Here is a 55,373-nt window from a genome sequence, read left to right as displayed (position 1 = left end):
TTTGGAGACTACGACGCCCGGCCGCTACCGATTCCACGATCTGCTACGGCTTTTCGCGTGCGGACTGGCCGACGAGGACGAATCGGCTGTACTCGTCCGCGTGCTCGACTACCACCTCGCGAGTGCGCGCAATCTGCTCAGCGCGATCGACTACAGCAACACGGCCCGTCTGCTCGTCCCGACCACCGCGGCCGGTCGCGCGTTCTGCGGCGGCTCGGATGGCCAGGCGTGGAACGACATCGAGCGCCCCGTCGTGATCGCGCTGCATCAGCAGGCGGCCCGCATCGGCGGACGCGCGCTGGAGGTAGCGGCCGACCTCGCCTGGGTGATGGCCGAACTGATGGACGCGGGTACCCGGGCCCGGGAGCTGTCCCGCGCGCTGGAATCGTTGCTGGACACCGCCATTGCCGAGGACAACCACGGCGCGGAGCGACGGATCAGGACCGCACTCGGTGCGCTGCTCCAGGTGGGACTCGGGGAGGTCGAGGCGAGCCTGCCGCATCTGCGCGCGGTCTCGGGCCCGACGACGAGCGATGTCGATCGCAGGCTCTCGGTGCTCGCCTCGGTGTTGCTCGGCGTCGCCGCCCGGCGGCTCGGCGATGCCGAGGCGTCGCATCGACATTTCGAGCACGCGACCGAACTGACCCGCGCGCTCGGCGACCGGTCGATGGAGGCCTGGTGCCTGGCCCTGGTCACTCGGACCTACTGCGAGGCAGGGCAATACGAGGAAGCGGTGCGGATGGCGGGCCGGGCGATCGCGCTGGCGCGGGAATCGTCGAACCCGGTGGCGCTCGGCTGGGCCACCCATGAGCTCGCCGCGACGCTGTCGATGCGCGGCGAGCACGGTCGCGCGATCGAACTCGGCACCGATGCGGTGCACGCGGCGCAGCGCAACGGGGTACGCCTGTGGGAGGGCTGGGCCCGCACCCGGCTGGCCCAGATCCAGCTGCGAGCGGGCAATGTGGCCGAGGCGCAGGCGAACGCGGCGGACGCGCTGCACCTGCTGACCAAAGCCGCCGATCCGATCGATCGCGCTCGCGCGATGGCCTTGCACGCGGCCGCGCTCGCCGCGCAGGGCAGGCGGGCGCGCGCCGAGCAGGAGTTCCGCGAGGCGGCCGAGATCTTTCGCCGCGCCGGACTCTCGGCGCCGACCATCGACCGGCTGTTCGGCACCGGCGGGCAAAACGCCGAGTCGGCGGGCACGTAATAACGAACGTTTATTCGATATTTATCGGTTGCTGAACAACAGCTGGCATTCTGCTTTATCGATGTGACCACACCATCGCCAGTGGTGGACAGGGATGATCCGTGCGGAACTGGGACCGCACGGAAACCGAGACCGGGAGGGCGGGGGCCGGGACCGCGTCCACTCGCGTTCGAGGGGTGCGCGAGGCGCAGCGCGTGCCCGTTACTCGAACCCTGTCCACCACCCTTCTCCCTGTTCCAGGCGGAACTCACAGCGCGACAACCAATTTGCCGGTGGCTGCGCCGGATTCCAGGTAGTCGTGGGCTTCTCGGATCTGATCGAGCGAGAAAACGCGATCGACCGGAACGATGCTGCGGCCGGCTGCCACGGCATCGAGGAAACCCTGCAGGATGTCTGCCGGGAGGTCGCTCGCGTCGCCGCCGTAGGCGGTGAGCCGCACGCCCTGCGGCAGATAACCGATGGGATAAAAGTTCTCGACTATCCATTCGTTGGAGAGCATCCCGGTGAAGCAGACAACGCCGTGGACCTTGGTGGCGCGCAAGGTATCCGGCAGCGTCGGAGTGCCGACCAGTTCGAGCGCGGCGTCGACACCGTCGGGAAACAGCTCGCGGACCTGATCGGCGACCACGCCGTCATCGATCAGCACATGATCGACGCCGAGCCGGTGCAGCGCTTCGGCTTTCGCCGGATTCCGGGTGGTGGCCAGGACCGTCATGCCGCGCTGGGCGGCCAGCACGGCAGTGGCCGCACCCACCGAGGAACTGCCGCCACGGATCAGGATCGACTGCCCCGGTTGACCATCGAGGCCGATGGTCAAAGAACCGTAGGCGGTTTGCAGCATCTCCGGGACAGCGCCGAGGATGGGCCAAGCCAGCGAGCTGGTGAACGAAAGCACCTGACCGGCCGGGACACACGTGTATTCGGCGTACCCGCCGTCGAAGGTGCGGCCCATGCCGCCCATCATCGCCATCACCTGACTGCCGACCGCGAATTCGCCGCCGGGACAAGCGGCGACGACCCCCGTCGCCTCGATACCCGGCACCCGCGGAAAAGTCACTCCTTCCGCCAGGCCGAGTCTGGTGTGCAGCTCGGATCGGTTGAGCCCGAATGCTTTTACCTGGATCAGCACTTCACCTGATCGGGGCACCGGCACCGGCAGTTGCCGCAATTGCAGGGCTTCGACCGGCCCGGGGGCATCGAGCACGACGGCCCGCATGGTGTCGGGAACAGCGGACATTCGAATCACTCCTTGTTGCTCTCCGCCGCAGCGGCGGTGTTGTTGGCGGAACGGAGCAGGCGCAACGTGGCGTCGAGCCGATCCAGCGACTCGGAGCCGAGTACCGCGCCGACCCGTTCGGCGAGTTCCGCCTCGGCGGTCGCGGTGGCCGCCCGGAGCATCCGGGTACCGCTGGGCGTCAAGGTGATCCGTGGCGATCGGCCATCCGCCGGATCACGGGTACGTTCGGCGTAACCGGCCGCCTGCACCCGATCCACGATCTTGCTGGCACCACCCTCGGTGATCGTCAACGCCTCGGCGACGTCCCGCACCCGCGCCCCACCGAGCCGATCCGCGACCCGCATCATCTCGAACCACGGCACCGGAAGCTCGTGCTCGGCCCGCAACCGACGCTCCACCGCGTTCCACAGCAGGATCTCGACCCGCACCAGCTGATCGAACAGCTCGACCAGACGCGCATCTGGCATCTGCCACTCCATTCCATGTCACGTTATGCCCGCCCGCTTGTCCTGTGGGCTCTGCGCCGTTCCTTTGGGATGACCGGGGTTATCCCGTCGTCGAACTCGCAAATATTGTTTCCACGGAATGGAACACCGGAACCGTGTCGATTGTTCCCGGCGTCGTCAGGATGTGGTGGGCTTCTGGAGAGAGTGTTGCGTTTGGGGTGGTTGGCTGGCTCCCGAGGTTTGCCAGCTCAGTTAGGTGTTCCTGCCGCGGGAGTTACCTGGATAGTGCTGAGCGCGTCGGGTGCCGTCCCCGGCTGTAGGCGCACGTCAGGTGCGTGATGTCGCGTACCGGCGTGGTCGTCTGGCTGTGGTGCCGTTCTCGAGCGTTCCTTTTCGAGGGCGGGCGAATGGACTGCTGCGGGCGCTTTGGGATCCACACCAGTTCTCGGGATCTACACCGCTTTCGGGCGGCCAGAAAGGGCGTAGATCCCGAGAAGCAGTGCAGCTGGGGGTTTTCGCGTGTCGACACGCACCAAGCTGTCGCTTGGTACACGCCGACCTGGGGTTTCCGGCATGATCCGCTGCACGTGGCAGTGCGCCCCGGGGGCCTCACAGACCGTCTCTACGGTTCACAGCAGCTGTAACCCCTGTGACCCGTCCAAACGCTCTGTGAACCCGCCACCTATCTGTCGCTTGGTACACAGCGCCGCTGGGTTCCCGCGCGATCCACTGCGCGTTACGGTGCAGCCCAGGGCTTCACGCGCTTCCACGCGGTTCACATCAGCTACAACCCCTGTGAATCACCCGGTGAGTCCGGAGACTGTGATGTACCCCGGCATCCACGGAGTCACGTGATCCGCTGCCCGCGACAGCGCGCCCCGGGGGGCTTCACAGAGCTTCCACACGGTTCACAACAGCTACAACCCCTGTGAGCCGTATCGAAACTCTGTGAACCCGCCACCTATCTGTCGCTTGGTCCAGACAACCCAACCACGCTCCCTTTTCCCAAGCCGCTCGAGACGCAACCACAGCCAGATGACCACGCCGGAACAAGCCACCGCGCACCTGACCTGCACCTACAGCCGGGTACGGCACACGACGCGCTCAGCATGATCCGGTGCAAACCCGGGACGGGCACCACATTGACGGGTAGTCGCCACGGCCAAAATCCCAGCCGCCCAACCTGACTCAGCACACCACGTCCAACGCGCCAACCCCGGACGGGCTACACCACCACGGGTAGCCGCCACGCCCGAAAGCCCCCGCCGCCCAACCGGACTCAGCACACCACGTCCAACGCGCCAACCCCGGACGGGCTACACCACCACGGGTAGCCGCCACGCCCGAAAGCCCCCGCCGCCCAACCGGACTCAGCGCACCACGTCCAGCGCGCGGACATGGGACGGGCTACACCATGGCCGGTAGCCTCACCCAGACCGGCGGCGCGGCCTCCGACGGCGGGGTCATCGGCAGGTTGTTTCGCGGTCCGGCACAGCTCCGTCGCGCAAGTAGGCGTTTACCGTTCGGTCGACGCAGGTGTTTACTCCGCCGTAGGCGCCGTGGCCGACGCCGTGGTAGGTGAGGAGGCGGGCGGAGGGGAGGGCTTGGGCTAGTTCGGTTACCCAGGCGAGGGGGGCTTCTGGGTCGCCGGTGTTGCCGATCAACAGGATCGGGGGTGCGCCTGCGGCGCCCAGTGGGGCGCGGCCGACGCCGTGGACCGGCCAGTAGGCACATTCGGCTAGCCGGAGGGCGGTCAGTTCGCCGAAACGTGGTGCTGTGGCGGCGAACTCGGGTAGGAGGGTGCGGACCTGGGCGACGGAGTAGACGTCCGGATAGTCGGCGCAGTTGGCGGCGGTGTTGATGGCGGCGAAGTTGGAGCGGGTGCCGTCGGGGCGCAGGCCGGCGAAAAGGTCGGCGTAGCCGACGAGTTCGTCGCCGTTGCCGGCGATGGCTTGGGCGAGGGCGGTGATCAGATGCGGCCACACCTCGGGGGCGGCGGCACCGAGACCCAGTCCGGCGGTCGCGACCGACCGGGTGAGCGGCGTTCCGCGCCCGGTGGGCAGCGGCGATATCTCCGTGCGGGCGAGGAAGTCGTCGACCCGGACCAGGGCCTGCTCCGCCGTCGCACCGAGTGGGCAATTCCCCTGGGCGACACAGAAAGTGAGGAAGTCACGCAGCGCCGCCTCACTGCCCGCGGACTGATCGAGCAGGCTCTGCCGGAAGGTGCGCAACGGGGTGCCGGGGGCGTCGAGCAGCATGCGTCCGACCCGCTCCGGGAAGAGCGTGGCGTACGCGGCTCCGAGCTGCCCGCCATAGGAGACGCCGAGGTAGTTGAGCCGGTCGTCGCCGACCGCGGCCCGGACGAGATCGAGGTCGCGCGCGGAGTCGAACAATCCGACGTAGGGCAGCAACGCACCCGAACCCGCGACGCACGAATCAGCGAATTGCCTGCTGCTCGCGTCGATCTCGGCCCACTCGGCGTCAGTACGCGGAACACGTTCGGGCAGTGCGGTTTCCGTGCAGACAACTGGAGTGCTACGACCCACCCCGCGCGGATCCCAGGACACCAGGTCATACCGATCCAGCAGTGCGGAGAACCGGGTCGCCACGCCCCCAACGGTTTCCAGGCCGGAACCGCCGGGTCCGCCGGGGTTGTAGACCAACGAGCCGAGTCGTTGCGCGGGATCGGCGCTGCGGGTGCGGATCAACGCGAGTTCGATCGTGCCCGCGCCGGGATCGCGATGGTCCCGCGCGGCGGTGATCGTCGCGCATTCCCACTGCCGCCCGTTGTCGGCGACGCCCTGACACGGCGACCACGCGGGCCCGGCCGGGCGGGACGGCGCCGCCGAACAAGCCCCGGCGGCGAGCGCCACGACCGCGAGTACCGCTCCGAACCACCGCATCACTGTTCTCCGCTTTCTCAGCACGACTGTATTGGTAATGAAGCTAGCACAGCCGTGCTACAAATACGAGGTGGCTCGAACCGTGGACCAGCAGGCGCACCAGCAGCGACGGCACGCGATCGCCGAAGCGGCGTGGCGGGTGATCGAGCGCGACGGACTCGAGCACGCCTCGGTACGCAAGGTCGCCACCGAAGCCGGGATGTCGATGGGCAGCCTGCGGCACTACTTCTCGACGCAGTCCGAGTTGCTCGCGTTCTCGCTCGGCATGGTCGGCGAGGGCATGATGGACCGGATCCGACAGCTGGATCTCGCCGCCGACCCGGTCGACCGGGCGGCGCAGATCCTGCTCACCGGCCTGCTGCCGACCGGCCCGCGGCAACACACGGTGACCAAGGTCTGGCTGGCCTTCCTGGGCCGCGCGCTGACCGAGCCCGCCCTACGACAGAGCAGCGACGAACTGTACGACGCCACAGCGGAACTCGTCGCCTGGGTGCTCGACGAACTCGCCGCGAGCGGAGTCCTGCGCGCCGGCCTCGACCTCGAACGGGAAGCCCAACGGCTCTACGTCTTCGTCGACGGCCTCACCGTGCAAGCCCTGATCCGCCCGGAAAAGGTTCCTCCGGAACGCGTTCGGGAGCTGCTCCGCGAACACCTCGATCAACTGTGCCGCTGATTTCCGCGGGAAAGCCGAAGGCGGAAACCAGCGTAGGGTCACCGAAGGCGACGATCCGACGGATGACCTCCGGCGTGGTCGTCAAGACGGCGACGCCGAAAGCCCGGTAGTACCCGGAGCTTTCGCGCCGATACGCCACCGCGGCGGGCTGCCCGTTCGCGGCCGTCGGGTACAGCAGCCAGTCCCCCGGCGCACCGAGCGCCTGCCCCGCGAGATAAGCCATGCAGGTGCGCTTGCCCTGGAACCAGGTCCGCGCGGGCGGCATCTCGAGCACGGCGTCCCGATGCAGCAGCCGTTCCAGGGCGATCGCGTCGGAGCGCTCGAACGCGGCGATGTACTCGTCCAGCAGCGCGCGTTGACCGGGCTCGGTCGGCGGCACGGCGTGTTCTGCTACGGCAGCGGTTCTGTCGAGCCGGGCGCGGGCGCGCTGCAGGGTGCTCTTGACGGCGGCGGTGCTGGTGTCCAGGATCGTCGCGACCTCCGCGGTGGTCATGCCGAGCACGTCGCGGAGCAGCAGGACCGCACGCTGGTTCTCGGTCAGCGATTGCAGACAGTGGATGAGCGCCAGCCGCAGACTGTCCCGGTTGACGGCCACGCTCGCCGGGTCCCCCGATTCGGCGGCGACGAGCGCATCGGGCAGTGGTTGCACCCAGCCGATCCAGGACGCCGCCAGGACAGGTTCGGCGTACGGGTCGCCGCTCGCGGCGCCGAGCCCGGCGGGCAGCGCCCGGTGGGCGCCTGCCGCCAACGCGGTCAGGCAGGCGTTGGTGGCGATCCGATACAGCCAGGTTCGCACCGAGGAGCGCCCTTCGAATGTGTCGAACGACCGCCACGCCCGCAGATACGTCTCCTGGACGAGATCCTCGGCGTCGTGCACCGAGCCGAGCATCCGATAGCAGTGCGCGAGTAATTCCCGGCGATACGGCTGGGTGCGCCGCACGAATTCGGCTTCGGACACTGTGGTCATCCGCGAAGGTCCTCTCCGGTCCGGCCCACAACACACGAGCCGCTGCCGAGTAAGACCGGAACCGGCCAGGAAAAGAATCGGTGTCACCCGATTCCGCAGCGCCGATCACCAGGTCTGCCCTATCGGAACCACTCCCGAACAGAGGAAAAACCATGACTGCTGCGCTCGATATCGTCCGTGCGCTGATCGATGCGCCACACGCGGCGATACTCGCGACCTCGAATGCCGACGGTCGCCCGCAATCCTCGGTGATCTTCGTCGACCACGACGCGGACGTCTTGGTGTTCAGCACGATCAAAGGGCGGCTGAAGACGCGCAACATGCTGCGCGATCCCCGAGTCAGCCTGCTCGTCCTCAGCACGGACACCGGCCGCTACGCCGAGGTGCGCGGCCACGTGACGCTCACCGACGATCCGGGCAAGGTGCTTTTGCATCAGATGTACGCGAAGTACATGGCCGGGGCGACACCGCCACCGGAGCCCGCAGCCGAGCGGTTGATCGTGCGGATCACACCGGAACGGGTGTACGCCTTCCCACCTGCGTGAGGTCGGCACGGGTGCGGGGTTGGGTATCGTCTGCGGATGTGGCCGGCCTGCGACGAGCGGGGATCTTCTTCGGTGCCCTGCTCGCCCTGGTGGTCGTGATCGGGGCCGCGGGGTGGCCGGTGTACGTCCGTCCGCAGCTCGACCCGCTGCGGCGCGCCGATGCCATCGTGGTGCTCGGCGGCACCGCTTACGAACGTTTCGACGTCGGATTGGAGCTGGCCGAGCGCGGGTACGCGCCCACGCTGTTGATCTCGCGCTCCACCGGCCTCGACGACCACGAGATGGATAAATACTGCGCGGGCCGTTTCGAATTCACGGTCAGCTGTTTCATCCCGGATCCGTGGACAACCGAGGGTGAGGCGCAGGAGATCCGGCGGCGCGCACGGCAATTCGGCTGGCGGCACATCATCGTGGTGACCTACACGCCGCACGTCTCCCGTGCCCGCTACATCGTGCAGAAATGCTTCGACGGCGAGGTAACCATGGTGGCCAGCCCGAGCGCTTCGGGGCTGCGTTTCTGGGCCTGGATGTACCTGCGCCAGTCGGCGGGGTACCTGCGGGCGTTCCTGTCACCGGGTTGCTGAACCGGTTTGCGTCCCGCGCGCGGCTAGTCTTCGACGCATGGCCGAAACCGCCGCCGCGGGAGCGCACCCGCACGAACCCCACGCCGAAGGGCTGGCGTCCAAGCTGAACTGGTTGCGCGCCGGGGTGCTCGGCGCGAACGACGGGATCGTCTCCACCGCGGGCCTGGTGGTCGGCGTCGCGGCGGCGACCACCAGCACCGGGGCGATTTTCACCGCGGGCATCGCGGGCCTCTCGGCGGGCGCGATCTCGATGGCGGTCGGCGAATACGTGTCGGTCAGCACGCAACGTGATTCCGAACGTGCGCTGCTCGCCAAGGAGCAGCGGGAACTGCGCGAGGAACCCGAGTACGAACTGGCGGAGCTGGCCGGGATCTACGAGGCCAAAGGCCTCTCCCCGGAGACGGCCCGCCAGGTCGCCGCGGAACTCACCGCGCACGACGCGTTCACCGCGCACGCCGAAGTCGAACTCGGCCTGGACCCCACCGAACTGACGAACCCCTGGCACGCGGCCCTCTCCTCGGCGGTGTCGTTCACCGTCGGCGCGCTGCTGCCGCTGCTCGCGATCCTGCTGCCGCCGGTCTCGGTGCGCATACCGGTGACCTTCGCCGCGGTGATCGTCGCGCTGGCGCTCACCGGCTCGGTCAGCGCACGCCTGGGCGGCAGCGCACCCGGTCGCGCGGTGCTGCGCGTGGTGCTCGGCGGCGTGCTGGCGATGGCCGTCACCTACGGCATCGGCCAGCTGGCGGACGTCGCGGGCATCTGACCTTCCTGCTGTCGCACAGGCTGTTTCGGTGCGAAGCAGCGGGGACGCGAACCTTCTACGCCACGAGCGTGGTGTCGAGCCAGTCGAAGATGCGCTGGTTGGTCAGCGTCATCGCACCCACGTGGCAGTGTGCGCCCGCACCCTCGGCCTCGGTGCCGACGATGAGTTCCTTAGGGCAGGTGAGCGCCTTAAAGACGCGCTGCGGCTCACCGCGGAAGAACAGATCGTTCTCGGCGTCGAGCACCAGTGTGGGACATTCGATCTGATGCGCGATGCCGGCCAGCGTGTACGGCTTGGTCTTGCGGATGTAGTCGGCCGCCGATTCCGCACCGAAGGTCCAGACGCCGTTGCGCAGCGCCCAGCGCACGGTGGTGTCGTAGGCCATCATCAGCCCGGCGACCGCGAGCGCCTCGGCATCCTGATTCGATTCGATCCACTCGGTCAGGAACGGTGGCATCATGCGCACATTCGACCCGTGGTAGTCGAAGAGTCCGTCATTGAGCACTAGCGCCGCGAGGCGGTGCTCGAACGCCGCGGCGCGCGCGACCAGGTACCCGCCCAAGCTGTAGCCGTACAACGCGATTCGGTCCGGATCGATCGCCGGCATGATCCGCGCGAAATCCACCACCGGCGTGATCACGGCCTCCCAGTCGTGCCGGAACGGCAGGCCCTGTTCTCGAATCACCTGTCCCTGTCCGGGGCCGTCGAAGGCGAGCACCTGGTAGCCACGCGCCACCGCCGCGGCGGCGAGCACGAACCAGGATTCCTCCAGCGTGGAGTCGAAGCCGCTGTTGAAGATCACCGTCGGGCGCGGCTCGCCGGAATCGTCGACCAGGTAGAGGTAGCCGGGAAGTTCGGTGTCCTGGAACGGAATCGAGACCCGCCGCACCGGGGTCTCGAACAATTCGGCTGCCTGCGCGAAGGTTTCGCGCGAGCGACGGGACAGCTCCTGCGCCACCGGATCACCGGCCGGGTTGTCCCGCAGGTAGAACTCGGCGGTGCGGTAGTAGTTCGAGGCCCGCAGCAGGGCCTCGCGCGCGCTCACCCGATGGCCCTTGGCCAGGCAGTCCGAGCCGATCGCGTGCACCCGCTCTGCGGTGGCCCGCCACTCGCGCAGCCAGGCCGCCTCGTCGCCATCGTCGATCCGGCGCGCGGTCGCCAGGACCTCGCCGAGCTCGGCGCCGTCGTGCTGGGCGAAACCCGCCGCGCGCAGCGTCTCGAAGTCGAACGATTCGTTGTCGAACAGGAATTTCATGGCTCTACCTCGGTATTTACGTCGATACGGTTACGTTTCGTCGCGCGAGTGCCACGGTACGGCGATCCACGCCGAAACGCAACCGTGTCGTCGTCGTTGCTATGCTGAGCCGATGACGGAGCCGACGACCGACCGCAAACGCGCCCCGGCCGGCGCCGCGGTGATGCAGCCACAGGTCACCGCCGCGATCACCCAGGCGGCGTTCACCGAGCTGGCCGAACTCGGGTACGGGAAGCTGACGATGGAGGGCGTCGCCCGGCGCGCGGGCGTCAGCAAGCCGACGCTGTACCGGCGGTGGCCGACCAAGGAGCAGATGGTGCTCGCGCTCGTCGAACGGGTCGCGGTGGCCGCCGCCGACGTCCCCGACACCGGATCGCTGCGCGGCGATCTACGCGCGTTCCTCGCTGCTACGGCAAGCGGATTCAGTCATCCGCTGGCGGCACGGATCATCCCCGACCTGCTCGCCGAGGGCGTTCGCTCGCCCACCATCGCCGAAAGTCTGCAGTCGGTCGGCCACAGCCGCCGGGTGAAGGTCGCCGAGTTGCTGCACCGCGCCATAGATCGCGGCGAACTGCCGGCGGATCTGGATCTCGAACTCGCCCTGGACCTGTGCATCGCTCCGCTCTTCTGGCGAAAGCTGGTGGGCGGCAATCCAACCGGCGACGACTATCTGGACAAGCTGGTGCACACACTGATCACCGCGTTCACCGGAGCGGGCGCTATCGACAAGAAGGCTTGACAGCAGAAGACGACGAAGGCCGAGGGGTACAGAGAGTACCCCTCGGCCTTCGTCGGTGATCAGGTCAGCGCTTGAACGCGTCCCGCAATTTGTCCGCGGCCCGTTTCAGGTTGCCGCGGGCCTGTTCTCGACGGCCTTCGCCCTCCAGGCGCCGGTTTCCCGTGGTCCGGCCGACGATTTTCTTGACGTTGCCCCGGGCGGCCTGCACCTGGTGCGCGATCCTGTCTTCGAACTTCATGGTCTGTCCCTAGTAATACCAGCGACGGCCACCGACGGGGCGGCCCACCGAACCCGCGACCATCAGCACCAGGCCGACGATGAGGATGATGATTCCTGCGGTGGTGAGCAATCCGATTCCGAGCAGCCACCCGGCGATGAGGAGGATGAGTCCGAGAATAATCATTGTCGTATTTCCTTTTCTCTATGATTATTTCGACGTCGGCGCCTGCGCGCGAGGCGCGCTGCCGGCATGTACTGCGTCACCGGACGGAGCTGTGGCAGGTCGACGAGTGAACCGGCCCCAGACCGACTCGCGAGGCGGTTGCGTCGCGGGTTCGGTGGACGGACGCACGATGGGCTCCTTACGAGCCGGAGGCGTGGTGTTGCCGAGATCGCGCCGCACCGCCGCGATTTCACGACGAGACTGCTTCAGCTCGCGCCGCGCCACCATGCTCCGGCGGGAAACCCGCCAAGCACCCGTCAGTACCAGGGCTAGTCCGATCGTCCCGATAGCGCCGAGAACGATGCCGTAGCCGAACAGCAAACCGCTGGAGCCGTGGAAGTGGAAGTCGAAAACCGCGAAATCATCTGGCAGTAAATGACCTTCGCCGCTGTTCGCCACCACACCGGCGACGCCGACAGCCACCGCGGCAATCAGGACGACGAGCCCTATGATGATGATCATGACAATCCTGTTGCGTCGAGTTGTTTGACAACCCGGCTATTCCCGGGGCCGCGACAACCAAACGTAGGAAATCGAACTCGACTGCTCGACGGCGTTTGCACGCCTCGATTCGGTCTATTCGGAGGACATGACCTACACGATCACCCTGCACAACGTTACACGCGAGTCCGCTTCGGCCATCGAATCCCAGCTGCGCGGCGTCAACGGCGTCGACTCCGTCGATATCGACGTTCCGTCGGAGACCGCCCTCGTGAACTCCTCACTCACCTACGGCGAAGTACTCGAGGCGATCCGCCAGACCGGCGTCGCGGCAAGCTGATTCGATCTTGCCGTCGGCCGGTGGGTGCCGACGCAAGTGAGACCCCTCGTTCAACGCCCGCCGAGATCGAGACGCCTGGTCACCCGGTCGACCAGATCCGGCGGCATTCCGGGCTCCCGGCGCGCGGCGAGCGCCTCGCGTCGGCCCGCTTCCATCACATCGTCGCGAATAGCCCGTAACTTCTTGGCCACCTTCATGTTTCGCTCGGCCTCGGCTTTGGCATCGGCGTCCGCGGCCTGCGGGTCGGCGCGCGCCATCCGCTGACGCAGGCTGTCGCGGAACCGCTCGTAATACTCCTCGGGGAGATGCTGTTCTGCCGCAATCTCTTTCAGGCTGGACAGTTGGGCTTTGACGACTCGCTCCCAGAGTTGGCGTTCTAGTTCACGTTCCCGCTTGGTGTCGGCGTGCACCCCGGTCAAACGGACCACCAGCGGCAGGGTCGGCCCCTGGAGCAGCAGGGTGAAGAGCACGACCACGAACGCGGTGAACAGTATCTCGGTCCGGCCGGGGAAGTCGGCGCCGTCGTCGGTGACGAACGGAATCGCCAGCGCCAGTGCCACGGTCGCCACCCCGCGCATGCCGGCCCACCAAGTGACGATCGTTTCGCGCCAGGTGTAGGGCTCGTCCGCGTCGGTCTTCCGCCACCACGTGCGACCGAGGGCCCACGTGGTCAAGAGCCAGGCCAGTCGCAACCCGACGACGACCGCGACCACGGCGGCCGCGCCGCCGAGCAGCCGCGGCCAGTCGTCGCCGGTGGCCTCCAGCACCGCGCCGAGTTCCAGGCCGATGAGCCCGAAGGCGAAGCCGCTCAACAGCATTTCGGCGATGTCCCAGAACGAGTCGCCGACCATGCGATAGTCCGGATCGCCGAACTCGGTGACCGCATCGGTGAGATACAGCGCGCAGACCAGTACGGCGAGCACGCCGGAACCGTGCAGTTGTTCGGCGAGCCCGTAGGCCGCGAACGGCAACAGCAGGCTGAGCGCCACCCGCCACGTCGCCTCGCCGAGATAGTCGGTGAGCTTGCTGCCCGCGATGCCGAGCACCAGGCCGACGAGGACGGCGACTACCGCGGAGACGACGAATTCCGCCGCCGCCCGCGGTGCGGAGAAGTGCCCACTGACCACCGCCTGGATCGCGACACCGTAGAGCACGATCGCGGTGACGTCGTTGAAGAGTCCTTCGCCGCCGAGCACCACCACCAGACGGCGGGGCAGGCCGAGGCTGCCCGCCAGCGCGGTCGCGGCGACCGGATCAGGCGGTGCGACAAGTGCTCCCAATGCGAAGGCGGCCGCGATCGGCAGTCCCGGATACCAGGCGTGGAAGACCGCGGCCACCGCCGCCGCGGTCGCGATCACCAGACCGACCGCACGCAACGCGATCGGTCCCCAGTTCTCCGCGAACTGCCGCCACGAGGTCCGCCGCGCCGCCGCGTACAGCAGCGGCGGCAACACCAGCGGCAGGATCAGATCGGGTGCGACGTTGACCCGCGGTGCGAACGGCAACAGCGCCACCACACAGCCGAACACCGTCATCAGCACGGCCGAGGCGACGCCGATCCGGTTGGCCAGCGGCTCGGCGAGGATCGCGGCGAACAGGATGACCAATATCAACACCAGCTGGTCCATGACCATCCAGTCTGCGGCGCGCCGGACGGGTTGCCGGTCCGGCGCGCCGTACCGCCGCGATCCCACTGCCGCACGGGCGACTCGCCCTCGGTTACGGTGCGCACACCTGCCTCGGCAACGCGCTGGTACGCACGCTCGGTGCGGCCACACTCGACCAGCCGTTCACCGCTGGCCGGACACTGCGCTGACGGTCGACGCGCGAGATATCCCGTGGCGCTCCGGTTTCCGGCATCGCGGCCCGCTCACGCTGCCGGTGCGCCTGGGCTGATCACCACCGCCGGCTCGGCTCGGGCACCCGCCGCGCCGGCACCAGCTCCCACCAGGTCACGCAGCGCCACAACCACTCCAGCGGTCCGTAGCGGAACAGCTTCAACCAGCCCCAGCTGAACACCGCTTGGACCGCGATGATCGCGACCGCCAAGCCCAGCAGCAGGGCGTACCGGTTCGACCCGGTCAGTCCGATGCGTGGCGCGATCAGCAACACCAGCGCCGTCGCGGACACGTAGTTGGTGAGCGCCATCCGGCCGAGGGGTTCGAGCACCTCCGAGACGACCTCACCGATCTCGGTGCGCAGCACCAGGAGCAGCCCGGTCAGGTACGCCAGCGCGCCGAACAGGCCCGCGACGGACGGAATGTTGCTGGCCAACAGGTCCAGATACGGAATACGGAACTCCCACACCGCCGCCGCCACGGCGGCGGGCAGGGCCAGCGCGAAGGCCACCGCGAGCTGCCCGCCGCGCTCGTCGAGCGTGTCGGCGACCCCGTAGCGGGCGGTGGCGAGGCCGAGCAGGAACAGGCCGGGCACCAGACCGAAACCGCCGCCGAGCGCCACCGCGACACCCACCGCCACCAGCCCGAGCAGCAGCACGAGCCAATCCGGCAGGCTCGCGGCGGGCAGCAGGATGATCAGCCCGACGATCGCGTACGGAAGCAGGGCCTCGCCGGGTTGGCATTGATGATGGAGGAAACCGAGCACACCCAGGGCGAGCAGGCGGCGGATCAGCACCAGTCGAGGCCGATCAGTGCGCGCCGCGGCGCTGTCCAGGAACAGCGCGAAACTCAGTCCGAACAGGAACGAGAAGATCGGAAAGAACCGTCCCTCGAACAGGATCGAGAGGACGTGCCGCAGCGGCACCATCTCACCGGGCGCCTTGACCGCGGTCATGTCGGTGAGCTGCCAGATGTTGACGACCAGGATCCCGCACAGGGCGAATCCGCGCACGGCATCGAGTTCGTGGATGCGTAGTCGGCCGGGGTCGTTGTGCATGCGTCTCAAATTAACCACCGCACCCGCGGGAACCGTGTATCTGCGGACGAGATGTCGCCCACACACTTCATGCACTAACTGTTTGTGCGTTAATCTTAGGACGGAGCCCACGAGGAGGACAGATGGAAATCGAGGATCCGCTGCAGCTCGATCGGCAGGTCTGCTTCGCGCTGGCCGTGGCCAACCGCGCGGTGCTCGCCGTCTACCGGCCGCTGCTCGAACCGCTCGGGCTCACCCATCCGCAATATCTGGTGATGCTCGCGCTCTGGGGCGAGGCGCCGATGTCGGTCAAAGCGATCGCCGAGGCGATCCAGTTGGATTCGCCGACCCTGTCGCCACTGCTCAAGCGGCTGGAGAACGCCGGGCTGATCAGCCGGGAACGGGACAGTCGCGACGAACGCAACCTCGTCGTGAACCTCACCCCAGCCGGGGTCGCCCTGCGCGAGCAGGCCCTGCGGATTCCGCCCGCCGTCGTCGAGCGACTCGGCGTGACCCTGACCGACCTCGAGGAACTCCGTGACGTACTCAACCGGGTCAACGCCGCGGCCCGTCGCGCCGTACCCGCCTAGTCCGCCCCGATCGTCTGCGAGGAGTTCGCGCATGTCCCGAGAACAGCGACGGCCCAACCCGATTCAGTGGCTCGGCTATGCGTTCGGGCGCCGCCTACCCGATTCGATGATCGACTGGGTGCGCCGTGACCTCACCGGAAAGCACGCGGTCGCCCGGCATCTGGTGCGCGGGCTGATCCCGTTCACCCCGCTGTTCGCGGTCTTCCTGCTCTTCCCCGGCGAATTGTGGCTGCGCGGGTCGATGGTGCTGCTCGCGCTGCTGCTGGCCCTGTTCTACACGGTGGCCTTCATGCCGATGAACCGCGCACACCGGTTGGCCAAGCACGGATTACCGGCCGATCTGGAGAACCCGGAAAAGGCGCGCCGCCGGGCCGAGGAACGCGCGCGATACACCGCCCAGCATCCGCACTGAGCGCTCAGGGCGCTGCGCAGTTCAACTCGAGACGCTGCTGCCGACGCACGAAGATACTCGGAAACCATTGCGCCGCATCGGGTTCCGGGCTCAGTTCGAATGAGCCGGTGCGCTCCAGCAAGGTCCCGAGGGCGATCCGCGCCTCCAATCGGGCCAGCGCCGCACCGACACAGAAATGCAGGCCCTTGCCGAACGCGAGATGGCTGCGTGGGGCGGCACGGTTCAGCCGTATCTCGTCCGGCGCGTCGAACGCCGCCTGGTCACGATTGGCGGCACCCCACAGCAGCAGCAAATGGCTGCCCGCGGGCAATTCGGCCCCGCCCAGTGTGGTGTCGGTGACCACGTGCCGGTGATGCGCCCGGAACGGCGACTCGAGCCGTAGCGCCTCCTCCAGGAACGGCTCCAGCAGCCGTGGATCGTCCCGAACCTGCTGCTGGAGCGCAGGATTCGTAGCCAGCAGCCGCGCCGCGTTACCGATCAGACCGGCACTGGATTCGCCGCCCGCACCGACCAGTTGGACCAGGATCAGCACCGCGACCGCGGACGTCAATTCGCCTGCGGCGCAGGCACGGACCAGATCACCGAGGAGGTCGTCGCCCGGCTCGGACCGCGCGCGGACGAACTGCTCGTGCAGGTAGCCCGCGAGTTCGACGGACGCGGTCACGGTCGCGCCGAGCTGATTCGGTGACATCAGGCCACCGAGCAGTTCGGTGCTGGCATAGCCCCAGCGGACGAGCTGCGCGATATCGTTGTCCGGCAAGCCGATCAGCGCGGCGACCAGAGTCATCGGCAGACGATCGGCCACGGCGCCGGCCCATTCGATCCGCCCGTCGCGAAAGCCGCGCTCCCACAACCGTGCCATGGTGGCCGCGACGGCGGGCTCCAAAGCGCGGATCCGTTTCGCCACCACCTTCGGCAGCACCAGTTTCCGGTGCCGCTGGTGCGCCGGGTCGTCACCGGTGGCGAGCACGTGCACGGCGTTGCCGCCGCCGTCGAGATCGAAGACCGCCGGCTTGCCGTCCGGCGCGCGCACCAGAGCGGCGGTCAGGTGCGAGGAGAACTCCGCGGTCCGGGCGGCCGCCTCGACCACGAGATCGGACCGGCTGACCAGCGCGAACCCCGTGTCGGCGAGCCAATGCACGGGCGGCCCCGCGCGCAAGGCGGTGTAGAGCGGATACGGGTCGTCCAGCAGCGCTGGATCGAAGAAGTCCAGCCGATCCGTCGTGTCCGGCATCGTCGCCGCCCCTTCCTGTTGCCGACAATCGTTTCCGCACAACAGGTTTCGCGCTGCCGCCAGCGAAGTCAACCGTTCCGGAAAAGTGAGACGGCCCAGGTCCGTTCAGGTCCGTCCGGTGTCTCAGCGGACGCGATGAGCAGCGGTTCACCGGGCAAAACAACCGTGTTCGTCGCACTGTGAGACAAAATAGTTCGACCGTATCTCGACCGAATCGGGGTTACCGATGACCGGACAACCGGACTGGCTCGCCGGCGGCGAACGTCGCGAACTCGCCGTGGCCCGCATTCACGCGGCCGCGACGACCCTGATCGCCCGCGACGGCATGGCACGGTTGACCATCGACCACGTCGCCGCCCAGGCGGGCTGTTCGCGCGCGACGGTCTATCGGTATGTGGGCGGCAAATCCGCGCTGCGCGAGGCCGTACTCGCCGCGGCCACCGCGCGCATCGCGCACACCATCGAGCAGTCCGTGGCGGCACTGACCGGTGCCGAGCGCGTCACCGAAGCAATCCTCACCGCCTTGACCGCGGTACGCGCCGACCCCGTGGCCGCAGCCTTCCTGCGCACCGCCGACCCGCGCGAGGTCGACCGCTTCCTGGCGAACAATCCACGCCTGGCCACAGCCGCGACGACGGTCACCGGCGCGGCGGCCGCCGACCCCGCCGCCGGCCAGTGGATCGTGCGGGTGGTGCTGTCACTGTTGTTCTGGCCCGCCCACCCTGCCGCCACGGAACGTGCGCTGGTCGAACGCTTCGTCGTGCCCCTCTTCGCCCCATAGCCACCTCACCCCAGCGCCCAGGGGGCGATATCTCGCACCAGAACGACAATCACCTTCTCAGCGTCTCAGCACTGTCCACCTATTTTCGGGCGGCTCGGCTGCCGAGGACGGCGAGCTGGACCCGGTTGGCGGTGCCGGTTTTCACCAGCAGATTGGCGACATGGGTCTTGACGGTCGTGATGCCGAGGTGCAGGCGGGCGGCGATGTCCGCGTTGGCCAACCCTTCAGCGACCAAGGCCAGGACTTCGGTCTCGCGCCCGGTCAGTCCTGGGAGGACTGCGGGCTCGGGCGGAGCCGAGGCGCGTGCCGTCACCGCGGCGGCCACGACACGGCGCAGGATTTCGGGCGAGAAGGGGTGATCGCCGGCGGCCGCGCGGTGAATGCCGTCCAGCAGATCTGTCGGTGAGGCGTCCTTCACGAGAAAGCCGCAAGCACCCGCCAAGAGCACCGGGTAGAGATGGTCGTCATCGTCGAAGGTGGTCAGGGCGAGCACCTTCGTGGCCGGTCGGATACCGAGAATCGCTGCGGTGGCGCGAATTCCGTCCATCCCGGGCATGCGCAGATCCATCAGGACGACGTCTGGCCCCAGCTGCTCGACGAGCCGGACGGCGTCACGCCCGGTCGCGACCTCCCCCACCACGTCGAGTCCGTCGTCGGTCTCGCACAGCATCCGCAGTCCGGCCCGGACCAGATGCTGGTCGTCGACGAGTAGCACACGAATGGTCATGGCCGCACCGGCTTTCCGATGGGCAGACACGCCGACAGCCGCCAGCCCGCGGCCGAAGCCGCCGCGGTGAATTCGCCGCCGAGCAGTTCGACACGTTCGCGCAGACCGATCAGGCCGAGTCCGGTGCCCGGTGCGGCGACCCGCTCACCGGTGGGTCGTGGCGAACCTTTGTCGCACAACACGAAACACAGATCATCGGCGGTCAGGTCGACGGTCAGCTGCGCGGCCGTGCCCGGCCCGGCGTGCTTGATCACATTCGCGACACCTTCCTGCGTGAGCCGCAGCACCGTCAGCGCGAGCACTGCGTCGACCTCGACGACCTCATCCGCCACCGCTATGCCGACCTCGATCCCCGACTGCCGGGCCCGTGCCACCACCGCGTCGAGCGCGGCGGGCAGATCGGCCGGCGCGATGAACGGATCTTCGGTCAGCGCGGGGTCCCGCAGGACAGAAACCAGCCTGCGCAGATCGGTGAGAGTCTCTTTGCCACTGGTGTGGACGCTGTCGAGCACGTCCCGTACGCCGGCAGGTGCTTCCGGCATGGCGTGCAGGGCCACGCCGACGCGCAGCACCGTCGAGGACACGTGGTGGGCGATCAGATCGTGCAGTTCCCGTGCGATGGCGGTGCGTTCGAGGGCTCGCGCGGCCGCGATCTCGGCGTCGCGGCGCTGCGCGATCTCGACGGCCTGAGCGTGCGCATGTTCCGCGGTTTCGCGCGCCGCCCGCAGCAGCGCACCGACCAGCAGCGGTGCTCCCGCCATCACCACCGCCCGATAGCCATTGGCGGCGAGGTCACCGCTGGGGTGCAGCAGATACGCTGCGGCGAGCGCGGCGGCGGCGAGCCACGGTTGCGGCCCGGATCGCCGCGCGGCCAGCTCGATCAGCACGATCGCGGCCGCGACCTTGGCCACCACCGGGCCGGTGTCGCCGAGTACGAACCCCAGCAACAGCATTCCGCTCACCGCGAGTGACGAGACGAACGGCCATCGCACGCCACCGGCGGCAACCGACACCGCGACCAGCGCGAGCAGCCAATCGAGCGCGCTCGGCGCGGCGGCGAGGAACAGCAGATAGCCCACCGCCGAGCACACCAGCGCCACCGCGCGCACCGGCACGAACCGCCCGTCCAGCCACGACTGCACTCCCTGCCGCGCCGAGCTCACCATGGGATTCATCATGCAGCACCGCGGTACCGCCCGGTTCCTCCCGCAGCAGGAGCGAACTCGTCCGTCCGGACGATAGTCGGACCGTCCGGCGGATCTGCCCAGCGGCGCAACGCGCGACCGTGGTGGCATGACAAACGAACAGGATCCGGCCCAGCCACCGGAACAGGCCCCGACGAGCGCGAAGCCGAGCCGTCGGCGCCTGCTCGGCACCATGGCGGCCGCGTCCGGTCTCGCGGTCGGCGCGGCGGCCGGGGTCGCCGGCGGCGTCGCGTTGGGTGCGAATGCCAATGCGCCACACTATGAACCAGCCGCACGATCGCGTTTCGCGGGCAAGACGATCCTGATCACCGGAGCCACCTCCGGCATCGGCGCCGAGGCCGCGCGATTGTTCGCGGCGGAGGGCGGCCGGGTGGCGTTCTGCGGGCGCCGGGTGGACCGCGGTCGAGCCGTGCAGCAGGAGATCAGGGCCGCGGGCGGCGAGGCGACCTTCTTCCGCGCCGACGTGCTGGTGGAGGACGAGGTCGCGCGGTTCGTCGAGGCCACCGTGAAAACCTATGGCGGACTGCATGTCGCGTTCAACAATGCGGGCATCACTATTCAGAAGAAACTGCACGAGTACACCAGCGACGAGTTCGACCGGGTGCTGCACACCAACCTGCGCGGCACCTTCCTCGCCATGAAATACGAAGTCCCGCAGCTGATCCGTAGCGGCGGCGGGACCATCGTGGTCACATCGTCCAGCAATGCGCTGGCCACCGACGCGGGCCGCGGCGCCTACACAGCGAGCAAACGGGGGCTCGTCGGATTGGTCCAGTCGGCGGCGCTCGACTATGCCGCCGACGGCATCCGGGTCAACGCCCTGGTGCCCGGCACCACAGACACCGAGCTGGTGCGCCGGGCAGCCGGCATGGCGGGGATACCGGACGACGCGTGGCGGGTGCTGATGAAACAGTGGGCAGGCAGCAACGTGCCCGGCCTCGGCCGGCTGGCGACCGCGACCGAAATCGCGGCGTTCGCACTGACCCTCGCTTCGCCGGAGCATCCGTACCTGACCGGCGCTCAGCTGGTGATCGATGGCGGCAAGACCGCTCATGCGTGAGTAGTACAGCTGCGCGACAACAGGATTCAGCGCAAGGCCCAGGGGGCGATGGCTTGGACCGAGGGGTAGCCGGGGTCGGTGCAGGTTTCTTCCTCGGCGAACCAGAGCCAGTTGCGGGCGCACTGGACGAGGGTCCAGGCGCGGGCGCGGTCGGGGTCGAGGTTCGCGAGGTCGACGAGGGCGGCGAAACGGTCGTCGAGGGTGGATTCGGTGCGGCGGCTCCACAGCAGCGAGAGGGTGCTGAACTCCAGATCACCCGACAGTGGCTGGGGGTCGATGACGAGCCACGGTTCCCGTTGCGCGGCAAGGACATTCTCGAAGTGCAGGTCCTCGTTCACGAGCAGCCGGTCCGCGGTGGGGCCCAGTTGGGTGCACGCTTCGACCGCGGCGTCGAGCAGTTTGCGCGAATACGGCGCGCCGAGACGCGCCCACTCGCGGGGCAGCTCTTCGGCCCACCCCGCCGCTTCCACCCGCAGGTCACGCGAAATACCTTGGGGCGCTGGAACAGCAAGCCTGCGCATGAGTTCGGCGGTGATCCGCACCGCATCATCGATGGGCTCGGTTTCGAGGGACCGGTCCGCGGTCAATCGTTCGAGCAGGAGCACGCCGTCGTCGGCCGCGCTGTCGAGCAGCAGGACCGCCCCGTCGCCGCCCCAGGCGGCGAGAGCGACCGGCTCGTCCCTGGTCTCCGGCGTCAGGTAGGCGAGTTTGAGCACGGCCGCGGCACCGTCGGCACGCCGGACCGGCAGCACCAGCGCGCCGTAACCGTGCATCGACGGTCCGTCGACGGTGAGCTGCCAGCGGTCGAGGTAGCGCGCGGCGAGATCGGGCAGGGCATCGAGCCAGGCACGCGCGGGCGCACCCTCCTGCCCGGCGAGGCGGGTGGCGAAGAATTCGGGGACGACAGTCACCCGTCGAGCATCTCAGCTGTGTCGATTGATTTTCGGCACGTCAGCGCACGGCAGGAACCGGGGGTGGCGGGGGCGGAAATCCCGGCAGTGGCGGGAAAAGCGGAGCCGGAGCGGGCGGCTCGGGCGCGGGCGGTGGCTCCGGCGCAGGCGGCGGGGCAGGCACGACCGGCGGGGCGGGGACAACCGGCGGAGCGGGCACCGGCGGCGGCGCCGGATCGCCGCCTTGCTCCTGCGGGAAACAGATCCAGCGCCCGTCGGGACCCAGTCCCCACTGCGCGACGATCCCGTCGTGGGAACAGTCGTCGCCTACCCGGTGCGGGTCGCGACCCTGTCCCTGCGGGACGCACATCCACTGCCCCTCGCGCAGATCCCACTGCGCGACGATGCCGCCGGCGGAACAGTCGTCGCCGATCCGGCGCGCCGGTTGCGGCACCACCGGCGGCGGGCTCGGTGACTGCAAGGTAGCGGGCAGCCGGCTCACCGTGATGGTCGGCGTCGGGCTCGTCTTGGTGGATGTCCGGGCCGTGGTCGAGCCCGGCTTGTGGTCCTCGGCGTCCCCGTTCGACCGCACCAGCAGACCGACCGCGACCACCAGCGCGAGCACCGCGGCGATCACGGCCGCGATGGCCAGCATGCGAGAGTTGTCGCCGCGCCCGCCTTCAGGTGTCGCCATCGAAACCGCCTTCACTGCTGGGACAGGAAATACCGGTACGAATGCACAGCTGATCCGAACGGGAGGTTACCCGAGATTTGCTGAATGAATCAGCATTACTGCTTGGGCAGCGCGCCCGCCACTCCGCCGACGTCGGCGACCTTCCAGCCGTTGTTCGGGTCGACGTTCACCGTGTAGGTGACGGTGGTCTGCGCGCCGTCGGGAGTCTGGGCGCTGGTCGAGGTGACGTTCAGGAAGACGTTGACCTTGTAGATCCCGTTGTCGATGTTCATCACCTTGGCGGTGATCGGGGTCGAGGTCGAGGTCCACTTCAGCGGCACCAGGATGTCCTGCAGCTTCGGCGCGGTCGCGTCGAATTTGTTGGCCAGCTGCGGGGTGGTGTTGGTCTTGAGCTTGGCGACCCAGGAGTTCACGTCCTGGAAGTTGATGTTGGAGGCGCCGACCGCGTAGTCGGTGGCGACCTGTTCGGCGTGCTGGTTCGCCGCGGCCGCGGCGTCGCGATCGCTGAGATCACCGCGCGCGGAGAACCACAGCGAGGCGAACACGACGGTCGCGGCACCGAGCCCGGCCAGTGCGGCGCCGGTCGCGATGGTGGACAGGCGGATCGAGACGGTCCGCGCGTCCTTGACCGGCGCGGCCGCGGTGTCCTTGTCCTCGGTTGCCGGTTTCGGTTCGGTCACAACGTCGTTCGACATCGCGGCCTCCTTTCCTACTTGATCGCGACCCGCACCTTGACGGCGCCGTCGGCGTCGACATCGGCGAGGGCCTGGGAGATCAGGGCTGAGATATCGATCCGCGGCGCGGCCGCGACGATCGCGTCGACCAGGGGACGCAGCACCGGAGCCAGCGAACTCAGCTCCGGCTGCAACTCCCGCAACGTGGCGATGGTCTTCTCGGTGAACGGTGCGACCCCGTTGCCGGTGGTGTACTGGTCGATCGGCTGACCGTCGACCATGGTGCCGACGTGGTCGACCAGGTTGCTCACCGCTTCGGCGAATTTCAGCCACTCGGGCGCGGCGGCGCTGAACGACGGGCCGACCCAGTCCATGTTGGTCGCCGTGCTCTGCAAGCTGTTGAGCAGCGAGACGATCTGCGGGTTGCGGCTCATGACGGCCGCCGCGAGCAGATCGCCGGAGCGGGCCAGATTGGGGATCGCGCTGTCGGTGCCGACCAGCGACTGCTCCGCCGTGCTCACCAGCGAGCTGACCACCTTGGGATCGAGCTGATTCAGGGTCCGGGTGGCCAGGCGGGCGACCTCCGGAATCGACAGCGGCGTCTGCACATTGGCGGTCTGCAACTGCTGACCGTCCCGAATGTACGGTCCGCCTTCGGAATTCGGACGGAACTCGACGTAGGGCTCACCGAGCGCGGAGAGATGCTCGATGGTGACCGTGCTGTCGGTGGGCACCCGGCGCTCGGCGACGAGCTTCAGCCCCACCTCGACGCCGCCGATGCTGTTGGTCACCGACTCGACGCGGCCCACTTCCATGCCGGTGAGCAGCACCGGCGAGCCGACGGCGAGACCACCGGAATTCTTCAGCACCATCGTCGCCTTCGTGTAGTCGGCCAGCGGATCGACCTGCACCACACCGAAGGTCAGGTAGCCCGCGCCGAGCACGACGATGGCGGCGATGCCGCCCAGGGAGGCCAGTGACCCGAGTTTCATCGGACGACTCCGATCATGCGTAGCGTCTGGATGATCCGGTCCGTCTGGTCCTGGGCCGAAACCACGGTCGCACCTTCGGTTTTCACCCCGGTGACGTTCACCTTCGGGCCGCGCTCGACGAACGGGATGACCTTGTCGCGCAGCAGCGAAACCAGCGCTTGCAGATTCGACGGCTGACTCAGATCCAACGGCCGGGCCGAGGCCAGCAAGGGCAGGAACGCCTGCACCGTGCCGTCGGCATTGTTCAGCAGCGGAGCCAACCAGGTCAGTGAGGTGCCGATCGGGCCGAGTTCTTTGAAGATCTTGGTGACGCCGACGATGGACGGCGCGATGCCGGTGAGCTGATCCACCGATTCCTGGGACAGCAGTTCGGCGAGTTCGGGCCGGATCTTGTGCAGGACAGTCGAATTGTTGTCGATGCCGTCGAGCAGCGAATCGAGTTCGTCCAGATGGTTGCCCAGGTCGACGGCGTCGTCGGCCATCGTCTTGCCGATCTGCGCGGTGCGGGCGGTGTCCTTGGGCAGCACATCGTTGAGCTGCTTGATGGTGTCCTGCACCTGCTGCACCGCCCCGCCCTGGGTGAACGTGGCCAGCGCGGCCATCGTGTCCTCCAGTTGCACCGGCGGTTTCGTCTGACTCAGCCCGATGGTGCCGCCCTCGGGCAGCAGCTTGTCGAAGCCGTTCGTCGGGGTGAGCAGCGCGAGGTGGATATCGCCGAGCACCGTGTTCTGCCGCAGCTCGGCCCGCGTGGCCTCGGGCAGCCGCACCGACTTCGAGATCCGGGCGTCGACCACCACATAGCCGCCGCGGCCGCCGGCCTTCGCCGAATCCACCACCGACACTCCGGAAACCGTGCCGACCTGCGCGCCGTTGGCCATGATCTTGGCCCGGGCAGGCAGATTCAGCACGTTCTCGAACTGGATCCGGATCTGGTAGGTCGCACCGGACACCTCTGCCCCCGGCACGGGCACCGACGCGGGGTCGAAGGCGCATCCCGAGGTGGGCAACGCCACCGTGAGCAGCGCCGCGATACCGGTCGCGAAACGTGCGCCGCGCCTGCGGCTTTCCTGGCCGCCACGCTGGAATGACAGGGTCCACCGGCCTGTTTCGTCGCGCCGAAGTTTCATCGCACACCTGCCGATCCGAATACCAGGGCCGTCAGGTCGAGCTTCGCCAGGCCGCTGTCGGCCGTGCACTGCCCCGGCGCCAGCGCGTTCACCGCCGCGCAGACCTGATCGGCGTGCTCCTGTGGAATGGCGACCTTAGGTGGGGCGTAAGCGATTCCGGAGGTGCCCACCGCGCGGAAGGCGTCGGTCAGCACCGGCATCATCGATACGACCTGGGCCAGCGAGCCGACCCGGGCCCGCAGGAACTTCACCAGCGGCACCGTGAAATCGAGCGCCTTCGTCAGCGGCCCGCCGAAAGCCATGGTGAGGTCGTTCAGCACCGGCAGCAGCGCCGCCAGACCGTCCACCACTTCGGCGCCCGGTTCCAGCAGGGTCGTGCGCGCGATGACGAGCACCGGCGCCAGCCGGGTGAACATGGATTCGATATCGCCCCAATGCTCTTCGACCTTCTTGCCGACCGAGGAGAAGGCGTCGAAGACACCGACCAGATGCGCGATATCGGCGTCGGGAGAGGCCATGGCGCCGCTCAGCTGCTTGATGATCTCGTTGACCTGCGGCCCGGTTCCGGCGGTGGCCGCGTTCAGTTGCGCCAAGCCGTTGGCCAGCGCGTCCGGCGTCTTGGCATCGGGGCCGGAGATCTCGGCGGACAGCTTCGCGACCGCGTTCAGCGTCTCGGTGACGCTCTTGGGCGTCATCGTTTTGGTGATGCACTGCCCGGGATTCCAGCGCGCGGTGTCCTTTCCGCTGGACACCACAGCCAGCTGCCGCGCCGCGACGATGCTGTCGGCCAGCGTGGTGGCGCCCGCGTCGGCGTAGACCGGTTTGTCGGCCTCGACCGCGAACTCCACCTTCATCGCTTTGCCCTGCGGGACAATGGATGTCACCGTGCCGACCGGGATGCCGCGCATGGTCACCTGGTTGCCGGTGTACAGGCCGACGGTGTCCGGCATGATCGCGCAGTAGCTCTCGGTCTTCTTCAGCGGATCGAAGGCGACGAAATAGGCGACCACGACGAGCAGTACCGCGACGGCCGCACCCGAGACCGACATGAACGCGCGGGAGCCGAGGATCTTGTGCAGCATCAGCAGTCCTTCCCCGGCACCGGCACGCATACCCGCGCGAGCGCGTCCGCGGGCGCGGTGATCGTCTGACCGGACTGATCGACGCGCAGGCCGTCCTCCGGGATGGCCAGCGCGGACACCTTCTGCTGCATGTCCTGCACGGAGCCGACGACCGGATCCAGCCGGTTCAACAGCTCCTCCATCCGGGGCAGCACGTCGAAGAGCTCCTGCAACTTCGGCTTCGCCGCCGCGTAGGTGGGCGCGATCGCCGCGGCCTTGCCCAGCACCTGGTTCAACAGCCGGATGGCTTCGCTCAGCTCGGCGCGCTTGGACAGCACCAGATCCTCCAGGAGGTTGGTGGCCTGCACCAGCCTGCCCAGTGAGCTCTTCGCGCCGTCGTACATGGTCGTGTACTCGTCGGCGTTCGCGATCGCCTTGGAGATCATCACGTGCTGGCGGTTCAGGTCGTCGACGAAGCTGTTGAGGCTGTCCAACGTGGTGCGCAGGGTGTCGGGCGCCTGCGCGACCGAGGTGCCCAGCGCGGCCAGGTTGCGGCGCAGGGTATCGCCGTCGATCTTGCGCAGCGGCTCGGCCGCGTCCTGGAAGGTCTGCGCCAGGCTGTACGGCAGCCGGACCCGATCGGTCGGAATGTGCTTGCCGCCCAGCGGCTTCGAGCCCGAGGGGAACAGCGCCACGTAGTTGCCGCCGACGATGGTCAGCATCCGCACGTCCAGCGTGGACTGGTCGCCGACGAACACCTCGGAGTCGACGGTGAACCGCATGGTCACCCGATCCGGCTGCAGCTCCAGGGATTTCACCGTGCCGACGCTGATCCCGGCGACCCGGATGTCGTCACCGACCTGCACAGACTGCGCCTCGGCCAGGTCGGCCGTGTAGGTCTTTTTGCCGAACGGGACCACGTACAGCACGCCCACCGTGACGGCGAGGATCGCGACCAGCACCACCCCGATCAGACCGAGCCGGATCTCACGCCGTGTCGTCTCCGCCTCGCCGACCACCCGGCGGGCCGGGAAAAGCCTGCTCACCCAGCGCATACCGCCACCTGCTGTCCTGCGATCAAGACGCCGAGCACCTGCGGCACGTCGGCCTGTCCTTTGGAGCACTGCGGCTTCCAGCCCGCCGCACCCGATTTCGGGATGGCCGCATCGAAACCGGCGAGCAGGCCGGGGAGTTTGTCGAACACCTCGAGTGCCTGCTGCGGATCCGGAAAGATCTTCTGTATCAACGCGTTCACATCGTCGGGGCTTTGCAGACCGAGTGCGTCGAACAGGTTGTTCAGCGGACCCAGCACCGAAGGCGCGGACGCCGCGAAATCGGCCAGCCCGTTCATGTTGGTCTGCAGACCGGAGATGATGTCGGCGAGGCGAGCCAGGATCGGCACCATGTAGTGCATCTTTCCGCCCGCGACATCGTGCAGGTCGGACAGATTCTGCAGCACCACGTCGATCACCTGCTGGCGGTCCTTGACGTGCGCCGCGAGCTTGTCGATCGCCTCGAGCGCGGGCCCGATCCCGTTGCCGTCCCCCTCGATCAGCGCGACCATGCTCGCGCTGAACTGGTTGATCTCCTCCGGAGAAATGGTCGCCAGCACCGGCTTCAGGCCGTTGAACATGCTGGTCACGTCGAACGAGGGCACCGTGCGGTCGATGCCGACGGTGGCCCCGCTCGCCAAACGCTTGCCCGGCTGCGGCTGCTGCTGCAGGTCGATATAGCGCTGGCCGGTGAGATTCTGGTAGCGGATGGCCAGCTTCGAGTTGTCGTAAAGGGGCGCATCGGTTTTCAGCGACAACTGGACCCTGGCCTGCGTGCCGGCGAGCGAGATGCCCTCGACCTTGCCGACCTGCACGCCGTACATCCGCACGTCGTCACCGACCTTGAGGCCGTTGGCGTCGGTGAACAGCGCGGCGTGCGGTTCGGTGGGGCCCGAGACCGGGCGCTTGATCGCCGTGCAGACGACGATGAGCACCGCGATCATCACCACGGCGAACACACCGAGCCGCCACGCGGCGGCACCCACCTTCATCGGGCACCTCCCAGCAGCGGCGCCAGCACCGGCATGCCGCTCACATCGATCTCGGCGTTCAGGACCGGCCCGTTCGGAGTGTCGGGCAGCGCCGCACGCAGCCGCCGCAGTAGTTCGGTGAGTTCGGCGCCGGACCGCGCCGGCTGCGGCACCATCTGCGTGAGCAGCGCCAGCACCGGACCGAGCATGTCGGTGACGCCGGAGAGGCCGTCGCCCGCCGCCGCACCGAGCCCCGCGATATCCGGCAGCAGCCGATCGGTGTGCATCCGCACGCCCGCGTCGAAGGATTCCCGATTGCTTTGCAGCCGTGGGTTGTTGCGCAGCACGTACACCATCAGTTCGTTGGCGCCCGCGAAATCGCCCGCGCCGTAGAACGCCGGACCGAGCGCACCCGCCAGCTGCGAGGGCGGCATCCGCTGGGTGTCGGTGACGATCTGGGCCACCTGGATGATCGCCTGCGCGAGCGGGGTGAACGCCTTCATGTCCCGCGAGACCTGGTCGATCACCGTGGCCACCTGCGGCGTGAGCACCGAGTCACCGGTCTGCGACAGGCTGCGCAGCATGCTACCCATGGTCGCGTCGAAGACCGCGTCGGTCCGGGCGCCGGTCAGATCGATCACGCTGTCGTCGCGCAGGGCCGAGCCGCCCGACCCGCGGCGCAGCCCGATCTCGCTGATGCCGAACAAGTTGGCGGGCGCGTAGTCGACCAGCAGGCTGTCGTCCAGTCCGTGCAGTTGCGCGCTGTTCAACCGCAGCGTGATCCGCTGCGTGCCGCGCTCGTCCGGCGCGATCGCCTCGACCATGCCGACCTGCACGCCGTCCAGCCGCACCGGGGTGCCCGCGAGCACTCCGTCACCGATCTGCTCGGTATGCAACGTGATCTGTAAGCCGTTGTCGGAGCGCAGCTCTCGATACAGCATGACGCCCGCCAGCACGGCGACGAGCACCACGAAGGCGACCACGCCAACGAACCGGGTCCTGCGCTGGTCGACCGCCACTCCGGGCATTCCGTACTTAGGCATCGGCCGCTACCCCGTGAAACTGATCGTCGCGTTGAAGCCCCACAGCATGATGGTGAGGACCATGTCGATGGCCACGATCGCCACCGACGAGGCGCGCACCGCACGCCCGGACGCGATGCCGACACCCTCGGGGCCGCCGGTGGCGAAGAAGCCGTAGTAGCTGTGGATGAGGATCACGACGGTGGCGAAGATGGCCACCTTGATCACCGCGGCGACCACGTCGAACCCGGAGACGAACTGGAAGAAGTAGTGGTCGTACACGCCGGCGGATTGGCCGTGCACCAGCGTGATCAGCCCGCGGCAGGACAGGTAGGCCAGGATCAACCCGATCAGGAAGGTCGGCACGATCGAGATCGCGCCCGCGATCACCCGGGTGGTCACCACGAAGGGCACCGAGCGCAGACCCATCGCCTCCAGCGCGTCGATCTCCTCGGAGATGCGCATGGAGCCGATCTCGGCGGTGATCCGGCAACCGGCCTGCGCGGCGAAACCGATGGCCGCGGCGATCGGCGCGAGTTCGCGGGTGGTGGCGTAGGCGGAGACGATGCCGGTGACCGGGCCCATGCCCAGCATGTTCAGCATGGTGAACGATTCGACCGCCACGGACGCGCCCATGACCAGGCCGAGCACGATCATCATCGGGACCGTGCCACCGCCGACGATGACCGAGCCGCGGCCCCAGGTCATATCGGAGATGATGCGCAGCGTCTCGTCGCGATAGTGCCGCAGCGTCGCGGGGATCGAGGAAAGCACCTGCCAGACGAAGGCCAGCACGAAGCCGAGCGCCTCGAACCGGCGCAGCAGCAAGCCGCGGCGGCGATAGAACCGGGAGAGTTTGCCCAGTCCCTTGGGCACATAGGTCGATGCGGACATGGCTCAGACCAGCCTGGTGGGCAGGAACATCTCGACGACCTGGGTGACGCCCAGGTTGACGATCGCGATCGAGACGACCGACAGCACGACCGCGGCGTTCACCGCGTCGGCGACGCCGCGCGGTCCGCCCTTGGCCTCCAGCCCCCGCTGGCAGGCGATGACCACCACCAGGAAGCCGAACAGCGCCGCCTTGAGCAGCGACACCCACACGTCGGCGACGGTGGTGAACGAGCCGAAGGTCGCCCAGTAGCTGCCCGGGGTGACGTTCTGGCCGCCGACCGCGACCGCGTAACCCGCGACGATGCCGACGAAGATGATGAGGATGTTGAGCAGCGGCGCGACGAAGATCATCGCGACCAGTCGCGGAATCACCAGGCGCGGCACCGGACTGATGCCCATGGTGTTGAGCGCGTCGATCTCCTCGCGGATCGTGCGCGCGCCCAGGTCCGCGGCGATCGCGGCGGCGCCCGCGCCGCCCAGCAGGAAGCCGGTGGCCAGCGGCGCACCCTGTTTGATCACGCCGAGCCCGCCGGTCGCGCCGAGCAGCGAATCCGCGCCGAGGGTGTGGATGAGGTTGCCGACCTGGATCGAGACGATGACGCCGAACGGGATCGCGATCAGGATCGCGGGAATCGCGGTGACGGTCACCAGCCGCCACGCCTGCGTGATCGCCTCCCGCCACTGGAACTGACCGCGCACGATGCCGGTGACCGCGCCGGTCGCCGATTCGCGTGCGATATCCACCGCGCGGCCGAAGGTGCGCAGTGACGAGACGACCGTGTCGGAGAAGTTCTTGCGGACGACGCGGACGGCAGAGGCGCTCGAGCGAGCCCGGGTCACCGGTGCCACGCGGGGCCCCGGCCGAACAGGTGTGTCTCGAGTTTCAAAATCGCACTCTCCATGATGGGCGTCACTGCCACCATGAAGCTATCGGTGACGATAGGTAACAGTAAAGCTGGTCACGGTGTGAGCATCGCCTCTAAAACGCTTGCTGACAGCTAGCACCTGCCGCAGGTCAAAGGCTCAACTTGGAAGTAAATCCCCGTTCTGAAACGAGTTATCAGCACAGATCGGCTATCACGGTGATCCACGCCACTTAGCTCAGCTAACACTAAGCAAGATAACGACACGGTCACAGGAACCGGAAGTTCAGCGAAAAAGACAAGCCGGACGACCGAATTTTCGACCGAACGACCCGAGTCGGACAACAGTCAGCACACCCGGCAGGAAAGACCGAAAACCCAGAACGGGACGAACCGGCGCAGCGGAAGACCGGCCGCGGGTGAGTCGAGTCACATCCCTACGGGCTGGCGGCCAGGAAAACGAAGGCCGAGAACAGGGCCAGATGCACCCCGCCCTGCAGTAGCGTGGCCCGGCCGGGCACCACGGTGAGCGTGCCGACGACCACGGTCAAGCCGAGCAGCACCATCTGGGTGGCGCCCAGCCCGAGCACCAGCGGACCGTCCAGCCAGATCGTCGCCACCGCGATCACCGGAATGGTCAGGCCGATACTGGCCATGGCCGAACCGAGGGCGAGATTGAGGCTGATCTGCACCCGATCCCGGCGGGCCGCGTTGAACGCGGCGAGCGTCTCCGGCAGCAACACCAGCAGCGCGATCACCACACCGACCGCCGAGGGCGGCAGGCCGGCCGAGGCCACGGCCGATTCGATGGACGGGGAGACGACCTTGGCCAGCCCGACCACGCACACCAGCGCGACGAACAGCAGCAAGAGACTGAGCAGCGCAGCCTTGGCGGTCGGCCGCGTTTCGTGCGCGTCGTCGTCGGTCACCACGCCGTCGCCCTCGACCGGGAGGAAGTCGTCGGGGTGCCGGACCGTCTGCACCATGACGAACAACCCGTACAGCGCGAGCGAGGCGACCGCGGCGAAGGCCAGCTGCGCGGCGGAGAACTCCGGCCCCGGCGTGCTGGTGGTGAAGGTCGGCAGCACGAGGCTGAGCGTGGCCAGCGTCGCCACGGTGGCCAGTGCGGCGCCGGTGCCTTCGGCGTTGAACACCGCGACCCGTCGGCGCAGCGCACCGACCAGCAGCGCCAGACCGACGATGCCGTTGCAGGTGATCATCACCGCGGCGAACACGGTGTCCCTCGCCAGCGAGGCGGCCTTGTCGCCGCCGGAGATCATGAGCGTGACGATGAGCGCGACCTCGATGACGGTCACCGCGACCGCGAGCACCAGCGACCCGAACGGTTCACCGACCCGGTGCGCGACCACCTCCGCGTGATACACCGCCGCGAGCACCGCGCCGATGAGGGCGGCGGCCACCACGATCACCGCCACACCGGACAGACTTCGCCCCCAGGTCAGTGCCAAGGCGACGGCGGCGAGCAGTGGAATGACGAAGGTCCAGCGTTCGGTCAACACACGGATCATGAGATCCATCGTTGCAGCAAACGATCCGCACACAGGTCAGAGCGGTACTGGTGGGCGATTTGCCGTTTTCGGCACGCCCTCCCGGCCCCGGTCCGAGGCCGAGAGGGTACGGATCAGTGGTCCTGCAGGGCGTACCCGCTCGCGCCCGTCGGCCGGACCGCGATGGCCACTCGGTCCTTCGCGTCCGGCGGTACCACGGGGCCGCGACCATAGCGTTCGGCCAGGCGGCTGTAGAGGGCGCCCTCGGGATCGTCGTCGACATGGTCGACCACACCGCGCACCTCGATGTAGCGGTAGGGATTGTCCGGGTCGAAGATCGAGATCGAGACGCGCGGCTCCTGGGCCAGGTTCTTGAACTTCTGCCGAAAGTTGGTGTGGGTGAACCAGATGTACTCGCCGTCCCACACGAACCACATCGGGTTCACCTGCGGCGCGCCGTCCGGCCGGGTGGTGCCCAGGCTCGCGTAGATCGGACGCTCCAGCAGGTCGCGAGCCTTCTCCGGGATCTCGTACGTCGTCATACACCCTCCAGTCATGTGCGGTCTGCGGACCCGCTCGGGTCACCGGAGGGTATGACATCGGCAGAGACCGATTTCTTCCGCGCCGCCCGAGCATTCATCCCAGGTCTACGCATCCCGGGTCGGCAGCGGGTACTTTCAGCTCGGCCTGATAATTCGTGCCCCCATTGGCGGGGGCAGATTCCCTGACGGCGAGCCGATACCCTGGCTCCGCCTGTATCGAGACGACCAGCAGCGGGAGCTCATGTCATACCCACCCGGCCAGTACCCCGGGCAGCCTTACGACCCGAACGCTCAGCCGAAACCGGCCGAGGGCGGACAGCAGGCTCCCGACCAGCAGCGTTCGGATCCGACGATGCTGAATCCGGCGCATCACTCCGGTCCGGGATACCAGCAGGTACCACCCGCCGATCCCACGCTGCTCAACCCGATGAGCCGGCCCGATCCCGGCTACCACCCGGTGCCGCCGTCGGATCCGACCCTGCTCAACCCCGTCAGCCAGGCCGATCCCGCCTACCAGCAGGCGCCGCCCGCGGATCCCACCCTGCTCAACCCGATGGGCCAGCCGCAGTACGGTCAGCCCTATGGGCAGCAGGGACAGCAGTATCCGTCGGTGCCGCAGTACCAGCAGCAGCCTCCGCAGTATCAACAACCGCAGTATCAGCAAGCGCCGCAACAGTTCGCGCCGCAGCAGGGCGGGTTCCCGCCCGGTCCCCCGCCCGGCCAATACCCCCCGCAGTACGGGCCCGGCGGTTCCGGGTCGGGCGGTGGCGGCGGCGGCGGCGGAAAGATCCTCGCCGCAATCGGTTCGGTGCTGTTCACCGTGCTCGTGATCGCCGGCATCATCGGGCTGAAGGTGTGGAAGAACAACGAGAAGCAGGACCGCTACGAGCGGAGCGCGAGCGCCACCACCAGCCAGTCCGCCGCGGGTTCCATCGACTCGTCCGGGACGCCGAGCACCCGGCCCAGCGCCAAGGTGCCGCCGGCGTCCACCACACCGCCGACCACCACACCCAAGGTCACGACCACGTGGATCGCCGCGACCTACAACGAGGCGTCCAGCGAGGTGCACTGGGCCACAAGCACACTCAGCCAGGAAGCCGCGTCCGCGAAGGCGCAGCTCGCCTGCGGCCCGACTTGCCAGGAGCCGGTCTGGTCGAAGGACGGCTGCGTCGCGTTCGCGTTCGGCCAGAACGACGGCTGGGGTTCGGACTGGGGCGTCACCATCGGCGAAGCCCAGGACAAAGCCGTCGCCCGGGCGCAGAGCTCCTGGAACATCCAGGGCCCGTTCAAGTTCTGGTCGAAGTGCGCCAAGGACCAGGGCTGAGCTGGTCCAGGTCGGCGCGCATGCGGCGACGGTAGCACCGGCAAGTGTGCGAACGCAGTACGGCGATTGGGCATCGTGTCCGATCCACCGACCGCGGGTCGTGCACTGTGCGAAAAGCGTTTTGGGCACAGTGCCGGAAAGGATCACCCGCAGATCCGGCAATCCCACGAATTGCCGAAAATACGGCATTCCGAATGTGATACGCGCCATAGAGTCCTGGTCCCCCGCATTACTCTCAGTACACCAGGACATCTCATGCCTACTGCATCCCTCCGTCCGCGCGGCGTCGTCATCGCCGCGGCCGCAGCCGCACTCTGTCTAGCCTTTCCCGCTTCCGCTCAGGCCGCGGGAGCGATCAACTTCGCACCGAAGGTGGATTCCCCTTCCGGCGGCCAGTTTCCGTCATGGGGACCGGGCCCGTCGCCGATCGGTACGGTCACGGCCGACTTCAACGGCGACGGCAAAGCCGATATCGTCGCGGCCGATTTCCAAGGGGCGGGGCCGATCCTGATGACCGGCAAGGGGGACGGCAAATTCAACAGCGGCACCAGGGTGGGTGATGTCGGCATCGGATTCGGCGCGGTGGCGGCGGGCGACCTGAACGGGGACGGCAAACCCGACGTCGTCGCGCAGGCCTGGACGACCATCGCGACCTTCCTGAACAACGGTAACGGCACCTTCGCCGCCGCGAAGAAGTACACGACACTCGAAGGCGCACAACAGGAAGTGATCGTCGCCGACGCCAACGGCGACGGCAAGGCCGACGTGCTCAGCCTGGTGCCCACCGGTGTGAAGACCTGGATCGGCAAGGGCGACGGCACCCTCGACGGCGGATCGACCAGCTCGGTACTGGGCACTCCGTCGGCCTTCACCGTCGGAAAGTTCAACTCGGACAACAAGATAGACCTCGCGATCAACAACACCGTGTTGCAGCAGGTGCAGATCTTCACCGGCAACGGCGACGGCAGCTTCGCCCGCCGCGACGCGAGCACCTCCGGGCTGATCACCGAGGACGTCCGAGCCGGTGACTTCGACGGTGACGGAATCGACGATGTCATCTCCGCCGACTCGTTCTCCTTCAGCACCACGCTGCTGCTGTCGAACGGTCAGGGCGGATTCAAGAAGACCGACCGGGTCGCGCTGTCGGGACTCGGCCCGACCAGCATCGCGGTCGCCGACTTCGACAAGGACGGCAAGCTCGACGCCGCGATGTCGGCGGTGCTCAACTCGAAGATGGTGATCTTCGCCGGCACCGGCGGATCCATCAGCAAGACCGGCGAATTCGACGTCACGGCACAGCCGCAGACACCCGCGGTCGCCGACTACGACGGCGACGGCAAGCTGGACATCGTGGTGGCCGGCAGCGCGAACGCCGTGTCGTTCCTGAAGAACATCAGCTGAGCGAGGTCACCAGACCGAGGTCGGGGTGACGTTGTCGTCGAACGGGAGGAAACCGTCGACAGTCGCGTTGATCTGAAGGCTGTTCACCCCGATCTCGCCGCCGTGATTGTCGAGAAAGGCCACGTCGGAAGCGTCGCGGCCGGTGGCGATGCGCACCAGCGTGGACCGCGGAGCCAGGCCGGTGGCGTCGAAGGCGCGCCAGGCCCCGTCGACATAGGCCTCGGCGACCGCGTGGAAATCCATCGGCATACAGCCCGGCGCGTAAACCGACACCACCCGGGCCGGCACCTTGACCGCGCGCAACAGCGCGACGACCAGATGCGCGAAATCACGGCACACGCCCGCACCGGACAGCAGCGTCTCCACCGCACCGTCGATGGGGTCGCTGCTGCCGGCGACATAGCGGATCCGCCGGCCGACCCACGCCGACACCTCGGCGGCCAGTTGCGCGCTCGGTGTGGCCGAACCGAATTCGGTGTTGGCGAAGCCGAGCAGCTTGTCCGATTCGGCGAATCGGCTGGGGCGCAGATACAGCGCGAGATCGTAATCGGACGGACTGTCCGGCAGCGCGGTGCCGAGCACGGTCGCGGAGTAACGGACGCGCAGGGTGCCCGGGCCGACCGCGAATTTGTGGATCCGGGTGCCGTGCGGCCCGAAAATCTCCCACGGCGTGACCGACCGGCCGTCGAGCTCGAACACCAGCGATTCGTTCAACTCCAGATTCGGGTGCCGGGCCGCGGCGATCTGGAATTCCAGGGTCGTCGGCGCGGTGACCGCCACCTCCAGATGAGCCGACACATCGCGCTGCACAGCTCAATCCTGCCAGCTGCGGTCGAATACTCGGTCGTATTCGCGACGCGCGGGTACCGAGTCGGCATCATATAGGCGGTCAATTCGTGGCCGACAGGGGATTCATGTGCCCAGACGCGCAGATATGGGCGAGAATTTGCGCGTGCGAACCCAGTTCACTCGCGAGCTCGTCGCTTTGACCAATGATCTGACGCTCATGTGCCGACTCACTCACGACGCTACCGAGCGGATGACCGACGCGCTCGTCGGGGCGGACCTCACCGCGACCTACGAGGTGTTCGCACTCGACGAACAGCTACAGGGGATGTACGGCGCGTGCGAGGCGAGAACCGTCGTCCTGCTCGCCTTGCAGGCGCCGGTCGCCCGCGACCTGCGCCACGTGGTCACCGCCATTCAGATCGCGACCGAACTGTCCGGCATCGGCACCCTGGTGAGCAAGGTCGCCGATCAGGTGTATCAGAGCCATCCGGGACATGTTGCGCCGCAAGCGGTGCTGGACATTCTCGCCGCGATGGGCAGGCTCGCGGCCGCTCGCACCGCGGCGACCGGCGCGGCCGTCGCGACCGGTCGTCAGGAATCGGGCACCGAACCGGAATCGGGCAGTCAAGCGATGGAAGCACTGCATCAGCGACTGCATACGGCCCTGGCCGATCCGGTGTCGGCGCAGCCGACCACGTCGGCGATCACCCTCGCACTGCTCGCCAACCAGCTCGAGCGCTGCGTCGATCACACCGCCCGGATCGATCGGCTGATCCGTTTTCTCGACACCGGTGTGCCGCCGACCGCCCAACCCGCCGATTCGGCCTGAGCTACCGCGCATCGGCGCTCAGCTGCTGCGGCGGGCGATCGTGTAGAGCTCGCGTGCGGGTCCGGTGAGCCGATGGCCGGTGGGCCAGACCGCGCGCAGCGTGCGGGTCAGGTCGAGGTCGGTGACGGTGGGTGAGGCCAGGGTGCCCGCGCCGAGTTCGGCGGCGACAGCCAGCGAGCTGAGCACCGCCGGGCCCGCCCCCGAGGCGACGGCCGTCTTGATGGCCGTCGTCGACGACAGTTCCAAGGCGACGCCCGGTGTCCATCCCGGTAACCGCCGAGTTACCGCGTGCTCGAACCAGTTTCGGGTGCCCGAGCCCGCTTCCCGTTGGATCAGCGGGGTTTCGGCGAGTTCGGCGAGGCCGACCGCGCCGCGCCGCGCCCAGCGATGCGCGGGCGCGACCACCACGACGAGCCGGTCGGTCGCGACCGCGTGCGACTCCAGACCGCGGAAACTCTGTGGGCTCTCGACGAATCCGATGGCCGCCTTGCTGTCGAGCACCTGCTGCGCGACCTCGACCGAGTTACCGGATTCGAGCGCGATGGCGGTGTCGGGCGCGCAGGCCCGCAGTTGCATGAGCCAGCCGGGGAACAGATATTCGGCGATGGTCTGGCTCGCCGCCACGCGCAGGTGTGACGCGCGTTCCGCGCGGAGCGTGCCGATCCCGGCGTCGAGCTGCTCGGCCGCGCGCACCACGGCCCTGGCCCATTCGGCGATGAGCGAACCGGCCGGGGTGGGGCGGGAACCGAGGGTACTGCGCTCCAGCACGGGCACCCCGACCAGTTGCTCCAGATACCGGATGCGCGAGGACGCGGACGGCTGGCTGATGCCGTGCTGCTGCGCGGCGCGGCCGAGGCTGCCCAGCTCGATCACCGAAAGCAGCAGGTCGAGGGCGGCCAGGTCGGGCACACGCGGGGACAGGGGCATAGAACGAGTCTATGCATGCATAGGAACACGACAGCTACCTGATACGACAACCAGCGACCAGCCTGGAGGCATGACCGCCACCCTGACCGTCCGTCCCGCTGCGGCGCGGCACGAGGTCGACCAGCTCGACCAACGCCGGTCCGTCCGCAAGCCGTCCGCACTGCGGCAACTCGGCCCCAACTGGTTCGCCGCCGTGATGGGGACCGGGATCGTCGCCAACGCCGCGGCCACTGTGCCGCTGCGCTTTCCCGGCCTGCGGGGTGCCGCGACGGTCGTGTGGGCGCTGTCCGCCGCGCTCCTCGTGCTACTCAGCGTGGCATGGCTGGCCCACCGGGTGCGGTTTCCCGACAACGCCCGCGACCACCGCGATCATCCGGTGATGTCGCAGTTCTTCGGCGCGCCGCCGATGGCGCTGCTGACCGTCGGCGGCGGCACCCTGCTGCTCGGCAGCGACGTGATCGGACTGCCCGCCGCACTGGCGATCGACTGGGTGCTGTGGACCGCGGGCACCGTGCTCGGGCTGCTCTCCGCCGTGGCCGTTCCCTATCGAATGTTCACCCGGCACCGGGTCGAGGCAGATGCCGCGTTCGGCGGCTGGCTGATGCCGGTGGTACCGCCGATGGTGTCGGCGGCGATGGGCGCCTTGCTCGTCCCGCACACTCCCGCGGGCCAGCCACGGCTGACCATGATCCTGGTCTGCGTCACCCTGTTCGGGCTGAGCCTGATCGCCGCCCTGGTCACCATCACCATGATCTGGTCCCGGCTGGTACATCACGGCATCCCCGCCGCGGGCATGGTGCCCACCCTGTGGATCGTGCTCGGGCCGCTGGGCCAATCCGTCACCGCCGCCGGGTTGCTCGCCAACGCCGCCCCGACCGCGCTGCCCGACCTCTACGCCAAAGGTCTGCTGGCGTTCTCCGTCATCTTCGGCCTCGCCGTCTGGGGTTTCGCGATGCTCTGGCTGACCCTGGCGCTCGCCGTGACGGTAAAGACCTGTCGCGCAGGCGCATTGACCTTCAACCTGACCTGGTGGGGCTTCACCTTCCCGCTCGGCACCTGCGTCACCGGCAGCACCGTGCTCTACAGCCACACCGGCGCGGACCTTTTCGCGGTCGTCGCGGTGCTGCTGTATCTGGTGCTGGTCGCCGCGTGGGCGGTGGTCGCGACGCGCACCGCCCGCGGCGTACTGGACGGATCGCTGCTGCGTCCGGCGGCACTCACTGCAGCAGCGGATACCGCCCGGACCGGAGCAACTCGCTGATCGCGTCCATCTTCGCCTGCGGCGCAGCGTAATCCGGGTGGGCGCGGAGCACGGCCGCGGCGTCGTGCAACTGGATCATCTGCTGTTCGGCCTGGTCTGCGGTGCGGCCGCCGGGCGTGGTCGGATGCCTGGCGAAGTTCGGGCGGCTCGGGTCGATCCGGCCCAGGGCCACCGCCTGTTCCACCCGGCGCGTGCACCGGCAGAACGCCGCCGGGTCGGCCCAGCCGCAGCTGGCGGACAGAAACGCGCCGAGGCGTTTCTTCGCGCGCGCCAAGCGCTTTCGATAGGCGGCCGGGGTGATGTCGAGCACCCAGGCGGCTTCGGCGGAGCCGAGTTCGAAGACGTCGCCGAGGACGAAGGCGACCCGCTCGTCCCTGGCCAGGCATTGCAGCATGGCCTGCGAGCAGTTGAGTCGCAGCTCGGTGACCAGCAGCGTGGCCTCCGGGCCGCGGTAGTCCTGCTCGGCCAGCCCGTCGGCCAGTCCCTCCCGAAAAGTGTCCAGGCTCAGCTGCGCCGCCTCCTGCGGCGTCCGGCGCCGCAGGTTCAGCAGATAGTTCACCCCGACCCGGTAGGCCCAGGTGCGCAGCCCCGCCTCGGCCCGCCAGGTCGCGAGGTTGCCGAGGACGCGCAGCAGGATCTCCTGCGTCGCGTCCTCCGCCTCGGCGGGCCGCCCCACCATCCGCAGCGCGAGCCGATACAGCGGATCCTGCAGCAACCGCACTACTTCGGTGATCGCGTCCCGATCCCCGGCCACGGCCCGTTCGACCAGTTCCTGCTCCGCGGCCCGCGTACCGTCTTGCGCTTGCTCTTGCACACCCACCCGGTCATCCTTCGATGACCGGCGCGGTTGCGCAAGCATTGCCCGTCAGGCTGTGGGATCGAGCAGACCCACATGCCCGGCGACTCAGGCGATCTCGGCCGCGCCGACCAGCGTGTGGCGGCGGAGCCAGGCGGCGATCGCGGCGCCGATCTCGTCCGGGCGATCCTCCGGCGCGTGATGCCCGGCCGGGGGGATCACCGCGGTCTCCGCGTTCGCGAAGGTGGTCGCCGCCCAGTCGACCGCCTCGGGCGAGCCGAGGCCCGATCCGTTCGCCAGACCCATGATGAGCTTGGGCACCTCGGGCGACGTGGCGGCCCAGCGGCCGTAGTTCTCGATGATCGCCACCACGTCGGCGGGCTCGCCGTCCAGCGGCAGCTCCCGCGGCCAGGCCAGCAGGGGCCTGCGCGACTCGGGCGTCGGGTACGGCGCGCGGTACACGTCATGGTCCTCGGGGGTCAGGCTCGGCGCCTGATTCGGCAGATTGAACTCGATGAACATGTTCTCCGCCAACACCATCCGCTCCCCCTCCGGCCCGCGGTAGGCGCGGAAGATCTCCGCACCCCGCGGCGGCAGTTCGGACCAGCGCAGCGGCCGCAGGAAGGTCTCGAGCACGGCGACGCCGCGCACCCGGCCGGGATGCCGTGCGGCCCAGTCCAAGCCGAGCGCACCGCCCCAGTCGTGGCCGACGAGCACGACCTGGTCCAGTTCCAGCGCATCGAACCAGGCCTCGAGGTAGCGCGCGTGCTCGACGAACCGGTAGCCGATGTCCGGCTTACCGGAGGCGCCCATGCCGATGAGATCGGGTGCCAGCGTCCGTGTTTGGTCGCCGACGTGCGGAATCACGTTCCGCCACAGGTACGACGAGGTGGGATTGCCGTGCAGGAAGACGACCGGCACCGAACCGGTGCCCGCGTCGCGGTAGGAGATGAACGAATCGAGAACGTCGACGGTGGCCATGAGCTGTCCTTTCGGGGTCCGGCTGAATTGCCTTCACCGGGTTGGACACCCGAACACCGCCCACTGTGACCACCATTCGAGTGACGCTCGTCACGCAGATCGATCACTCCCGAACCGCGTTCGCGCCGAAGCCGGCACCGCCCACCGAGCAGCGGCACATCCGTATACATCCAGTAGATATGACAGTCAGGCTGAAATGATCCTGAGAATAGTCCCGAATCAGCGCGCGCGACTTGCCAAGATCAACCCGCGTTATCTACTGTCCTAATACGTAGAACACCCCCTGAACTTCACGAGCTAGCTCGCCCAGCGCGGTTCGACACCTCGGGACCTCCCTCATCAGCCCCGTGGTGTCGGTGTGTGCGGAATCGGGACTGGACATCCTTCCGCATCGCCGCGCATCGCGGTCGCAGTGACTCGTGATCCGCCACCCCCGAGTCGGCGCCGGCACGGCGACTCGGGGGTGGCTTTATTCTGTTCAGCCGCCTTGCTGTGCGGAAAGTCATATGGGGCAATCACTTACACCACCTCGACCGCCGGATACGTTGGCGGCCGTTATAGTTCAGGTGATTGGCGTTAGGAAGCTCGATGAAGTTCACAGCACAGCGACTCGCTCTCATCGTTCTGGCGATCGTGACATTCATCGGAGTCTCCTACTACTACGTGAACCGGGTGGAACCGCCGAAGGCGAACGCGCAGTGCGACACCGGATCCGCCCAGGTCTGTGCCGATGCGCCGGCGAGCATGCCGAGCCGCGACGCGCTCGCCCTGCTCGATACCGTCCGCGTCGCCGGACGGGCCCCCAAAACCGGTTACACCCGTGAACAATTCGGTCCCGCCTGGTCTGATGACGTGTCAGTACCCGGCGGGCACAACGGCTGCGGCACCCGCGACGACATCCTGCAGCGTGACCTCATCGACGTCACCTTCAAGGACACCAAGCGCTGCGTCGTGGCCACCGGCACCCTCAACGATCTCTACACCGGTAAGACGATCGAATTCGTGCGCGGGCCGAAGACCTCCGACGATGTGCAGATCGACCACATCATCGCCCTGTCGGACGCCTGGCAGAAAGGCGCGCAACAGCTTTCCGCCGAGCGCCGCCGCGACCTGGCCAACGACCCGCTGAACCTGCAGGCCGTCGACGGCCCGACCAACCAGTCCAAGAGCGACTCCGACGCGGCCAGCTGGCTGCCGCCGAGCAAGGGCTACCGCTGCGCCTACCTGACCAGGCAGATCCAGGTCAAAGCGGCGTACCAGCTCTGGGTGACCCAGGCCGAGAAGGACGCCATGACACGTGAACTCGGCACCTGCCCCTGATCAGCCCATGACGACGCCGCAGCCGGTGGAGCCGCTCAGCGCACGCCCTCGATGAACTGGTGGTCGGTCAGGATCCGGCCATCGGCGTCCAGACCGATCACATCGAAGCCGCCGCCCGCGATCGCGCCGTCCGCCTTCGCCACCATCACCCAGCTGAGGCCGATCAGCCCGGCGGGCAACGGGATTGCCGGGGCCGGCACCGCGAACTCGTAGTCACCGGACGCGATGAACAGCTCGTAGGCCCGCGTCACCCGGCGCGACAGCGCCGCGTAGCCACGAACTTCCAGCGCGGGCAGCGCGAACTGCAGCCGCTCCACCTGCGCACGCATCTCCACCGGCGGATCGACCAGCACCTGGACTCCGGTGGGCGCGAAGAAGTCCCGGATGCGCTGCTCCCGGGCTTCGGGGTCGGACTCGTTCCACAGCGCGGCGAACTGCTCGGCGAAGGTGGCCAGTTCTTTTTCGTTCATCTGCTTGCTCATGGCACAGAGTTTTGCCATCGCGGCGATACCGCGCGATTCCCGGCAGGGAATAGCCGAATCCTCACGCAGGTGCTCGTGTCATACCCTCCGCGGAATCGCGGACCCGCGGGGCGCAGAACAGACTGAGCGCATGACAACGGCGATCGAGACGCCGGGATTCGCCCGGCAGCTGAAGCATTGGCGGACCCTGCGCCGGGTCAGCCAGCTGGACCTGGCGATCCGGGCGGACACCACGCAGCGGCACTTGAGCTTCCTGGAACAGGGACGGTCGCGACCGGGCCGCACCATGGTGGTGCGGCTGGCCGAATCGCTGGAATTGTCGCTGCGGGAACGCAACGCGCTGCTCCTCGCCGCCGGATACGCGCCCGCCTTTCCCGAATCCGCGCTGGACACACCGGAATTGGGTCCGGTCCGAGAGGCCCTGACAACGATCCTGGACGGCCATCGACCCTATCCGGCGCTGGTGGTGCGCCCACACGGCATCCTGCTCGCCGCCAACGACGCGTTCGCCGTGCTCACCGAGGGCGCGGCGGCCACACTGCTGGAACCGCCGGTCAACGTGCTCCGGCTCGCGCTGCATCCCGACGGGCTCGCGCGGCGCGTGGTGAACCTGCCCGAGTGGGGCAAACACGTGACCGAAGCGCTGAACGGCCGCCTCGCCCGCAGCCCCGACCCGGCTCTCGAAGAACTCGTCCAAGAGCTGGAAGGTTATCTCCCGCAGGCCGAACCGGGCCCCGACCACCTCGGCTTCGCGGTCCCGCTGCGGCTGCGCAGCCCCGACGGCGAACTACGGCTCATCACCACGCTGACCTCGTTCGCCACGGCCACCGACATCACCCTGGCCGAACTACACCTGGAGGCCTTCCTCCCCGCCGACGAGCAGACGGCGCAGATCCTGCGCAAGCGCGCAGCCCAGGAGTACGGACCGCGCTGAGCCGTCACCACGTGCGGGCGGCGCGGCGGAGCTGGGTGTGCACCAGGTCGACGTGGGGCAGGGTGGTGCCGGGCCGCCGGACGAGGAAACCGGTGTTGATCGGCGGGTCCGACGGCTCCAAGAGCGCGACCAGGGCTCCTGAACGCAGTTGTGGCGCACAGAGATAACGGGGCAGCACACTGATGCCCGCACCCGCCGCGACCGCGGCGGCGACGGCCCGCAGGTCCGCGACGACGACCGCCGGCGCGGCCGTCAGACGGAGGCCGAAGACGTGCCGCCAATACCGGCGCAGGATCGGCAGATCGGCGGCATAGCTGACCAACGGCACCCCGGACAGCGCGGCCGGACCGTCCGCGCGCAGCCGATCGAGATCGATGCGCGCGGCCAGTGCCGGGGCGGCGACCAAGACGAACTCCTCATCGATCAACGGCTCGGCGAGGACGGTGCGCCCTCGCGGGCGGACCGTCGAGACCACCAGGTCGTAGTGCCCGGCCCGTAAACCAGTCAGCAACTCCTCGGAGAGTCCGGCGGTCACGGCCAGCCGGACACCGCGCTGGATCAGCGGCGCCAACGCGGGAAGAGCCTGCACCGCAAGCATTTCCGCGGGCCCGGCCAGCCGGACCGGTGGCTGTGGCGCGGACGCCGCGGGATCGGCGGGCCCGGCGGCAGCCGTCAGCGCGTCCATCGGCTCGGCGATGCGCGCGGCCAGTTCGGCGGCCGCCGCGGTCGGCGCGACGCCCCGCGGCAGACGCTCGAACAGCCGCTGCCCCAGGCGCTTCTCCAGCGCCTGCAACTGCGCCGTCACGGTCGGCTGCGACAACCCCACCAGCCGCGCGCCCGCGGTGATCGAACCCGCCCGATGCACCGCGAGGAAGGTGCGGAGCTGATTCAGATCCAAGTTGCCATCGGGATCCCTATCGCTCACCCGGCCAGTCTATTGCCGAGCCGATGCGCACCGCCGCGTTCCGGCCTGCGCGAGGGTCCGTCAGCGGGGACGGAGCGTGGTGAGCAGTTCCGGACCGCGGGTGGTCAGGCGGTGTTCGGCGATGCGGGCACCGAAGAAGATCGCGGCGAGGCCGGTCGCGATGCCGACGGGGACCGCGAGCCATTCCACCGGTTTCACTTCGGTGAGATAGCCGATGACCAGGACGGCCAGGACCGGCAGCAGGGCGACGAACTGGCCGAAGATCATGGCCACTTGGACGAGCATCTTGGCGCAACCAGGATTGCCGGAACCGGAGAACGGGTTACCTGTCCGGGGCGGCAGCGGGTACGGCGCGAGCACGGACAGGACGAGGGCCGAGCAGACGCCGACACCGAGCGCGGCCGCGTACAGCGACAGCACCCACGGATAGACGCCCCAGCGTCCGAGGGCACCGGGCAGGACGAGGGCGAGCAGCAGCGTCGGCACGCCGATCACGATGAGCAGCGCGAGCAACCTCCCGCGCACGTCGGCCCGCGCCGCACCGGGCGTGATCAGGGTTTGCCACAGCGCGGTGCCGTCGTAGCCGTAGAGGTTGGCGCCGGCCAGCGCGGCGAACGCGGCGGAGGTGACGCCGACGAACGGTACGCCGCCGGCACCGCTGCCCTGCAGCGCGGGAAACACCGGCATCAGCACGCCGACCACCAGCACCGGCAGCAGGGTGGCGCGCCGTCGGCTGTCGCGGGACCAGGCGCGCAGTTCCTTCACGAGCACCGCGCCGACGGGTCCGCCCTGACGGACCCGGCCGAGCAGCCCACCGCCCGCCGACCCGCCGACCGAGTTCATCGGCGCGGCGAGCCGCCGCGCGAGCAGCACCGACCACGCCTGCCACAGGCCGAGCGAGACCAGTACGAGGCCGAGCAACGGCAGCGTCGCGCGCACCCAATTCCCTTGGGCCGCACCCTCGACCGCCGTCGCGGCCCAGCCGGACGGCAGCAGGCGCACCGTGTCGGCCACCGCGGGCGGCACGTCGCGTAACGCGCCGACATGGGACAGCAGCCAGCTCATCGGGTAGTAGGCCAGCCCGAGCAGTCCCGCGACGAGCACGCCGAGGTCTTTGCCGCGCCGGGACCGCATCGCGGCCCCGACCCAGGCGAGCACCACCCGGGACAGCAGCACGACGAACACGAGGTGCAGCACCACCCCGAACACCGCGACCACCGTTGCCGCGACCCCGGTTCGGGCCGCGAGCAGCACGAGGCCGCTGAACGCGACCAGGTTCAGCACCGGCGCGGGCCCGGCGAACGCGGCGGCGAGCAGGCCGGTGGCCAGCTGCCGATGCCTGAGCGGCAGCAGGCGCAGATGCTCCGGTTGCACCGTCTCGTCGCTGCTGCCGAACAACACCGGCCCGCACAGCCAGCCGAGCGTCCATACTCCGAAAAGTGTTGCCGCGATGGTGATCCCGCGGTCGATCTCGCCACCACGGACCGCGAACCCGATCAGAGCCGCGGTGATGACCGCGAAGCAGAGTCCGAGCACGATACCGATGACGAAGGTGACGCCCTGCCAGCCGTTGGTCAGCGAACGCTTGGTGAGCAGCAGCCGCAACCGGATCAGGACGCCAGCCACGACAGCCCGTCCGCTCCCCCGACCCGGCCGCCGACCAGCCGGACAAAGGTCTCTTCCAACGTATGCTGTCCGCGCACCTCGTCCAGCGTGCCCGCGGCGACCACCCTTCCCCCGGTGATCACCGCGACGCGGTCGCACATGTTCTCCACCAGCGCCATCACGTGACTCGACAGCACCACCGAGCCGCCTGCCCCGACGAAGCGTTGCAGGATCGTGCGAATCGTGCTCGCCGACACCGGATCCACCGCTTCGAACGGCTCGTCGAGCACCAGCAGCTTCGGCCCGTGCAGCAGCGCGGTGGCCAGCCCGATCTTCTTGCGCATACCCGCGGAGTAGTCGACGACGAGAGTGCCTTCGGCGCCGGTCAATTCGAACACCGAGAGCAGTTCGTCGGTGCGCTCGGCGACGATGCGCTCCGGCATGCCGCGCAGAAGGCCGGTGTAGGTGAGCAATTCGCGCCCGGTGAGCCGTTCGGGCAGCGCGAGCCCGTCCGGCAGCACACCGGCCAGGGTTTTCGCGCGCACCGGGTCGCCCCAGACGTCGGCCCCGAAGATCTCGGCCCGCCCGCCGTCGGGCCGCAACAGCCCGCAGGCCATCGACAGCGTCGTCGTCTTGCCCGCCCCGTTGGGGCCGACCAGGCCGAAGAATGAACCGGGCGGCACCACGAGGCTCACGTTGTCGACCACCCAGGGGCCGCCGAAGCGTTTGCACAGGCCGGCCAGGTGTAATGCGGGCTGATGGTCAGGTTGCACAGGTCCCCCAGGGTCGTTTCGGTGGCTTCCCAGGGTACGGACCACCAGCCCGCGCGGTTCGAACCGATCAGGCCGCGGCGGCGAGTTCCCGCTGCACCGGCGCGTCCCAGTCGATCCGGTACCGGAAGTTCAGCCCCTGGGTCTTCTCCGGGTTCATCACGGTCCTGACCATGATCGGCATGAGCAGGTTCATGATCTTGCGCCCCACCGGCCCCGGTGTCTTGCTGTGGTTGATCTTCGCCGCGGCGGCCGTGATCCGCTCGACACGCTCCCGGCGCAATTCCTCGTAGGCGACGAAAGCGGCTTTGGGCGTGGGCAAGTCGCGCAGGCAACGAGCCAACTGGACGGCGCTCTCGATGGCCAGCGACGCGCCCTGCCCCGAGCTGTTGGACGGCGCGTGCACCGAATCGCCGACCAGCACCATGCGGCCGCGCGACCAGTGCGGCACCGGCGGCATGATGTGCAGCGCCCCGGTGATCTCCAACTGTTCCTCGGTGGTGTTGCGCGCGAGTTCACCGCCGGGCGTGTCGTCACCGTAGACGTCGCGCAGGATGCCGAGCCAGTGCGCCGCCGGCAGCGCACGCGCCTCGGTGAGCGACATGTACTGCTTGCTCGGCAGATTGACGCCCCACATCACGCGACCGTCCGGTGTCTTCCCGTACAGGTAGTAGGCCCGCTTGCCGAACGCGAAGGTCATTGTGTCGGGCGCGATGTCGGCGCTGCATTCGGTGACCGCGCCGAACCCGAGCATGCCGGTGTAGTCGGGCCCAGGCGCGTTCGGATCGATCAGGCCGCGAACCGTGGAGCGGATGCCATCCGCACCGATCAGCACATCGGCGGTGGCGGTGCTGCCGTCGGTGAAGCGGGCGGTGATACCGGACTCGTCCTCGACGACGTCGACCAGACGCTTGTTGTATTCGAAAGGAACGCCCGCTTCGACCGCGTGATCGTGCAGGACGCGGTGCAACTCGCTGCGGTCCACCACGTGCAGCGCCATGCCGGGAATCCCGGGCACGGTGTAGAGCTTGCCGCCGACCGAGAGGCTCTGCCCGGTGACGGGGTAGGCGATGGCGCGGACGGCATCGCCTACCCCGATGATGTCCAGTGCGGCAATGCCGTTCGGCGCGAGTGCGAGGCCGCTGCCGATGTTGTAGGACGGGCCGGGATAGGCCTCGTAGACGCGGGCGTCGATGCCGGCTTTGCGCAGCGCGGTCGCGGTGACCGGTCCGGCGATGCCGCCGCCGATGACCAGTGCGGTTCGTGTTTCGGACATGGATGTCTCCAGGATTGTGTCGCGGATTTTCGAATCCCCGAACCGACCCGTGCACCACGCACCCGGTTATCCTGTGGTTGCCAGCCTTGTAGCCGGGTGCGCGCATGCGAGCGCGGTTCGAGACTGTTCAATCGGGCTCGGCGGCGGTGTTGCCGCACCCCGCCGAGCTCGGTCTCGGAATCAGATCTGCCAGTCCAGCTTCTCCTTCACTGCGGCGATGGCGTCGGCGGCGGAAAAGCCGCCCGCGTGGATCTGCCGCCACCAGTCCACGCCGTCGAAGGTGCCGTCCCGGATTTCGTCGCGGAACGAACGCGCCCATGCGACTTCGGCTTCCAGCATCGCGACGCCGTATTCCGTCTCGATGGTGAACAACCGGGGCAACTCGCTCGTTGCGAGCTTGTCGAGTTCGCCGCGCACGACATCGATGGCGCGATCGAGCGCTTCGATGCGTTTGCCGAGCAACTCGACCACCTCGTCAGGGGGCAGCACCGAGAGCACGGACAGACCCGCGACGAACCGGTGCTGCTCGGGCTCCGGCTCGGCGACCAATTCCCTGGTCCAGTCGGTGAGTTCGGTGCGGCCCGGCTCGGTGATGCGGTAGATCACCCGTTCCGGTCGAGCGCCGTCGCGCTCGCTGCCGACGATCTCCAGGAAGCCGGCCTTCTCCAGGCTCTGCACGACCGTGTAGAGCGAGCCCCACTTGATCGCCATGTCCTGGTCTTTGCCGTGTTCCCGCAGGGTCTGCGCGATCTCGTAGCGGTGCATCGGCCGCTCCATCATCACCGAGAGCACCGCGAGCGCGAGCAGGTTGTTCACCTTGCGCTTCGTGGCCATCGCACCTCCTTACTCGTCTACGAATATACGTGTACGAGCATTAGCCCGGCAAGGGGATGTCCCCCGCCACTTTCGACGGTGGTTCAGGCGCGCGTGTGCTCGTGCTCGGCCGCCTCCTGCTCGAGCAGTTTGCCCGCGAGGTTGTCCAACGCCTGATCGAACAGCACGCGATCGGCGGGGTCGTCGTTGTTCCAGTCGACCAGCCGGGTGTCGAGCCAGCGGCGCCAAGCCGCTTTGAGCCGGTTCAGCTCGGCCTGTCCGTTCTCGGTCAGTCGCAGTTCACGACCGTCGTCCACGAGATAGCCGCGCTCGGCCACCTTGCGATAGATCGGCTCGAGCACGTCGTCGGGGAGTTTGTGCGCCCGTGCGATCACGTCCAGCGAGGCCGTGCCCCCGGCGCGATCACGCAGATAGACCTGGCCGAGCGCCCATGCCTCACCGCGACTCAGCGTGCTGCCCGCGTCCGCGAGAATCCGCGGCCCGATCGGCCGGTCCTCGTCCTTGCGCAGGGTGCCCGCGATCGCGCGTTCCAGCTGCACCACGCGGTCGGCCGAATCCGGCACCGAAAAGCCTTCGCCCACATCGCCCGCACTCACCCGGGCACTGTCGCGCAGCGGCACCTCTTTGAGGAACCAGGCGACGACGAAACCGACCAGCGCGACCGGCACCACCCACACGAAGACGTGATCGATGGTGTCGGCGTAGGCATCGATGATCGGCGCCGCCACGTCTTTCGGAACCGCTTGCAGCGACTGCGGATTCGCGGCCACCTCAGGTGGGACCACCTTGGCCTCGAGCAGCGCCGCGCGCAGGTTCGGGCCGATCTCGTTGCTGTACAGGGTGCCGAAAATGGCTGTGCCGAAGGTACTTCCGAGAGTGCGGAAGAAGGTGACACCGGAGGTGGCGGTGCCGAGCTGGGCGTACGGGACGGTGTTCTGCACGACGATGGTGAGCACCTGCATGGTCAGGCCGATGCCCAGGCCGAGCACCATCATGTACAGCGACTCTTCCCAGATGCCGGTGTCGCGGCCCATGGTCGACATCAGATACAGCCCGAGCGCCATCACCAGCGTGCCGACGATCGGGAAGTACCGATAGTGCCCGGTCTTGCCGACCACCTGGCCGGACAGGATCGAGGTCACCAGCAGGCCGGCCACCAGCGGCAACGAGCGCACGCCGGACATGGTGGCCGAAACCCCGTCCACGTATTGCAGATACGCGGGCAGATAGGTGATCGACCCGAGCATGGCGAAGCCGCAGATGAAACTCAGGATCGAGCACACGGTGAAGACCCGGCTGCGGAACAATCCCATGGGCAGCATCGGTTCCTTCGCCCGCAGCTCGACGGCCACGAACGCCGCGAACAGCACCGCCGAGGCGACGAACAAGCCGAGGATGGTCGGCGAGCCCCACGGGTACTCCTGCCCGCCCCACTCCAAGCCGAGGATCAGCGTGGAAACCGCCACGGCGACAAGGCCGATGCCCGCGTAGTCGATGATCGGCTTGACGGCGGCGCGCACCCGCGGGATGGTGCGCGCCGACATCGCGATCATGATGATCGCGACCGGCACGTTGACGTAGAAGCACCAGCGCCAGCTCGCGTGATCGGTGAACAACCCGCCGAGGGTCGGGCCGATCACCGTGGTGACGCCGAACACCGCGCCCAGCGCGCCCTGATACTTGCCACGCTGGCGCAGCGGGATGGTGTCGGCGATCAGCGCCATCGCGGTGACCATCAGCCCGCCGCCGCCGAAACCCTGGATACCGCGGGCCACGATCAGCATCGTCATCCCGTTGGCCAGGCCCGCGATCATCGAGCCCGCGATGAAGATCAGCGCACTGAGCTGGAAGATCAGTTTGCGTCCGAACAGGTCGCCGAGTTTGCCCGCCAGCGCGGTAGCCACCGCCTCGGCGAGCAGATAGGCCGTGACCACCCAGGCCATGTGCCCGGCTTCGCCGAGGTCGGCGACGATCGTCGGCAGCGCCGTCGAGACGATCGTCTGATCCAGTGCCGCCAGCAGCATGCCGAGCACAATCGTGGCGAACACGAGGTTGATCTTCGCCCGGCTCATCGGCTCGGGGGTTTTCTCGGCGACAGCGACTGCACCGGTCATTGCCTCAGTATGGGGCGAGACGCCGCTGCTGTCCGTCCAGCGACACGGCAGCGACGCCCGGCGAACCAAGTCCGCCGGGCGTGCCGGGGCTCAGCCGAGCAGTCCCTCCAGCGCCCGCGCGCGGGTCGTCTGCCGCAGCTTGGCCAGGCCCTTCGCCTCGATCTGCCGGGCCCGCTCGCGGGATACCCCGTAGACCTTGCCGATCTCGTCGAGCGACTTCGGATCGCCGCCGTTCAGGCCGAAACGCAGGGCGAGCACCTCGGCTTCGCGCCCGGCCAGCCCGGCGAGCACTTTGTCGAGGTGACCGCGGACCGATGTGGCCAACGCCACCTCGGCCGGGTCCGGCGCGGTGTCCGCGATCAGTTCACCGAACTCGCCCGCGTCGTCGCCCAGCGGAGTGTGCAGCGAAATCGGCTCGCGCGCATGGTCGAGCACCTCGCGCACCTTGTCCTCGGTCAGGTCCAGTTCGGCCGCGAGTTCCGCCGCGGTGGCGGCGCGCCCTAGCTGCTGGGTCAGCGCGCGCTGGGCTCGCGTCACCCGGTTGAGTACCTCGACGACGTGCACCGGAATCCGGATCGTGCGGCCCTGGTCGGCCAGCGCACGGCCGATGCCCTGCTTGATCCACCAGGTCGCGTAGGTGGAGAACTTGAGCCCGCGATGGTGATCGAACTTCTCCACCGCGCGCATCATGCCGAGGGTGCCCTCCTGCACCAGGTCGAGCAGGGACAGGCCGGCGGGCAGCGGGTAGCGCTTGGCGATGGACACGACCAGGCGCAGATTCGCCTCGACCATGTGGTCCTTGGCCCGCTGCCCCTCGGCCACGCGGCGCTGCAACGCGCGGCGTTGCGCGACGTCGAGTTCGTCCTCTTCGGCCAGGCGCTGTGCGGCTTGCACGCCCGCCTCGATGCGGGTGGCCAGCTCGACCTCCTGCGTCGCGGTGAGCAGCGGGGTGCGGCCGATGAGCCGCAGGTAGTCCTTGATCGGGTCCTCGGAGACGGTGCCGCCGAACGGAGCGGGGCGAGCGGTGCAGTACGTGGTCACGGTGGGTCCTTCCGAGGGAGCGGTGCCTGGTCGGCGGAGCGTTCCGCCTCAATGCGAACGCCGGAATCGAGTCGAGACTTCCCGGCGGAGGACTCGATTCCGGCGTTCACGTGGCGAGATGGGTCGGGCCGGCGGTACTGCTGACAGTCAGCCGCGACCGGGAATACGCAGCGGACGCTGCGGGGCCGCGCGGAAGGCGCTGCGGTGCCGCGGCTGTCCGCCCGTCCGGTCGAGGCGAGCCGCGCCGGGGAACCCGTTGGCGTGCTGCCTCTTTCGCGTCTTGCCCGGGGCCGCCTCGGTCGGCGCGAAGCGACGGAGGACGGCGTCGATGGTGGTCTGCGCGGTGGTCTTGTCGGCCATGGTGGCTGTTCCCTTTCGGTCGATGGTGGTGCTGGTACGGGCCGGGGTCGCTACGACAAGTCCGTGGTTCAAAGCGGTGGCGCTCCTTCGTTCTCGTTGACGAGCACAAAGTTAGAACAGACCTAAAAATATGTCAAGCATAAATTTTGGTCGGTATCAGTTATGGTGTCTGCATGACCACAGAGCAGATGGGCCTTCGCGACCGGAAAAAGCTACAGACCAGGGAGAACATCTCCGATCAGGCGACCAGGCTGTTCCTCGAGCACGGCTTCGACAAGGTCACGATCGCCGACGTCGCGGCCGCCGCACAGGTCGCCAAGATGACGGTCACCAACTACTTCCCGCGCAAGGAGGACCTCGCCCTCGACCTGCGCGACGTGTTCGTCGACCAACTCGCCCGCGTCGTCCGCGAGCGCGAGCCGGGCCAATCCGCACTGGCGGCCCTGCGCGCCGCCTATCTGACGGCGGCGACCGAGCAGGACCCGGTGGCGGGCTTCTCCGGCCCCGAGTTCGCCGGCATGATCGCGGACAGCCCGGCACTGCTGGCTCGGCTCCGCGAATTCCACGACGACCGGCAGCAGGCGCTCGCCGACACCTTGGCGGCCGAAACCGGTACAGCCGCAACGGATATCACGCCCCGGGTGGCGGCGGCCCAGCTGGGCGGGGTACACCGGGTGCTGTTCGACGAGACCATGCGGCGCACCCTCGCAGGGGAGTCCAACGACCGAATAGCCGCGGCACTCGTCGAATACATCGGCATCGCGTTCGACGCGCTCACGCCGTCACTCGCGGACTACGCGGTGCGCTGACCCGGCACTTCCAGCATGGCCAGCGCCATCGGCACCAGCACGTCCACCAGTTCGCCGACCGGGGGGCGCGGGTCGGCGAGCACCCACTCGTGCGCGAGACCGTTGATCGCGCCGATGAGCGCGCTTGCGCCCCAAGCGGTCCCGCCGCGAATACGAGCGCCCGGGGCCACTCGCGGCACGACCGCGGCCTCGAGCAACTCGGCCCATGCGTGCCGCCGTTCCCGGCGGTGCCGCTCCATCCGGTCGCTGACGCCGACCACCTCGATGAAGGCGACCTTGGCACGGTACGGATCGGAGCCGATCGAACCCAGGTAGGCCGAGACCACCGCGTTCAACGCGGCGGTCAGATCGGCGCCCGGATCGAGTTCGGCCAGGGCCGGGAGCAGCGCCACGGCGGCCTCGTCCTGAATCCGGTCGTAGGCGGCGACCAGCACGTCTTCCCGAGTCTGGAACTCCTCGTAGAACTGCCGCTTGGACAGCGCCGCCGCGGTGCAGACGTCGGCCAGCGAGCAGTTCGCATAGCCGCGCTCGGCGAATATCCGCGTCGCCGCATCGAGGAAGCGCTGACGCCGTTCCGCCTTGCGCTCCGTGACGGCGCGTCCGCCGTACTGCCTACCCACGATGGTCACCCTGCCACCGTATCCGAGCGCGCACCGGACCAGCGGTGACCAGCGCGGGGAAGGTCTCATCACGCGCTGGTTGTGATCCGGGTCATGACTGTGCATACTCGACACCATTCTGAAACCAATCGGGATCACATATGGCTCCGAGCAACAAAGAGGTTGGTCTGTGGTTACTCCGCGCACGCGCACGATGAAGTTGGTCGCGGCCCTCGCCGTGCTGGCGGCCGGGCTGCCGATCGCCCTCGCCGGGCAGGTCG

General features: G+C 68.3%; 59 protein-coding genes (2 of these 59 cut by a window edge). 19 read left to right on the top strand and 40 right to left on the bottom strand.

Going from position 1 to position 55,373, the window contains the following annotated elements; genetic code table 11:
- Positions 1–1,207, top strand: partial view of an AfsR/SARP family transcriptional regulator gene (locus O3I_RS06895; protein WP_014982179.1) — the final stretch only. 1,745 nt of this gene lie to the left of the window's left edge; 1,207 of the gene's 2,952 nt are visible here — the last part of the coding sequence; its start codon lies beyond the left edge, outside the window; the stop codon is at positions 1,205–1,207.
- Between the two features lie 247 nt (positions 1,208–1,454).
- On the opposite strand, the gene O3I_RS06890 is transcribed toward O3I_RS06895, so the two are convergent.
- The 3 genes from O3I_RS06890 to O3I_RS06880 all read right to left on the bottom strand — a co-directional run bounded on the left by O3I_RS06890 (position 1,455) and on the right by O3I_RS06880 (position 5,793).
- A complete protein-coding gene (locus O3I_RS06890; protein WP_014982178.1) occupies positions 1,455–2,444 on the bottom strand; it encodes a zinc-binding alcohol dehydrogenase family protein in 990 nt (329 codons plus the stop codon).
- Positions 2,445–2,449: 5 nt separating this feature from the next.
- Positions 2,450–2,911, bottom strand: coding sequence for a MarR family winged helix-turn-helix transcriptional regulator (locus O3I_RS06885; protein ID WP_041563463.1), 462 nt, complete (start codon positions 2,909–2,911; stop codon positions 2,450–2,452).
- 1,442 nt (positions 2,912–4,353) lie between these two features.
- A complete protein-coding gene (locus O3I_RS06880; RefSeq protein ID WP_014982176.1) occupies positions 4,354–5,793 on the bottom strand; it encodes an alpha/beta hydrolase in 1,440 nt (479 codons plus the stop codon).
- A gap of 37 nt (positions 5,794–5,830) precedes the next feature.
- Between O3I_RS06880 and O3I_RS43615 the strand changes: the two genes are divergently transcribed.
- On the top strand, positions 5,831–6,466 hold the full coding sequence (locus tag O3I_RS43615) for a TetR/AcrR family transcriptional regulator (RefSeq protein ID WP_081593907.1): 636 nt from the start codon (positions 5,831–5,833) through the stop codon (positions 6,464–6,466).
- Here the strand turns inward: O3I_RS43615 and O3I_RS06870 are convergent.
- A complete protein-coding gene (locus O3I_RS06870; protein WP_014982174.1) occupies positions 6,375–7,433 on the bottom strand; it encodes a sigma-70 family RNA polymerase sigma factor in 1,059 nt (352 codons plus the stop codon). The two genes, O3I_RS43615 and O3I_RS06870, sit on opposite strands and share 92 nt — an antisense overlap.
- 152 nt (positions 7,434–7,585) lie before the next feature.
- Here O3I_RS06870 and O3I_RS06865 point away from each other — a divergent pair, with 152 nt between their 5' ends.
- From O3I_RS06865 to O3I_RS06855, 3 genes are read left to right on the top strand one after another with little or no spacing between them, the layout of a single operon-like run.
- On the top strand, positions 7,586–7,978 hold the full coding sequence (locus tag O3I_RS06865; RefSeq protein ID WP_014982173.1) for a PPOX class F420-dependent oxidoreductase: 393 nt from the start codon (positions 7,586–7,588) through the stop codon (positions 7,976–7,978).
- A gap of 47 nt (positions 7,979–8,025) precedes the next feature.
- Positions 8,026–8,562 carry a YdcF family protein gene (locus O3I_RS06860; RefSeq protein ID WP_237748351.1) on the top strand — a complete coding sequence of 179 codons (537 nt, stop codon included), beginning with the start codon at positions 8,026–8,028 and terminating at the stop codon, positions 8,560–8,562.
- Positions 8,563–8,599: 37 nt separating this feature from the next.
- Positions 8,600–9,325, top strand: a complete 726-nt coding sequence (locus tag O3I_RS06855) for a VIT1/CCC1 transporter family protein (RefSeq protein WP_014982171.1) — start codon at positions 8,600–8,602, stop codon at positions 9,323–9,325.
- Between the two features lie 55 nt (positions 9,326–9,380).
- On the opposite strand, the gene O3I_RS06850 is transcribed toward O3I_RS06855, so the two are convergent.
- Positions 9,381–10,580, bottom strand: coding sequence for an alpha/beta hydrolase family protein (locus O3I_RS06850; protein ID WP_014982170.1), 1,200 nt, complete (start codon positions 10,578–10,580; stop codon positions 9,381–9,383).
- A gap of 112 nt (positions 10,581–10,692) precedes the next feature.
- Between O3I_RS06850 and O3I_RS06845 the strand changes: the two genes are divergently transcribed.
- Entirely contained in the window at positions 10,693–11,319 is a 627-nt protein-coding gene (locus O3I_RS06845; protein WP_014982169.1) for a TetR/AcrR family transcriptional regulator, read from the top strand.
- Between the two features lie 64 nt (positions 11,320–11,383).
- On the opposite strand, the gene O3I_RS43610 is transcribed toward O3I_RS06845, so the two are convergent.
- From O3I_RS43610 to O3I_RS42430, 3 genes are read right to left on the bottom strand one after another with little or no spacing between them, the layout of a single operon-like run.
- The gene (locus O3I_RS43610) at positions 11,384–11,557 is read right to left on the bottom strand and encodes a CsbD family protein (protein WP_014982168.1); all 174 of its coding nucleotides are present in this window, start codon (positions 11,555–11,557) and stop codon (positions 11,384–11,386) included.
- A gap of 9 nt (positions 11,558–11,566) precedes the next feature.
- Positions 11,567–11,722, bottom strand: a complete 156-nt coding sequence (locus O3I_RS45380) for a DUF6131 family protein (protein WP_014982167.1) — start codon at positions 11,720–11,722, stop codon at positions 11,567–11,569.
- A 24-nt stretch (positions 11,723–11,746) separates the two neighbouring features.
- On the bottom strand, positions 11,747–12,184 hold the full coding sequence (locus O3I_RS42430) for a hypothetical protein (RefSeq protein ID WP_141691684.1): 438 nt from the start codon (positions 12,182–12,184) through the stop codon (positions 11,747–11,749).
- A gap of 166 nt (positions 12,185–12,350) precedes the next feature.
- On the opposite strand from O3I_RS42430, the gene O3I_RS06835 reads away from it, so the two are divergent.
- On the top strand, positions 12,351–12,542 hold the full coding sequence (locus O3I_RS06835) for a cation transporter (protein ID WP_014982165.1): 192 nt from the start codon (positions 12,351–12,353) through the stop codon (positions 12,540–12,542).
- Between the two features lie 50 nt (positions 12,543–12,592).
- Here O3I_RS06835 and O3I_RS06830 read toward each other — a convergent pair whose 3' ends face one another.
- The gene (locus tag O3I_RS06830; protein ID WP_014982164.1) at positions 12,593–14,170 is read right to left on the bottom strand and encodes a Na+/H+ antiporter; all 1,578 of its coding nucleotides are present in this window, start codon (positions 14,168–14,170) and stop codon (positions 12,593–12,595) included.
- Between the two features lie 268 nt (positions 14,171–14,438).
- Positions 14,439–15,437, bottom strand: a complete 999-nt coding sequence (locus O3I_RS06825; protein WP_014982163.1) for a DUF418 domain-containing protein — start codon at positions 15,435–15,437, stop codon at positions 14,439–14,441.
- A 122-nt stretch (positions 15,438–15,559) separates the two neighbouring features.
- Between O3I_RS06825 and O3I_RS06820 the strand changes: the two genes are divergently transcribed.
- A complete protein-coding gene (locus O3I_RS06820; RefSeq protein WP_014982162.1) occupies positions 15,560–16,006 on the top strand; it encodes a MarR family winged helix-turn-helix transcriptional regulator in 447 nt (148 codons plus the stop codon).
- Positions 16,007–16,037: 31 nt separating this feature from the next.
- On the top strand, positions 16,038–16,418 hold the full coding sequence (locus tag O3I_RS06815) for a DUF5313 family protein (protein WP_014982161.1): 381 nt from the start codon (positions 16,038–16,040) through the stop codon (positions 16,416–16,418).
- 4 nt (positions 16,419–16,422) lie between these two features.
- On the opposite strand, the gene O3I_RS06810 is transcribed toward O3I_RS06815, so the two are convergent.
- Complete coding sequence (locus O3I_RS06810; RefSeq protein WP_014982160.1) at positions 16,423–17,652, bottom strand: cytochrome P450; 1,230 nt, start codon at positions 17,650–17,652, stop codon at positions 16,423–16,425.
- 226 nt (positions 17,653–17,878) lie between these two features.
- Here O3I_RS06810 and O3I_RS06805 point away from each other — a divergent pair, with 226 nt between their 5' ends.
- Positions 17,879–18,433 (top strand): TetR/AcrR family transcriptional regulator, encoded by a 555-nt coding sequence (locus O3I_RS06805; RefSeq protein WP_014982159.1) that lies wholly within the window; start codon positions 17,879–17,881, stop codon positions 18,431–18,433.
- 79 nt (positions 18,434–18,512) lie between these two features.
- Here the strand turns inward: O3I_RS06805 and O3I_RS06800 are convergent, their stop codons facing one another.
- Positions 18,513–19,160 (bottom strand): response regulator transcription factor, encoded by a 648-nt coding sequence (locus tag O3I_RS06800; RefSeq protein ID WP_014982158.1) that lies wholly within the window; start codon positions 19,158–19,160, stop codon positions 18,513–18,515.
- Complete coding sequence (locus tag O3I_RS06795) at positions 19,157–20,326, bottom strand: sensor histidine kinase (protein WP_063632309.1); 1,170 nt, start codon at positions 20,324–20,326, stop codon at positions 19,157–19,159. Before O3I_RS06795 ends, O3I_RS06800 begins: the two co-directional genes overlap by 4 nt.
- Positions 20,327–20,453: 127 nt before the next feature.
- On the opposite strand from O3I_RS06795, the gene O3I_RS06790 reads away from it, so the two are divergent.
- A complete protein-coding gene (locus O3I_RS06790; protein WP_014982156.1) occupies positions 20,454–21,425 on the top strand; it encodes an SDR family NAD(P)-dependent oxidoreductase in 972 nt (323 codons plus the stop codon).
- A 26-nt stretch (positions 21,426–21,451) separates the two neighbouring features.
- Here O3I_RS06790 and O3I_RS06785 read toward each other — a convergent pair whose 3' ends face one another.
- From O3I_RS06785 to O3I_RS06725, 13 genes are all read right to left on the bottom strand, one after another.
- A complete protein-coding gene (locus O3I_RS06785) occupies positions 21,452–22,336 on the bottom strand; it encodes an aminoglycoside phosphotransferase family protein (protein ID WP_014982155.1) in 885 nt (294 codons plus the stop codon).
- A gap of 40 nt (positions 22,337–22,376) precedes the next feature.
- Positions 22,377–23,009, bottom strand: coding sequence for a hypothetical protein (locus O3I_RS45885; RefSeq protein WP_193364892.1), 633 nt, complete (start codon positions 23,007–23,009; stop codon positions 22,377–22,379).
- Between the two features lie 95 nt (positions 23,010–23,104).
- A complete protein-coding gene (locus O3I_RS06775; protein WP_014982153.1) occupies positions 23,105–23,704 on the bottom strand; it encodes a hypothetical protein in 600 nt (199 codons plus the stop codon).
- Positions 23,705–23,718: 14 nt separating this feature from the next.
- Positions 23,719–24,675 (bottom strand): MlaD family protein, encoded by a 957-nt coding sequence (locus O3I_RS06770; RefSeq protein WP_014982152.1) that lies wholly within the window; start codon positions 24,673–24,675, stop codon positions 23,719–23,721.
- A complete protein-coding gene (locus O3I_RS06765; protein ID WP_014982151.1) occupies positions 24,672–25,802 on the bottom strand; it encodes an MlaD family protein in 1,131 nt (376 codons plus the stop codon). The genes O3I_RS06770 and O3I_RS06765 overlap by 4 nt, the downstream gene beginning before the upstream one ends.
- On the bottom strand, positions 25,799–26,884 hold the full coding sequence (locus tag O3I_RS06760) for an MlaD family protein (protein WP_041563456.1): 1,086 nt from the start codon (positions 26,882–26,884) through the stop codon (positions 25,799–25,801). Before O3I_RS06760 ends, O3I_RS06765 begins: the two co-directional genes overlap by 4 nt.
- On the bottom strand, positions 26,884–27,918 hold the full coding sequence (locus tag O3I_RS06755; RefSeq protein WP_014982149.1) for an MlaD family protein: 1,035 nt from the start codon (positions 27,916–27,918) through the stop codon (positions 26,884–26,886). The genes O3I_RS06760 and O3I_RS06755 overlap by 1 nt, the downstream gene beginning before the upstream one ends.
- Positions 27,906–28,907, bottom strand: a complete 1,002-nt coding sequence (locus tag O3I_RS06750; protein WP_014982148.1) for an MlaD family protein — start codon at positions 28,905–28,907, stop codon at positions 27,906–27,908. Before O3I_RS06750 ends, O3I_RS06755 begins: the two co-directional genes overlap by 13 nt.
- On the bottom strand, positions 28,904–29,929 hold the full coding sequence (locus O3I_RS06745; protein ID WP_041562452.1) for an MlaD family protein: 1,026 nt from the start codon (positions 29,927–29,929) through the stop codon (positions 28,904–28,906). The genes O3I_RS06750 and O3I_RS06745 overlap by 4 nt, the downstream gene beginning before the upstream one ends.
- Positions 29,930–29,935: 6 nt before the next feature.
- Positions 29,936–30,802 carry an ABC transporter permease gene (locus tag O3I_RS06740; protein ID WP_014982146.1) on the bottom strand — a complete coding sequence of 289 codons (867 nt, stop codon included), beginning with the start codon at positions 30,800–30,802 and terminating at the stop codon, positions 29,936–29,938.
- A gap of 3 nt (positions 30,803–30,805) precedes the next feature.
- The gene (locus tag O3I_RS06735) at positions 30,806–31,651 is read right to left on the bottom strand and encodes an ABC transporter permease (RefSeq protein ID WP_014982145.1); all 846 of its coding nucleotides are present in this window, start codon (positions 31,649–31,651) and stop codon (positions 30,806–30,808) included.
- Positions 31,652–32,102: 451 nt separating this feature from the next.
- The gene (locus O3I_RS06730; protein ID WP_043663077.1) at positions 32,103–33,194 is read right to left on the bottom strand and encodes a calcium:proton antiporter; all 1,092 of its coding nucleotides are present in this window, start codon (positions 33,192–33,194) and stop codon (positions 32,103–32,105) included.
- A gap of 113 nt (positions 33,195–33,307) precedes the next feature.
- Positions 33,308–33,715: a PPOX class F420-dependent oxidoreductase gene (locus tag O3I_RS06725; protein ID WP_014982143.1), complete on the bottom strand. Its 408-nt coding sequence runs from the start codon at positions 33,713–33,715 to the stop codon at positions 33,308–33,310.
- A gap of 241 nt (positions 33,716–33,956) precedes the next feature.
- On the opposite strand from O3I_RS06725, the gene O3I_RS06720 reads away from it, so the two are divergent.
- Both O3I_RS06720 and O3I_RS06715 read left to right on the top strand, forming a co-directional pair.
- On the top strand, positions 33,957–35,039 hold the full coding sequence (locus tag O3I_RS06720; protein WP_041562451.1) for a DUF4189 domain-containing protein: 1,083 nt from the start codon (positions 33,957–33,959) through the stop codon (positions 35,037–35,039).
- Between the two features lie 255 nt (positions 35,040–35,294).
- On the top strand, positions 35,295–36,440 hold the full coding sequence (locus O3I_RS06715) for an FG-GAP repeat domain-containing protein (protein ID WP_081593906.1): 1,146 nt from the start codon (positions 35,295–35,297) through the stop codon (positions 36,438–36,440).
- Between the two features lie 6 nt (positions 36,441–36,446).
- Here O3I_RS06715 and O3I_RS06710 read toward each other — a convergent pair whose 3' ends face one another.
- Positions 36,447–37,250, bottom strand: coding sequence for a transglutaminase-like domain-containing protein (locus tag O3I_RS06710; RefSeq protein WP_014982141.1), 804 nt, complete (start codon positions 37,248–37,250; stop codon positions 36,447–36,449).
- A 142-nt stretch (positions 37,251–37,392) separates the two neighbouring features.
- Here O3I_RS06710 and O3I_RS06705 point away from each other — a divergent pair, with 142 nt between their 5' ends.
- Positions 37,393–38,058 (top strand): phosphate signaling complex PhoU family protein, encoded by a 666-nt coding sequence (locus tag O3I_RS06705; RefSeq protein ID WP_237748261.1) that lies wholly within the window; start codon positions 37,393–37,395, stop codon positions 38,056–38,058.
- A gap of 18 nt (positions 38,059–38,076) precedes the next feature.
- Here the strand turns inward: O3I_RS06705 and O3I_RS06700 are convergent, their stop codons facing one another.
- On the bottom strand, positions 38,077–38,985 hold the full coding sequence (locus O3I_RS06700) for a LysR family transcriptional regulator (protein ID WP_014982139.1): 909 nt from the start codon (positions 38,983–38,985) through the stop codon (positions 38,077–38,079).
- A gap of 70 nt (positions 38,986–39,055) precedes the next feature.
- Between O3I_RS06700 and O3I_RS06695 the strand changes: the two genes are divergently transcribed.
- Positions 39,056–40,246 carry a TDT family transporter gene (locus tag O3I_RS06695; RefSeq protein WP_014982138.1) on the top strand — a complete coding sequence of 397 codons (1,191 nt, stop codon included), beginning with the start codon at positions 39,056–39,058 and terminating at the stop codon, positions 40,244–40,246.
- Here O3I_RS06695 and O3I_RS06690 read toward each other — a convergent pair.
- Together O3I_RS06690 and O3I_RS06685 are read right to left on the bottom strand one after the other, a co-directional pair.
- Entirely contained in the window at positions 40,203–41,066 is an 864-nt protein-coding gene (locus O3I_RS06690) for an RNA polymerase sigma factor (protein WP_014982137.1), read from the bottom strand. The two genes, O3I_RS06695 and O3I_RS06690, sit on opposite strands and share 44 nt — an antisense overlap.
- A gap of 84 nt (positions 41,067–41,150) precedes the next feature.
- A complete protein-coding gene (locus tag O3I_RS06685; protein ID WP_014982136.1) occupies positions 41,151–42,023 on the bottom strand; it encodes a haloalkane dehalogenase in 873 nt (290 codons plus the stop codon).
- A 588-nt stretch (positions 42,024–42,611) separates the two neighbouring features.
- On the opposite strand from O3I_RS06685, the gene O3I_RS06680 reads away from it, so the two are divergent.
- Positions 42,612–43,343, top strand: coding sequence for an HNH endonuclease family protein (locus O3I_RS06680; protein ID WP_014982135.1), 732 nt, complete (start codon positions 42,612–42,614; stop codon positions 43,341–43,343).
- A 35-nt stretch (positions 43,344–43,378) separates the two neighbouring features.
- Here O3I_RS06680 and O3I_RS06675 read toward each other — a convergent pair whose 3' ends face one another.
- The gene (locus O3I_RS06675; protein WP_014982134.1) at positions 43,379–43,825 is read right to left on the bottom strand and encodes a hypothetical protein; all 447 of its coding nucleotides are present in this window, start codon (positions 43,823–43,825) and stop codon (positions 43,379–43,381) included.
- Between the two features lie 130 nt (positions 43,826–43,955).
- On the opposite strand from O3I_RS06675, the gene O3I_RS06670 reads away from it, so the two are divergent.
- Positions 43,956–44,759 carry a helix-turn-helix domain-containing protein gene (locus tag O3I_RS06670; RefSeq protein ID WP_014982133.1) on the top strand — a complete coding sequence of 268 codons (804 nt, stop codon included), beginning with the start codon at positions 43,956–43,958 and terminating at the stop codon, positions 44,757–44,759.
- A gap of 4 nt (positions 44,760–44,763) precedes the next feature.
- Here the strand turns inward: O3I_RS06670 and O3I_RS06665 are convergent, their stop codons facing one another.
- From O3I_RS06665 to O3I_RS06630, 8 genes are all read right to left on the bottom strand, one after another.
- Positions 44,764–45,684: a LysR family transcriptional regulator gene (locus O3I_RS06665; protein ID WP_014982132.1), complete on the bottom strand. Its 921-nt coding sequence runs from the start codon at positions 45,682–45,684 to the stop codon at positions 44,764–44,766.
- Between the two features lie 60 nt (positions 45,685–45,744).
- Positions 45,745–47,310 (bottom strand): hypothetical protein, encoded by a 1,566-nt coding sequence (locus O3I_RS06660; RefSeq protein WP_014982131.1) that lies wholly within the window; start codon positions 47,308–47,310, stop codon positions 45,745–45,747.
- Complete coding sequence (locus O3I_RS06655; protein ID WP_014982130.1) at positions 47,295–48,062, bottom strand: ABC transporter ATP-binding protein; 768 nt, start codon at positions 48,060–48,062, stop codon at positions 47,295–47,297. The genes O3I_RS06660 and O3I_RS06655 overlap by 16 nt, the downstream gene beginning before the upstream one ends.
- Before the next feature lie 67 nt (positions 48,063–48,129).
- A complete protein-coding gene (locus tag O3I_RS06650; RefSeq protein WP_014982129.1) occupies positions 48,130–49,335 on the bottom strand; it encodes an FAD-dependent monooxygenase in 1,206 nt (401 codons plus the stop codon).
- Positions 49,336–49,515: 180 nt separating this feature from the next.
- A complete protein-coding gene (locus O3I_RS06645; RefSeq protein WP_014982128.1) occupies positions 49,516–50,169 on the bottom strand; it encodes a PadR family transcriptional regulator in 654 nt (217 codons plus the stop codon).
- Positions 50,170–50,252: 83 nt separating this feature from the next.
- Complete coding sequence (locus tag O3I_RS06640; protein WP_237748260.1) at positions 50,253–52,283, bottom strand: MDR family MFS transporter; 2,031 nt, start codon at positions 52,281–52,283, stop codon at positions 50,253–50,255.
- A gap of 90 nt (positions 52,284–52,373) precedes the next feature.
- The gene (locus O3I_RS06635; RefSeq protein ID WP_014982126.1) at positions 52,374–53,324 is read right to left on the bottom strand and encodes a sigma-70 family RNA polymerase sigma factor; all 951 of its coding nucleotides are present in this window, start codon (positions 53,322–53,324) and stop codon (positions 52,374–52,376) included.
- A 147-nt stretch (positions 53,325–53,471) separates the two neighbouring features.
- On the bottom strand, positions 53,472–53,684 hold the full coding sequence (locus O3I_RS06630; protein WP_014982125.1) for a hypothetical protein: 213 nt from the start codon (positions 53,682–53,684) through the stop codon (positions 53,472–53,474).
- 173 nt (positions 53,685–53,857) lie between these two features.
- Here O3I_RS06630 and O3I_RS06625 point away from each other — a divergent pair, with 173 nt between their 5' ends.
- Complete coding sequence (locus O3I_RS06625) at positions 53,858–54,493, top strand: TetR/AcrR family transcriptional regulator (protein WP_014982124.1); 636 nt, start codon at positions 53,858–53,860, stop codon at positions 54,491–54,493.
- On the opposite strand, the gene O3I_RS06620 is transcribed toward O3I_RS06625, so the two are convergent.
- Positions 54,478–55,122: a TetR/AcrR family transcriptional regulator gene (locus tag O3I_RS06620; RefSeq protein ID WP_014982123.1), complete on the bottom strand. Its 645-nt coding sequence runs from the start codon at positions 55,120–55,122 to the stop codon at positions 54,478–54,480. The two genes, O3I_RS06625 and O3I_RS06620, sit on opposite strands and share 16 nt — an antisense overlap.
- A gap of 184 nt (positions 55,123–55,306) precedes the next feature.
- On the opposite strand from O3I_RS06620, the gene O3I_RS06615 reads away from it, so the two are divergent.
- Positions 55,307–55,373, top strand: the 5' portion of a protein-coding gene (locus tag O3I_RS06615; protein ID WP_014982122.1) for a lipase family protein. The gene runs 1,316 nt beyond the window's last position; only the first 67 of its 1,383 coding nucleotides appear in the window; it begins with the start codon at positions 55,307–55,309; the stop codon falls past the right edge of the window.

This window comes from Nocardia brasiliensis ATCC 700358, from assembly GCF_000250675.2.
In the GTDB taxonomy this organism is placed as follows: domain Bacteria; phylum Actinomycetota; class Actinomycetes; order Mycobacteriales; family Mycobacteriaceae; genus Nocardia; species Nocardia brasiliensis_B.
Note: the sequence above shows the minus strand (reverse complement) of the source record. Positions and strands in the feature narration are given on the sequence as shown.

Excerpts from the sequence above, each read along its gene's own strand:
- O3I_RS06795 (WP_063632309.1), bottom strand. The coding sequence starts at position 20,326 with ATGGTGAGCTCGGCGCGGCAGGGAGTGCAGTCGTGGCTGGACGGGCGG.
- O3I_RS45380 (WP_014982167.1), bottom strand. The coding sequence starts at position 11,722 with ATGATTATTCTCGGACTCATCCTCCTCATCGCCGGGTGGCTGCTCGGA.
- O3I_RS06645 (WP_014982128.1), bottom strand. The coding sequence starts at position 50,169 with ATGGCCACGAAGCGCAAGGTGAACAACCTGCTCGCGCTCGCGGTGCTC.
- O3I_RS06870 (WP_014982174.1), bottom strand. The coding sequence starts at position 7,433 with ATGACCACAGTGTCCGAAGCCGAATTCGTGCGGCGCACCCAGCCGTAT.
- O3I_RS06825 (WP_014982163.1), bottom strand. The coding sequence starts at position 15,437 with ATGCACAACGACCCCGGCCGACTACGCATCCACGAACTCGATGCCGTG.
- O3I_RS45885 (WP_193364892.1), bottom strand. The coding sequence starts at position 23,009 with ATGGCGACACCTGAAGGCGGGCGCGGCGACAACTCTCGCATGCTGGCC.
- O3I_RS06855 (WP_014982171.1), top strand. The coding sequence starts at position 8,600 with ATGGCCGAAACCGCCGCCGCGGGAGCGCACCCGCACGAACCCCACGCC.
- O3I_RS43610 (WP_014982168.1), bottom strand. The coding sequence starts at position 11,557 with ATGAAGTTCGAAGACAGGATCGCGCACCAGGTGCAGGCCGCCCGGGGC.
- O3I_RS06805 (WP_014982159.1), top strand. The coding sequence starts at position 17,879 with ATGACCGGACAACCGGACTGGCTCGCCGGCGGCGAACGTCGCGAACTC.
- O3I_RS06685 (WP_014982136.1), bottom strand. The coding sequence starts at position 42,023 with ATGGCCACCGTCGACGTTCTCGATTCGTTCATCTCCTACCGCGACGCG.
- O3I_RS06730 (WP_043663077.1), bottom strand. The coding sequence starts at position 33,194 with ATGATCCGTGTGTTGACCGAACGCTGGACCTTCGTCATTCCACTGCTC.
- O3I_RS06850 (WP_014982170.1), bottom strand. The coding sequence starts at position 10,580 with ATGAAATTCCTGTTCGACAACGAATCGTTCGACTTCGAGACGCTGCGC.
- O3I_RS06775 (WP_014982153.1), bottom strand. The coding sequence starts at position 23,704 with ATGTCGAACGACGTTGTGACCGAACCGAAACCGGCAACCGAGGACAAG.
- O3I_RS06740 (WP_014982146.1), bottom strand. The coding sequence starts at position 30,802 with ATGTCCGCATCGACCTATGTGCCCAAGGGACTGGGCAAACTCTCCCGG.
- O3I_RS06770 (WP_014982152.1), bottom strand. The coding sequence starts at position 24,675 with ATGAAACTCGGGTCACTGGCCTCCCTGGGCGGCATCGCCGCCATCGTC.
- O3I_RS06885 (WP_041563463.1), bottom strand. The coding sequence starts at position 2,911 with ATGCCAGATGCGCGTCTGGTCGAGCTGTTCGATCAGCTGGTGCGGGTC.
- O3I_RS06650 (WP_014982129.1), bottom strand. The coding sequence starts at position 49,335 with ATGTCCGAAACACGAACCGCACTGGTCATCGGCGGCGGCATCGCCGGA.
- O3I_RS06880 (WP_014982176.1), bottom strand. The coding sequence starts at position 5,793 with ATGCGGTGGTTCGGAGCGGTACTCGCGGTCGTGGCGCTCGCCGCCGGG.
- O3I_RS06745 (WP_041562452.1), bottom strand. The coding sequence starts at position 29,929 with ATGCCTAAGTACGGAATGCCCGGAGTGGCGGTCGACCAGCGCAGGACC.
- O3I_RS06680 (WP_014982135.1), top strand. The coding sequence starts at position 42,612 with ATGAAGTTCACAGCACAGCGACTCGCTCTCATCGTTCTGGCGATCGTG.
- O3I_RS06750 (WP_014982148.1), bottom strand. The coding sequence starts at position 28,907 with ATGAAGGTGGGTGCCGCCGCGTGGCGGCTCGGTGTGTTCGCCGTGGTG.
- O3I_RS06890 (WP_014982178.1), bottom strand. The coding sequence starts at position 2,444 with ATGTCCGCTGTTCCCGACACCATGCGGGCCGTCGTGCTCGATGCCCCC.
- O3I_RS06845 (WP_014982169.1), top strand. The coding sequence starts at position 10,693 with ATGACGGAGCCGACGACCGACCGCAAACGCGCCCCGGCCGGCGCCGCG.
- O3I_RS06695 (WP_014982138.1), top strand. The coding sequence starts at position 39,056 with ATGACCGCCACCCTGACCGTCCGTCCCGCTGCGGCGCGGCACGAGGTC.
- O3I_RS06800 (WP_014982158.1), bottom strand. The coding sequence starts at position 19,160 with ATGACCATTCGTGTGCTACTCGTCGACGACCAGCATCTGGTCCGGGCC.
- O3I_RS06670 (WP_014982133.1), top strand. The coding sequence starts at position 43,956 with ATGACAACGGCGATCGAGACGCCGGGATTCGCCCGGCAGCTGAAGCAT.
- O3I_RS06810 (WP_014982160.1), bottom strand. The coding sequence starts at position 17,652 with ATGCCGGACACGACGGATCGGCTGGACTTCTTCGATCCAGCGCTGCTG.
- O3I_RS06725 (WP_014982143.1), bottom strand. The coding sequence starts at position 33,715 with ATGACGACGTACGAGATCCCGGAGAAGGCTCGCGACCTGCTGGAGCGT.
- O3I_RS06830 (WP_014982164.1), bottom strand. The coding sequence starts at position 14,170 with ATGGACCAGCTGGTGTTGATATTGGTCATCCTGTTCGCCGCGATCCTC.
- O3I_RS06675 (WP_014982134.1), bottom strand. The coding sequence starts at position 43,825 with ATGAGCAAGCAGATGAACGAAAAAGAACTGGCCACCTTCGCCGAGCAG.
- O3I_RS06625 (WP_014982124.1), top strand. The coding sequence starts at position 53,858 with ATGACCACAGAGCAGATGGGCCTTCGCGACCGGAAAAAGCTACAGACC.
- O3I_RS43615 (WP_081593907.1), top strand. The coding sequence starts at position 5,831 with ATGAAGCTAGCACAGCCGTGCTACAAATACGAGGTGGCTCGAACCGTG.
- O3I_RS06720 (WP_041562451.1), top strand. The coding sequence starts at position 33,957 with ATGTCATACCCACCCGGCCAGTACCCCGGGCAGCCTTACGACCCGAAC.
- O3I_RS06820 (WP_014982162.1), top strand. The coding sequence starts at position 15,560 with ATGGAAATCGAGGATCCGCTGCAGCTCGATCGGCAGGTCTGCTTCGCG.
- O3I_RS06700 (WP_014982139.1), bottom strand. The coding sequence starts at position 38,985 with ATGCCCCTGTCCCCGCGTGTGCCCGACCTGGCCGCCCTCGACCTGCTG.
- O3I_RS06630 (WP_014982125.1), bottom strand. The coding sequence starts at position 53,684 with ATGGCCGACAAGACCACCGCGCAGACCACCATCGACGCCGTCCTCCGT.
- O3I_RS06755 (WP_014982149.1), bottom strand. The coding sequence starts at position 27,918 with ATGCGCTGGGTGAGCAGGCTTTTCCCGGCCCGCCGGGTGGTCGGCGAG.
- O3I_RS06865 (WP_014982173.1), top strand. The coding sequence starts at position 7,586 with ATGACTGCTGCGCTCGATATCGTCCGTGCGCTGATCGATGCGCCACAC.
- O3I_RS06835 (WP_014982165.1), top strand. The coding sequence starts at position 12,351 with ATGACCTACACGATCACCCTGCACAACGTTACACGCGAGTCCGCTTCG.
- O3I_RS06790 (WP_014982156.1), top strand. The coding sequence starts at position 20,454 with ATGACAAACGAACAGGATCCGGCCCAGCCACCGGAACAGGCCCCGACG.
- O3I_RS06715 (WP_081593906.1), top strand. The coding sequence starts at position 35,295 with ATGCCTACTGCATCCCTCCGTCCGCGCGGCGTCGTCATCGCCGCGGCC.
- O3I_RS06760 (WP_041563456.1), bottom strand. The coding sequence starts at position 26,884 with ATGCTGCACAAGATCCTCGGCTCCCGCGCGTTCATGTCGGTCTCGGGT.
- O3I_RS06815 (WP_014982161.1), top strand. The coding sequence starts at position 16,038 with ATGTCCCGAGAACAGCGACGGCCCAACCCGATTCAGTGGCTCGGCTAT.
- O3I_RS06640 (WP_237748260.1), bottom strand. The coding sequence starts at position 52,283 with ATGACCGGTGCAGTCGCTGTCGCCGAGAAAACCCCCGAGCCGATGAGC.
- O3I_RS06765 (WP_014982151.1), bottom strand. The coding sequence starts at position 25,802 with ATGAAACTTCGGCGCGACGAAACAGGCCGGTGGACCCTGTCATTCCAG.